48 protein-coding genes, 1 tRNA gene and 2 pseudogenes are annotated in these 57,138 nt (G+C 63.4%); 19 read left to right on the top strand and 32 right to left on the bottom strand.

The features are described 5' to 3' along the window. Positions 1-191: 191 nt before the first annotated feature. Both AC04SI_RS27295 and leuD read right to left on the bottom strand, forming a co-directional pair. Positions 192-1,127 carry an Ivy family c-type lysozyme inhibitor gene (locus AC04SI_RS27295; RefSeq protein WP_404283423.1) on the bottom strand — a complete coding sequence of 312 codons (936 nt, stop codon included), beginning with the start codon at positions 1,125-1,127 and terminating at the stop codon, positions 192-194. A 62-nt stretch (positions 1,128-1,189) separates the two neighbouring features. Next, the gene (leuD, locus tag AC04SI_RS27290; RefSeq protein ID WP_404283425.1) at positions 1,190-1,795 is read right to left on the bottom strand and encodes a 3-isopropylmalate dehydratase small subunit; all 606 of its coding nucleotides are present in this window, start codon (positions 1,793-1,795) and stop codon (positions 1,190-1,192) included. A gap of 164 nt (positions 1,796-1,959) precedes the next feature. On the opposite strand from leuD, the gene AC04SI_RS27285 reads away from it, so the two are divergent. Further along, complete coding sequence (locus tag AC04SI_RS27285; RefSeq protein WP_404283427.1) at positions 1,960-2,385, top strand: GNAT family N-acetyltransferase; 426 nt, start codon at positions 1,960-1,962, stop codon at positions 2,383-2,385. A 284-nt stretch (positions 2,386-2,669) separates the two neighbouring features. Here the strand turns inward: AC04SI_RS27285 and AC04SI_RS27280 are convergent, their stop codons facing one another. The 4 genes and pseudogenes from AC04SI_RS27280 to AC04SI_RS27265 form a co-directional block, all read right to left on the bottom strand. Further along, on the bottom strand, positions 2,670-3,836 hold the full coding sequence (locus AC04SI_RS27280; protein WP_404283428.1) for an NAD(P)/FAD-dependent oxidoreductase: 1,167 nt from the start codon (positions 3,834-3,836) through the stop codon (positions 2,670-2,672). 29 nt (positions 3,837-3,865) lie between these two features. After that, positions 3,866-5,379, bottom strand: a pseudogene (locus AC04SI_RS27275) (sensor histidine kinase). Positions 5,380-5,438: 59 nt separating this feature from the next. After that, on the bottom strand, positions 5,439-6,131 hold the full coding sequence (locus AC04SI_RS27270) for a response regulator (protein ID WP_404283429.1): 693 nt from the start codon (positions 6,129-6,131) through the stop codon (positions 5,439-5,441). Between the two features lie 3 nt (positions 6,132-6,134). Then, positions 6,135-7,667, bottom strand: a complete 1,533-nt coding sequence (locus tag AC04SI_RS27265; protein ID WP_404283441.1) for a DUF4153 domain-containing protein — start codon at positions 7,665-7,667, stop codon at positions 6,135-6,137. A gap of 572 nt (positions 7,668-8,239) precedes the next feature. Here AC04SI_RS27265 and AC04SI_RS27260 point away from each other — a divergent pair. After that, positions 8,240-9,118, top strand: a complete 879-nt coding sequence (locus AC04SI_RS27260) for an HpcH/HpaI aldolase/citrate lyase family protein (RefSeq protein ID WP_404283430.1) — start codon at positions 8,240-8,242, stop codon at positions 9,116-9,118. A 48-nt stretch (positions 9,119-9,166) separates the two neighbouring features. Then, positions 9,167-9,373: a DUF1737 domain-containing protein gene (locus tag AC04SI_RS27255; RefSeq protein WP_006202732.1), complete on the top strand. Its 207-nt coding sequence runs from the start codon at positions 9,167-9,169 to the stop codon at positions 9,371-9,373. A 100-nt stretch (positions 9,374-9,473) separates the two neighbouring features. Here the strand turns inward: AC04SI_RS27255 and AC04SI_RS27250 are convergent, their stop codons facing one another. From AC04SI_RS27250 to AC04SI_RS27235, 4 genes are all read right to left on the bottom strand, one after another. Further along, on the bottom strand, positions 9,474-12,827 hold the full coding sequence (locus AC04SI_RS27250; RefSeq protein WP_404283432.1) for an error-prone DNA polymerase: 3,354 nt from the start codon (positions 12,825-12,827) through the stop codon (positions 9,474-9,476). Next, positions 12,824-14,293 (bottom strand): DUF6504 family protein, encoded by a 1,470-nt coding sequence (locus tag AC04SI_RS27245; RefSeq protein WP_404283442.1) that lies wholly within the window; start codon positions 14,291-14,293, stop codon positions 12,824-12,826. Before AC04SI_RS27245 ends, AC04SI_RS27250 begins: the two co-directional genes overlap by 4 nt. Then, a complete protein-coding gene (locus AC04SI_RS27240) occupies positions 14,235-15,269 on the bottom strand; it encodes an ImuA family protein (protein ID WP_404283434.1) in 1,035 nt (344 codons plus the stop codon). The genes AC04SI_RS27245 and AC04SI_RS27240 overlap by 59 nt, the downstream gene beginning before the upstream one ends. A 109-nt stretch (positions 15,270-15,378) precedes the next feature. Next, the gene (locus AC04SI_RS27235; RefSeq protein ID WP_404283818.1) at positions 15,379-16,011 is read right to left on the bottom strand and encodes a LysE family translocator; all 633 of its coding nucleotides are present in this window, start codon (positions 16,009-16,011) and stop codon (positions 15,379-15,381) included. Between the two features lie 134 nt (positions 16,012-16,145). On the opposite strand from AC04SI_RS27235, the gene AC04SI_RS27230 reads away from it, so the two are divergent. Further along, entirely contained in the window at positions 16,146-16,568 is a 423-nt protein-coding gene (locus AC04SI_RS27230) for a metallopeptidase family protein (protein ID WP_404283819.1), read from the top strand. 46 nt (positions 16,569-16,614) lie between these two features. On the opposite strand, the gene AC04SI_RS27225 is transcribed toward AC04SI_RS27230, so the two are convergent. The 4 genes from AC04SI_RS27225 to AC04SI_RS27210 form a co-directional block, all read right to left on the bottom strand. Next, positions 16,615-16,857, bottom strand: a complete 243-nt coding sequence (locus AC04SI_RS27225; RefSeq protein ID WP_404283821.1) for a Trm112 family protein — start codon at positions 16,855-16,857, stop codon at positions 16,615-16,617. 173 nt (positions 16,858-17,030) lie between these two features. Next, positions 17,031-17,702, bottom strand: coding sequence for an LON peptidase substrate-binding domain-containing protein (locus AC04SI_RS27220; RefSeq protein WP_404283823.1), 672 nt, complete (start codon positions 17,700-17,702; stop codon positions 17,031-17,033). 181 nt (positions 17,703-17,883) lie between these two features. Further along, on the bottom strand, positions 17,884-18,876 hold the full coding sequence (gene trxA, locus AC04SI_RS27215) for a thioredoxin (RefSeq protein WP_404283824.1): 993 nt from the start codon (positions 18,874-18,876) through the stop codon (positions 17,884-17,886). An 85-nt stretch (positions 18,877-18,961) separates the two neighbouring features. Then, the gene (locus tag AC04SI_RS27210) at positions 18,962-19,459 is read right to left on the bottom strand and encodes a prolyl-tRNA synthetase associated domain-containing protein (RefSeq protein ID WP_404283825.1); all 498 of its coding nucleotides are present in this window, start codon (positions 19,457-19,459) and stop codon (positions 18,962-18,964) included. A gap of 213 nt (positions 19,460-19,672) precedes the next feature. Here AC04SI_RS27210 and AC04SI_RS27205 point away from each other — a divergent pair. The 4 genes from AC04SI_RS27205 to AC04SI_RS27190 all read left to right on the top strand — a co-directional run bounded on the left by AC04SI_RS27205 (position 19,673) and on the right by AC04SI_RS27190 (position 21,704). Next, positions 19,673-19,747, top strand: a tRNA-Gly gene (locus AC04SI_RS27205). A 337-nt stretch (positions 19,748-20,084) separates the two neighbouring features. Further along, positions 20,085-20,366: a helix-turn-helix transcriptional regulator gene (locus AC04SI_RS27200; RefSeq protein WP_488475240.1), complete on the top strand. Its 282-nt coding sequence runs from the start codon at positions 20,085-20,087 to the stop codon at positions 20,364-20,366. 31 nt (positions 20,367-20,397) lie between these two features. Further along, on the top strand, positions 20,398-20,586 hold the full coding sequence (locus tag AC04SI_RS27195) for a hypothetical protein (RefSeq protein WP_488475239.1): 189 nt from the start codon (positions 20,398-20,400) through the stop codon (positions 20,584-20,586). Positions 20,587-20,648: 62 nt separating this feature from the next. Then, positions 20,649-21,704 carry a hypothetical protein gene (locus AC04SI_RS27190; protein WP_488475238.1) on the top strand — a complete coding sequence of 352 codons (1,056 nt, stop codon included), beginning with the start codon at positions 20,649-20,651 and terminating at the stop codon, positions 21,702-21,704. Positions 21,705-22,490: 786 nt separating this feature from the next. Here the strand turns inward: AC04SI_RS27190 and AC04SI_RS27185 are convergent. Then, complete coding sequence (locus AC04SI_RS27185; RefSeq protein ID WP_404283850.1) at positions 22,491-23,591, bottom strand: alcohol dehydrogenase family protein; 1,101 nt, start codon at positions 23,589-23,591, stop codon at positions 22,491-22,493. Between the two features lie 43 nt (positions 23,592-23,634). Further along, positions 23,635-25,485, bottom strand: a complete 1,851-nt coding sequence (locus AC04SI_RS27180) for a tetratricopeptide repeat protein (protein ID WP_488475237.1) — start codon at positions 25,483-25,485, stop codon at positions 23,635-23,637. Positions 25,486-26,610: 1,125 nt separating this feature from the next. Between AC04SI_RS27180 and AC04SI_RS27175 the strand changes: the two genes are divergently transcribed. The 3 genes from AC04SI_RS27175 to AC04SI_RS27165 all read left to right on the top strand — a co-directional run bounded on the left by AC04SI_RS27175 (position 26,611) and on the right by AC04SI_RS27165 (position 28,588). Continuing rightward, complete coding sequence (locus AC04SI_RS27175) at positions 26,611-26,865, top strand: DUF982 domain-containing protein (protein ID WP_404276048.1); 255 nt, start codon at positions 26,611-26,613, stop codon at positions 26,863-26,865. A 1,230-nt stretch (positions 26,866-28,095) separates the two neighbouring features. Beyond that, a complete protein-coding gene (locus tag AC04SI_RS27170) occupies positions 28,096-28,320 on the top strand; it encodes a hypothetical protein (RefSeq protein ID WP_404283854.1) in 225 nt (74 codons plus the stop codon). Positions 28,321-28,378: 58 nt separating this feature from the next. Next, positions 28,379-28,588, top strand: a complete 210-nt coding sequence (locus AC04SI_RS27165; RefSeq protein ID WP_404283856.1) for a hypothetical protein — start codon at positions 28,379-28,381, stop codon at positions 28,586-28,588. Between the two features lie 89 nt (positions 28,589-28,677). Here the strand turns inward: AC04SI_RS27165 and AC04SI_RS27160 are convergent, their stop codons facing one another. Together AC04SI_RS27160 and AC04SI_RS27155 are read right to left on the bottom strand one after the other, a co-directional pair. Then, on the bottom strand, positions 28,678-29,550 hold the full coding sequence (locus AC04SI_RS27160) for a phytanoyl-CoA dioxygenase family protein (RefSeq protein WP_404283858.1): 873 nt from the start codon (positions 29,548-29,550) through the stop codon (positions 28,678-28,680). A gap of 43 nt (positions 29,551-29,593) precedes the next feature. Next, positions 29,594-30,478: a helix-turn-helix domain-containing protein gene (locus tag AC04SI_RS27155; protein WP_404283859.1), complete on the bottom strand. Its 885-nt coding sequence runs from the start codon at positions 30,476-30,478 to the stop codon at positions 29,594-29,596. Between the two features lie 106 nt (positions 30,479-30,584). Here AC04SI_RS27155 and AC04SI_RS27150 point away from each other — a divergent pair, with 106 nt between their 5' ends. The 5 genes from AC04SI_RS27150 (at position 30,585) to AC04SI_RS27130 (ending at position 37,025) form a co-directional block, all read left to right on the top strand. Beyond that, positions 30,585-31,853: an ABC transporter substrate-binding protein gene (locus tag AC04SI_RS27150; protein ID WP_404283861.1), complete on the top strand. Its 1,269-nt coding sequence runs from the start codon at positions 30,585-30,587 to the stop codon at positions 31,851-31,853. 288 nt (positions 31,854-32,141) lie between these two features. Continuing rightward, positions 32,142-33,002: a carbohydrate ABC transporter permease gene (locus AC04SI_RS27145; protein ID WP_120016771.1), complete on the top strand. Its 861-nt coding sequence runs from the start codon at positions 32,142-32,144 to the stop codon at positions 33,000-33,002. Continuing rightward, on the top strand, positions 32,999-33,835 hold the full coding sequence (locus AC04SI_RS27140) for a carbohydrate ABC transporter permease (RefSeq protein ID WP_404283865.1): 837 nt from the start codon (positions 32,999-33,001) through the stop codon (positions 33,833-33,835). Before AC04SI_RS27145 ends, AC04SI_RS27140 begins: the two co-directional genes overlap by 4 nt. A gap of 11 nt (positions 33,836-33,846) precedes the next feature. After that, the gene (locus tag AC04SI_RS27135; protein ID WP_404283867.1) at positions 33,847-34,932 is read left to right on the top strand and encodes an ABC transporter ATP-binding protein; all 1,086 of its coding nucleotides are present in this window, start codon (positions 33,847-33,849) and stop codon (positions 34,930-34,932) included. Between the two features lie 59 nt (positions 34,933-34,991). Next, entirely contained in the window at positions 34,992-37,025 is a 2,034-nt protein-coding gene (locus AC04SI_RS27130) for an aldo/keto reductase (protein ID WP_488475236.1), read from the top strand. A 234-nt stretch (positions 37,026-37,259) separates the two neighbouring features. On the opposite strand, the gene AC04SI_RS27125 is transcribed toward AC04SI_RS27130, so the two are convergent. Further along, on the bottom strand, positions 37,260-37,688 hold the full coding sequence (locus AC04SI_RS27125) for an Lrp/AsnC family transcriptional regulator (protein WP_404283871.1): 429 nt from the start codon (positions 37,686-37,688) through the stop codon (positions 37,260-37,262). A 125-nt stretch (positions 37,689-37,813) separates the two neighbouring features. On the opposite strand from AC04SI_RS27125, the gene AC04SI_RS27120 reads away from it, so the two are divergent. Further along, positions 37,814-38,917: a saccharopine dehydrogenase family protein gene (locus tag AC04SI_RS27120; RefSeq protein WP_404283872.1), complete on the top strand. Its 1,104-nt coding sequence runs from the start codon at positions 37,814-37,816 to the stop codon at positions 38,915-38,917. 126 nt (positions 38,918-39,043) lie between these two features. Here AC04SI_RS27120 and AC04SI_RS27115 read toward each other — a convergent pair whose 3' ends face one another. From AC04SI_RS27115 to AC04SI_RS27095, 5 genes are all read right to left on the bottom strand, one after another. Then, on the bottom strand, positions 39,044-39,910 hold the full coding sequence (locus tag AC04SI_RS27115) for a glycosyltransferase (RefSeq protein ID WP_404283892.1): 867 nt from the start codon (positions 39,908-39,910) through the stop codon (positions 39,044-39,046). Positions 39,911-39,973: 63 nt separating this feature from the next. Then, entirely contained in the window at positions 39,974-41,371 is a 1,398-nt protein-coding gene (gene lpdA, locus AC04SI_RS27110) for a dihydrolipoyl dehydrogenase (protein WP_404283874.1), read from the bottom strand. 235 nt (positions 41,372-41,606) lie between these two features. Further along, entirely contained in the window at positions 41,607-42,929 is a 1,323-nt protein-coding gene (locus AC04SI_RS27105) for a dihydrolipoamide acetyltransferase family protein (RefSeq protein ID WP_404283875.1), read from the bottom strand. 1 nt (position 42,930) lies between these two features. Then, a complete protein-coding gene (locus AC04SI_RS27100) occupies positions 42,931-43,944 on the bottom strand; it encodes an alpha-ketoacid dehydrogenase subunit beta (RefSeq protein ID WP_006205302.1) in 1,014 nt (337 codons plus the stop codon). Between the two features lie 2 nt (positions 43,945-43,946). Then, the gene (locus AC04SI_RS27095; protein WP_488475235.1) at positions 43,947-45,179 is read right to left on the bottom strand and encodes a thiamine pyrophosphate-dependent enzyme; all 1,233 of its coding nucleotides are present in this window, start codon (positions 45,177-45,179) and stop codon (positions 43,947-43,949) included. Between the two features lie 456 nt (positions 45,180-45,635). On the opposite strand from AC04SI_RS27095, the gene holA reads away from it, so the two are divergent. After that, positions 45,636-46,679, top strand: coding sequence for a DNA polymerase III subunit delta (gene holA, locus AC04SI_RS27090; protein WP_404283879.1), 1,044 nt, complete (start codon positions 45,636-45,638; stop codon positions 46,677-46,679). 44 nt (positions 46,680-46,723) lie between these two features. Here holA and AC04SI_RS27085 read toward each other — a convergent pair whose 3' ends face one another. From AC04SI_RS27085 to mnmE, 7 genes are all read right to left on the bottom strand, one after another. Continuing rightward, positions 46,724-47,512 (bottom strand): DUF2182 domain-containing protein, encoded by a 789-nt coding sequence (locus AC04SI_RS27085; RefSeq protein ID WP_404283881.1) that lies wholly within the window; start codon positions 47,510-47,512, stop codon positions 46,724-46,726. A 33-nt stretch (positions 47,513-47,545) separates the two neighbouring features. Then, the gene (locus AC04SI_RS27080) at positions 47,546-48,172 is read right to left on the bottom strand and encodes a DUF1326 domain-containing protein (protein WP_404283883.1); all 627 of its coding nucleotides are present in this window, start codon (positions 48,170-48,172) and stop codon (positions 47,546-47,548) included. 419 nt (positions 48,173-48,591) lie between these two features. Continuing rightward, positions 48,592-49,479 (bottom strand): ParB/RepB/Spo0J family partition protein, encoded by an 888-nt coding sequence (locus AC04SI_RS27075; RefSeq protein WP_404283885.1) that lies wholly within the window; start codon positions 49,477-49,479, stop codon positions 48,592-48,594. Between the two features lie 51 nt (positions 49,480-49,530). Beyond that, entirely contained in the window at positions 49,531-50,328 is a 798-nt protein-coding gene (locus AC04SI_RS27070) for a ParA family protein (RefSeq protein WP_404283887.1), read from the bottom strand. A gap of 4 nt (positions 50,329-50,332) precedes the next feature. Next, on the bottom strand, positions 50,333-50,986 hold the full coding sequence (gene rsmG / locus AC04SI_RS27065; protein ID WP_404283888.1) for a 16S rRNA (guanine(527)-N(7))-methyltransferase RsmG: 654 nt from the start codon (positions 50,984-50,986) through the stop codon (positions 50,333-50,335). Further along, positions 50,983-52,857: a tRNA uridine-5-carboxymethylaminomethyl(34) synthesis enzyme MnmG gene (gene mnmG / locus AC04SI_RS27060; protein WP_488475234.1), complete on the bottom strand. Its 1,875-nt coding sequence runs from the start codon at positions 52,855-52,857 to the stop codon at positions 50,983-50,985. The genes rsmG and mnmG overlap by 4 nt, the downstream gene beginning before the upstream one ends. A gap of 613 nt (positions 52,858-53,470) precedes the next feature. Continuing rightward, positions 53,471-54,796, bottom strand: a complete 1,326-nt coding sequence (gene mnmE, locus AC04SI_RS27055) for a tRNA uridine-5-carboxymethylaminomethyl(34) synthesis GTPase MnmE (protein WP_404285031.1) — start codon at positions 54,794-54,796, stop codon at positions 53,471-53,473. A gap of 70 nt (positions 54,797-54,866) precedes the next feature. On the opposite strand from mnmE, the gene AC04SI_RS27050 reads away from it, so the two are divergent. After that, the gene (locus tag AC04SI_RS27050; protein WP_404285032.1) at positions 54,867-56,885 is read left to right on the top strand and encodes a thioredoxin domain-containing protein; all 2,019 of its coding nucleotides are present in this window, start codon (positions 54,867-54,869) and stop codon (positions 56,883-56,885) included. A 121-nt stretch (positions 56,886-57,006) separates the two neighbouring features. Here AC04SI_RS27050 and AC04SI_RS27045 read toward each other — a convergent pair. Next, positions 57,007-57,138: pseudogene (locus AC04SI_RS27045) on the bottom strand (IS110 family transposase); the annotation flags it as partial.

Raw genomic sequence — 57,138 nt, 5'->3', positions numbered from 1 at the left:
AGCCCCGTGCAACTGTTCAGGTTGATGGTTCATTGGTGGGAAGGGGCCGAGCCATGCCGCGGCCTGTCCCAACAGGGACGACCAGGATCCTCTCGGCCTCCTTCCCACCTCAAACATAGCACTGAACGAACACACAGGATCCTCGGGTCAAGCCCGAGGATGACGAAAGGTATGCTCGCCGCACGAAGCGCCTAATTCCCCGACCCCAGCGCCTTGTCCAGCGCTTCCTTCACATCGGCCGGCCACGTCGTCACCGCCGGCCAGGCGTCCGGCTCGGGCTTGTCGCCGCGGCGGGCGAAATAGAGTGTGTGCTTGGCCGGGTCGACCGCCATGAACCCGTCATTGCCGCCGCAATCATGCGGCACGCAGCCGCTGGCGTAGAAGGCGCCGGACGCCGTCTTTTCAGTGCCGCCGCCGACCAAAAGGCTGGTCGCCATGTCGGGCATGTCCTTGCCGAGCAGCGTCTCGGCCGCCTTGTAGACGGCCTCATTGTGGAAGGCGTCGATGATGTTCTGGTATTTGGCCGGATCGACATCTTTCCAGTCGGTGCCGGGTTCCGGCATATAGCTCAGATTGCCCGAGGTGGTCAGCCCGTCCGTGGGCGACCATTGCAGCGCAGGCTTCGATTCGCCGGGCAGGAGATAGGGCACGAAATAGATGGCGTTGTCCGACACGGCGGCCGGCGGCGCGCCGCATTCGGCCTGTTCGACCGTGGTGGTCTGGACTGTGCCGCCTTCCGGCTTCCACACGATCACCTTGGCCGGGCCGCACTGGTTACCGCCGTCGCCGACATCGACCAGCACCACGTTGATGCCGCCGACCTTGACGACCTTGTCGAAGAACACATCGTAATTGCTGGCCAGCTGCTTGCCGTCATAGGCCAGCACCTTTTCGCCGTCCTGCTCCGGCTGGGTGATGGTCAGCTGCCCGCCCTCGAACGGGAACGGCCCCTGGCTGTCATCGTCGGTTAGGGCCGCATTGGCGGTGCTCGAGGCGCCCTGGTCGGCGGCCCCGCCGGACGGATCGTCAGCCGGCACGAGCACCATGTCGGTCTGTGCATGCGCGCCAGCCACCGGCATCAGCGTCCACGCCAGCGCCCAGGCGCCGGCAAGAAGCGAACGTGTCATGACTGTCCCTCCGCCACGAACCCGGCTTGTGGCGGCCGGGCTATGCGCTCAGATCCGGCCGTTCAGGCCCAGGGGCGCTGCTCGGCGTTCTTCTTTTCGAACGAGTCGATGGCGCCGGCCTTCTCCATGGTCAGGCCGATGTCGTCGAGCCCGTTGAGCAGGCAGTGGCGCTTGAAGTCGTCGAGGTCGAAGGTGACCACGCCGCCATCCGGGCCGCGGATCTCCTTGGCCTCGAGGTCGACCGACAGCGTCGCATTGGAGCCGCGCGAGGCGTCGTCCATCAGCTTCTCCAAATCTTCCGGGCTGACGGTGATCGGCAAAATGCCGTTCTTGAAGCAGTTGTTGTAGAAAATGTCGGCGAACGAGGTCGAGATGACGCAGCGGATGCCGAAATCGAGCAGCGCCCACGGCGCGTGCTCGCGGCTCGATCCGCAGCCGAAATTGTCGCCGGCGACCAGGATCTGCGCCTTGCGATAGGCCGGCTTGTTGAGCACGAAGTCCGGGTTTTCCGAGCCGTCGTCCTTGTAGCGCATCTCGGCGAACAGGCCGCTGCCGAGCCCGGTGCGCTTAATCGTCTTGAGATAATCCTTGGGGATGATCATGTCGGTGTCGACATTGACGATCGGCATCGGAGCGGCAACGCCGGTGAGCTTGGTGAATTTTTCCATGGGTCTGCCCGTCTTCTTTTCGTTGCGGGGGATTTGCTGGCGCCCGGTTTACACAAAGCCGCGGGCAAATAAAAGGCAGCTGTTTGCGCCCGCTCTTGGCCGTCGATCACAAGATCGGCACGCAAGGCTTCAAAACCGGCCGCCCGTGGTGCACCTTTGGCGGCATGAAAACAGCTTCAAAGGTCCTCTACGTCAGCGAGCCGACGCTCGACATTGCCGAGTTCCGCCGTGTGCTGGTCGAATCCGGCCTCGGCGAAACGCGCCCCGTCGATGACGAAGCCCGGTTGAAGAAAATGCTTTCGAGCGCAAACCTAGTGCTGACGGCGCGTCTCGATGTCGAGGGCAAGCCGTTGCTTGGCGTTGCCCGCGCCATGACAGACTTTGCCTGGGTCTGCTACATTTCCGAACTCGCCGTCTCCCAATCGGCGCAGGGGTTGGGCATCGGCAAGGGCCTTATGGACGAGGCGCGCCGGCAGCTCGGACCATCCGTCGCCATCAGCCTGATCTCGATGCCCGACGCCGTCGGCTTCTATGAGCGCATTGGCATGAAGCGCATGGCCGACGCCTTCTGGTTCGGCCGCAAGGGCTGACGCTTTCAGCGGACGCAATCGCCCCTCCTGCGGCACGCGGCTCACCATCTGCCATGGCGGCTTCGTCCGGGCGGCGGCTTAGAGCAGCGTCTTCCCTTCTCCCCTTGTGGGGTCCGAAGGACGGGGTGAGACCCGTGGCTCGCCCAAGGGCGGTGGCCTCGCGAAGCGAGGTCGGATGAGGGGTGCTCCAGCTTGGCAATGACGGCGATCCGTCCAACGTTCCTCAACCGTCTCGGCGCTGCGCGCCGATCCACCTTCTCCCACAAGGGGAGAAGGAAGAAGCCTCAAATCACATTCAATTCCCGAAACGCCCGCCCCTCCGCCACCCTTCCATAGCCAAACGCCAAGCAATCCACCGTCCTGTACCGGCCATGCACGATCAGCTCGGCCAGTGCCTTGCCGACAGCCGGCGCCTGCTGCAGGCCGTGGCCCGAAAATCCGTTGGCGAAGAGAAAATTGCCGACTTCCGGATGCGGGCCGATCACCGCGTTCTGGTCGAGCGTGTTGTAATCGTAGTGCCCGGCCCAGGCGCGCGTTGGCTTGATTGCCTCGAAGGCCGGGATACGCGTCGCCAGCACCGGCCAGATCACCTCTTCGAACAAGGGCCAGTTGACCTCGAAATCCTTGGGATCAGGAGCATCATCGCCTTCCTCCGGCTCGGCGCCGCCGGTGAGATAGACCGAGCCTTCGGGTCGCACATAGATGCCGCTCGGGTCGACCAGCAGCGGCATGTCGGCATATTTCTCGCGCGCCTCGAACACGAACACATTGCGCTTGCGTGGCTCGACCGGCAGCACCAGCCCGGCAAAAGCAGCGACCTTGCCGGCATTCGGACCGGCGGCGTTGACGACGATGCCGGCGTCCAGCGTCTCGCCATTGTCGAGGCTGACGCCCGTCACGCGGTTGCCCTGCCGCGCGATGCCGGTGACATTGGCGGTGATGAAATCGATCTTCTTGTCGCGCAGTGCCTTGCGGAACAGCATCAGCAATGCATGCGCGTCGAACCAGCCCTCGCCGGTGCGGCCATAGGCGCCGGCGGTGATGCCTTCGGCCGACAGCCAGGGGAAGCGGCGCGTAAGCTGGTCTGCATCCTCGAGCAGGATGTCGGCGCCCTCGGCGATCTGAGCATCATAGTTTGCTTTGAGGGTCGGCAGGCCGTTTTCGCCGGCCAGAATGAGATAGCCACCCTCGCGGAAACCGATGTCGGCATCAGTGCCGAAAGTCTCCTTCAGCCGCCGGAATAGTTTCAGCGTGAATTGCGACAGGCGGATGTTTTCCGGGATGGAAAATTGCTGGCGGATCGAGGCCATGGACAGCGTCGTCGCCGCATGGGCGAATTGCGGGTCGCGCTCGACCAGCGCGATCGAGCCGGAAAACCCTTCCTCGCGCAGATAGTAGGCAACCGAGGAACCGACGATGGCTCCGCCGATGATGACGATGTCGTAGCGCACTTTTTTCTCCGATCCGCCGCCCGCAACCTTCACGCAACCGGCAAAATGATCTCGAAGCGCGTGCCGCGCCCGGAGTCAACCAGCCGGATCGTGCCATCATGCGCTTTCAGGAGGGCCAGCACGATGCCAAGCCCCATGCCGGTGCCGCCAGACTCGCGGCGCGTGGTGAAGAACGGCTCGAAGATTTTGGTCCGGTTGCTCGGCGAAATGCCGGCGCCGTCATCGCTGACACGGATCGTCGCCTTGCCGTCCGTGCTGGTCGCCGAGAGCGAAACCGCCGTGGCGCCGTGCCGCGCCGAATTGTCGATGAGATTGGCAAGCACGATGGCCGCGTTTTCGCCGGAGATGCTGAGGCCGATGTCGCCGCCCGCTTCGACGCGAACCACCAGCCTGTTTTCGGCCGGCAGCAGCGCAAGGGCTGCACCAATCGAGGTGGTATCGCCGCTGGGTGCAAGGTTTTCGGCGCGCGCCAGGTCGAGCAGGCGGCGCACCAGCAGATTGAGCCGCCCGGCATCGGTGACGATGTTGTTGGAAAACCGCCGCCGCTCGGCCTCGTCCATCGCCGAACCGGAATCGCGCAAAAGCTCCGCTGCGCCCTGGATCGCCGTCAGCGGCGATTTCAGCTCATGCGAGACATGGGTGGCAAAGGTCTGGATGCTGTCGGAGCGCGCCTGCAGCTTCTCGGCCATGTCTAGGAAGGCCGTGGAAAGCGCGGCCATTTCGCGCGTACCGTGGTGGTCGAGCGGCCGCATCGCGGTGCGGTCGCCGGCGGCAATGCGCTTTGTCCGCTCGATCAGCCCGTAGATCGGCCGGCTGACGGTGCGCAGGAAGACCAGCCCGATCAGCAGCGTGCCGCCGAGAATGGCGATGGCCGCCAACGTCACCTTGCCGCGCTCGCCATAGAGATGCTTGACGTGTTCGGCGTTCGCGACAGATAGACCACGCCCGCGACCTTGCCGTCGACGGCGACCGGCATGGCGACGAAGACGCGCACCTTGGTGCCGCGGCTGACCGAATAGAGCGGTGGCGCCGGCTCCTCGGGGATCCGCAGCCTGAGCGCGCTGGCGTAGCGGCCGGCGAGCGCCTCACGCACCTCCCCGACCCCGCCAAGCGACAGCCCGACCTCTTCGCGCCCGGCAATGACCACACCCCCGGGGTCGAGCAGCCGGAAGCCGGCCAGCGTCGTTTTCTGCGTTTGCGTAAGGATGCCTGACAGGCGCGCGCCGATTGCCGCGAAGGCCGGATCAGCATTGGCGGCGATGGCAGCGGGCCGGGTTGGAAGAACAGTGTCCGAAGCGAGGTCGAGGGTCGGCTCAATTGGTCGGTATGATGTATCGGCTTCGTCGCTCCGGCTCTCAGCGTCGTTTCCCGACGGCGGCATCGGCACTCCGAGTTTCTCAAAAGGAATGCCGGCCTCGCGCACGTCCTGCGCATAGATGGCGGCAAGCACGGCGCCTTGCGCGATGAGCTCCGCCTCGGTCTGGCGGATCAGCTGGTTCTCATAGAGCCGGAAGAAGAACAGGCCGACCAGCGGCAGCGCCATCACCACGACCAAAATGGCAATGACGACCGTGGCTAGGCGCGGCCGCCATTTGTCGGAGGTCACGCGCCGCACCGGCCGAGCCGGAAGCCGACGCCATGCACGGTCTCGATTGCGTCGGCGCAGCCGGCCGCCGCCAGCTTGGCGCGGATGTTGCGGATATGACTGTCGACGGTGCGGCCGGCGACATGGATGTTGGCGGCATAGGCGCTGGCCATCACCGCCTCGCGGGCAAGCACATGCGAGGGCCGGGCAAGAAACCCTCTGAGGATCGCGAACTCGATACCCGTCAGCGCCAATGCCTTGCCGTCGAAGCTGGCGCTATGGCTGGCCGGCACCAGCACCAGCCTGCCATGCGAGAATTGCCGCTCGTCGCTCTCGGCCGGCGCGGAACGGGCGCGGCGCAGGATGACGTTGACCCGCGCCACCAGCTCACGCGGGCTGAACGGCTTGGTGACATAATCGTCGCCGCCCATCTCCAGCCCGAGGATGCGGTCGATCTCTTCATCCCGCGCCGACAGGAACAGCACCGGCACGTCGGAATGTTGCCTGAGCCGCCGGCAGACCTCCAGCCCGTCCATCTCCGGCATGCCGATGTCGAGCACGACGAGATCGGGTGCGCGCCGTTCGATCGCCTGCAGGGCGGCGGCGCCGTCGGATACCGAAACCGTCTTCATCCCCGCCTTTTCCAGCGCGAAGCAGATGATCTCGCGGATGTGCGGATCGTCGTCGGCGACGAGGATGTTATGCGGCATCGATCAGCGGCTCGGCACGTAGGGTTCAGAAACGGCGGGATTTGCGAGAACGCCGTTCCTGTCGAGATAGCGCAGAAGCCGCCAGTCGCGAAAGCTCCAGGCGCGCCAGTTTCTCTGTATGGTGCGATAGTGGGCCTCGGTCATCGCGTCGACGCCGTCGCGGCGGTCGGCGAGGAACACCTTCTGTTGATGGTCGAAAAAGCGATCGAGGGCCGGCAGGGCGCTGGGGCCAAGCGAGCGCACATACCAGAGATCGAGGCTGGTGCCGGGGCCGTTCATTTCGTAGGAATGGTCGACATTGTAGTTGGCAATCAGCGCGGCGAAGTTGATGTACGAGCAGGCATAAAGCGTCGCCGATAACGTCAGAAGATTGGCGGACAGCAGCCACTCGCTGGATTTTCCGAGTGCGATACGGGCGATGATCAGCGCCAGGCCCGCAGCCACCAGCCCCATCCAGACAAAGGCGGCGATGCGCAGATAGGTCAGCGCGTAGATGCCGACATAGAGGTCGAGCCGCAGGATCGAAGAAATGACCAGCACGATGTTCTGCGCCACCCAGGCATAGACCAGACCACGGATCAGCGGATCCCCGGACGTTTCGCTGCCCGGCCGCAGCGCCGCCAGCACGAAGCCCGCGGCAAGCAGCGCGGTCACGATCAAGGGATAGGCGCCGCGATGCGCATAGGCGGCGTAGGTCAGCCCGTCGGGGAGGGCGACGCCGCCCCAGAGATAGGTGGCGTCGAGCGCGGTCTGCATCGCAAACAGGATGTTGAACACGATCAGCGCGCGCAGGATCGCGGCCTTGCCGAAGACGATGTCCTCGATCGTGGTGACGGCCTTTGTCGGCGGCGTCGCAACGGGAGGCACGGTCAGCGCCAAACGCGGCAGGCGACGAAGAATGCGCGGCAGGCGGGGGCGCAGAAAGGCCCAGACACCGGCAAGCACCAGCAGCCAGAAGACCAGCCGTGCCAGCTGGATAAGATCGAGCAGCGCGAACAGGTCGATCAGCGTGAACCAGTATTCGATGACTGGGTTGGCTGCGCCGAACAGGGCCAGGAACACCGCGCCGAGCGCCAGCGGCATCACCCAGACGGCGATGGCCGCCAGCCGGATGCGGCGCCGGCCAAGTCGCCGCGCCGCCTTGCGCCAGCGGAAGAAGTCGCGAATGAGCCGGAACGGCGCGGCGAGCAGGAAGACCGAGAGCTGGCTGGCGATGCGGGCAAGGCTGGAACGCAGCCGTCCGGCAAGCGAAAGCGCGAACACCGCCAGGGCCACAAGAGCGATCGAGACGGACAAGGGGCTGACGTTCTCGACCAGCGGCAGCAGCGCGACGAGCAGGGCGGCGGGCTTGAGCCAGAGCCTGGCGTCGCTGAAGGCCGAAGGATGCACGGCCACGATCGCACCGGCGATCAGGATGGCGAACAGCAAGAAATTGATGCCTGTGGGCTGGCCGTAGAACAGGAAATCCGCCAGCGCGACCAGCAGCACGGCGATGCCGAAGCGGCTGCAGTAACTTGGAGCGAAGAATGCCGTCATGAGCGGATGGTCCTCGCTTGTGTCGCGCGGCCGGCATAGCGCGGCGGCGATCTCGGGACGAAGGGCAGCAGGCACGCCGTCGGGCGAACCTTTGGCGGATCGACGAGCCACCAGCCTTCGCTGCGCAGCCGGTAAGGCAGGGACCAACGGAGTTTTGTTCGCTCTTGCATGCCGCCTGTCTCGCAGGCCGGCAGGGAAGAGACGCGGCGGATTGGAGGAGGTTTTCCGCAATTGCGTGCAGTTTTCGTGCAGGGTCAGGCAATTGCTTCGGTTTGATGCTGCCCCTCGCTCTTCCCGGAATGTTTGCGCTGCCCCTCACCTGCCTGCCGGCATCCTCTCCCCGTATAGTGGCGGGGAGAGGGACGCTGTCATCCGCGGTTTCGCCAATCACCGGCGTCGCAGAAATCGGGCCGGCGCCTGGGCAAGCCCCCTTCTCCCCGTCTAGACGGGGAGAAGTGCCCGGCAGGGCGATGAGGGGCGGCGCCGACTTCGACGATTGGTCCCGTCTCCCAGCTCGTCAGCCATTGCCCTGAGTGCTTGCCTCAGCCTTCCGCAGACGGCATAGATCGAGGATGAATGAAACCTACCGCCCGCGCCGCTCGGTGCTTTACATCCCCGGCTCGAACGACAAGGCGCTGGCCAAGATCGCTTCGCTTGCCTGCGACGCCATCATCATCGACCTCGAAGACGCCGTGGCGCCCGCCGACAAGCTTGCGGCACGGGAAAAGCTGGCGGGCATCCTTGCCAGTCGCCCGAACCGGCGCTGCGAGATGATCGTGCGGGTCAATGCGCTGTCCAGCGAATGGGGCCTCGACGATGTGCTGGCGGCGGCGAAGGTCGAGGCCGACGGCATCCTCTTGCCCAAGGTCGTCAGGCCGCGCGACATCCTCGAGGCCGGCGACGTGCTTGACGACAATTTCGCCCCGGATACGGTCAAGATCTGGGCGATGATCGAGACGCCGAAGGCCTTGCTCAACATCGGCGCGATAGCCGAACTGGGCCGTGACCCGGCCTCGCGGCTCGCTTGTTTCGTTGCCGGAACGAATGATCTGATCAAGGAAACCGGCATCCTGGCCACGCCGGACCGGCGCTATCTCATGCCCTGGCTGATGCAGATGGTGCTGGCCGCGCGCGCCGGTGGTCTCGATATTCTCGACGGCGTCACCAATGATTTTCGCGATTTGGATGCCCTGGCGCGCGAATGCGCGGAAGCCGCCGCCATGGGGTTCGACGGCAAGTCGCTCATCCACCCGGCCCAGATCGAAGCCGCCAACCGTGCCTTTGCGCCGTCACCCGAAGCCGTGGCCGCGGCCCGCGCGGTAAAAGAGGCCTTCGCGCTTGCCGAAAATGCCGGCAAGGGGGTGATCGCGCTGAACGGCAAAATGGTCGAGCGGCTGCATCTGGCGCAGGCCGAAGAACTGCTGGCGAAGGCGGCGGCCATCGGCGCATGATGCCCGCGTAGAGCGCGGGCCATAGGTACTCACGACAGGAACTGAAACATGAAACTCTACCGCTTTCTGTCCGCTCCGGACGACAACACCTTCTGCCACAAGGTGACGGCGGCGTTGAACAAGGGCTGGCACCTGTTCGGCTCGCCGACCTATGCCTACGACAAGAAGACCAAGACCATGCGTTGCGGCCAGGCGGTGGTGAAGGACGTCGATGGCCAGGAATACGGGCCCGACACCAAGCTCAGCGACTGGTAGTCGCTGAGGCGCTCAACATTCGTCATCCTAGGGCGCAGCAGTCGCGAAGCGACGTCGCGGAGGCCCAGGATGACGACGGGATAAGGCGCGCCGCCACGCTCTACTGAAAATTCCGCCCCTTGGGCATGACGCTTTCCGCCTTGCCCGACAAGGTTGCGATGTCCTGTCCGGCCGGCATGTTGCGCGTAGCGGGCGGGCTGGAGCGATCCGGATGCACCGGTCTCGCCGGGTCACTCTTCGGATCGGAGCCTGGTTGGCCAGCAGCCTCCTCCAGCAACGCCGACAGCCAGGGCGTCAGATCCTCGACCTTCTCCGCGACGATATGGATGACACCTGATTCCGACTGCAGCTTGCCGGTGACGCGGATGAAGCGTGCGCCCATGACGATGGGCCGGAAGCGGGTGAAGGTCCTTTCCCAGAAGATGATGTTGGCGACCGAATGCTCGTCCTCCAGCGTCAGGAAAATGGCGTTGCCCTTGCCGGGGCGCTGACGCACCAGGACGAGGCCGGCGACGGACACCCGCCTGCCATCCCGGACGGACGGGAGGCGCGCATTCGGCGTGACGCCGGCGCGGTCCAGCCGCTGGCGCAGGAAGGCCACCGGATGCGCCTTAAGCGACAGGCCGAGCGAGCGGTAATCATGGATGACATGCTCGCCGAGCGGCATTGTCGGCAGCCTCGTCTCGGGCTCGAGGTCGCGCAGGCGGATATCCTTCTGGTCGAACAGCGGCAGTTTTTCGGCCGCACTCTTGCCGTCGAGCGCCCGCACTGCCCACAGTGCCGCGCGGCGGTCGAGGCCGATCGAGCGGAAAGCGTCGGCCTGTGCCAGTTTCTCGATCTCGTCGACATCGAGGCCGGAGCGCAGCCAGACATCCCTGACGGTTTCGTAGCCGGAGCCGCGCCGGTCGACGAACTGCTTCATGCGATCCTCCGACAGGCCCTTGATCTGGCGGAAGCCGAGCCGCACGGCATGGTGGGTGCGGATGACGCCGCGCATCTCGACATGGCGCGCGAGGATGCGGGCGGGATCGAAGGCCGCTTCCTCCAAGGCGCAGTCCCAGCCGGACCAGTTGATATCGACGTCGCGAACCTCGACGCCATGGTCGCTTGCGTCGCGGACGAGCTGGGCCGGCTGGTAAAAACCCATTGGCTGGGAATTCAGGATCGCGGCGCAGAACACGTCGGGATAGAAGGTCTTGAACCAGCAGGAGGCGTAGACCAGCAGCGCGAAGGATGCGGCATGGCTTTCGGGAAAGCCATATTCGCCAAAGCCCTCGATCTGCTTGAAACAGCGCTCGGCGAAATCCTTCTGGTAGCCCCTGCCGGCCATGCCGTCGATCATGCGCTGGCGATAATTACCGATCGTGCCAGTGCGCTTGAAGGTGGCCATGGCGCGGCGCAATTCGTCGGCTTCGCCCGGCCGGAAGCCGCCGGCGACGATGGCGATCTTCATCGCCTGCTCCTGGAACAGCGGCACGCCCAGCGTCTTGCCGAGGATCTTCTCCAGTTCCGGCTTCGGATACTCGGGCTTTTCCTTGCCCTGCCGGCGACGCAGATAGGGATGAACCATGTCGCCCTGGATCGGGCCGGGCCGCACGATCGCCACTTCGATGACGAGGTCATAAAAACTCTTCGGCCGAAGGCGCGGCAGCATCGACATCTGGGCGCGCGATTCGATCTGGAAGACGCCGAGCGTGTCGGCGCGGCAGATCATGTCGTAGACGTCCTTGTGCTCGGGCGGGAGAGTGGCCAGCACATAGGGTTGGCCATACCGGTCCCGCGCGTCCGGATAGTGATCAGTGAGCAGGGTGAAGGCGCGCTTCAGGCAGGTCAGCATGCCGAGCGCCAGCACGTCGACCTTGAGGATCTTCACCGCATCAAGGTCGTCCTTGTCCCATTCGACCATCTTGCGCTCCTCCATCGCCGTCTTGACGATGGGCACGATCTCATCGAGCCGGTCCCTGGTGATAACGAAGCCGCCGACATGCTGGGAGAGATGGCGGGGAAAGCCCATGATCTCGTTGGCATGCTCGATCACCTGCCTGGCCAACGGATCGCTGCGGTCGATGCCGCCGGCGCTCGCCTCCTTCTCGCCGAGCTCCGAGGTCGACCAGCCCCAGATCGAGCTGGACAGGGCACTGCGGACATCCTCGGACAGGCCCATGGCCTTGGCGACCTCGCGCAGCGCCGAGCGGCCGCGATAGCTGATGACGGCGGCGGCCAAAGCGGTGCGCTTGGCGCTGTATTTCTCGTAGATATAGGCGATGACTTCGTCACGCCTTTCATGCTCGAAATCGACGTCGATGTCGGGCGGCTCGTTTCTTTCTTCGGAGATGAAACGTTCGAACAGCGTGTCGATGCGGTCCGGCCCGACTTCGGTGATGCCGATGCAGAAGCAGACGATGGAATTGGCGGCGGAGCCGCGACCCTGGCAGAGGATATGCTGGTTGCGGGCGAATTTGACGATGTCGTGGACGGTCAAGAAGTAGCGCGCGTAATTCAGCCGCTCGATCAGGGCGAGCTCTTCCTCGATGCGCTGCGTCACGGAAGCAGGGACGCCCGCCGGGTAGCGCGTGGCGGCCCCCTCCCTGGCCAATCGTTCGAGCTCGGCCTGCGGCCCAAGACCCGATTCCGTCGGCTCGTCGGGATAGTTGTATTGGAGGTCACTCAGCGAGAAGCTCAGCTCCCCGGCAAAGCGCAGCGTTTCCGCCAGCGCCTGCGGATGCCTGCGAAAGAGCCGGGCCATCTCCAGCGGCGGCTTCAGATGGCGCTCGGCATTGGCCGTCAATTCCAGCCCGACTTCGGCGACGGGTGTATTGAGGCGGATCGCCGTCAGCACGTCCTGCAGCGAGCGGCGTTCGGCGCTATGGTAGAGAACATCGTTGGTCGCCATCAGTGGCACGCCGGTCATGTCAGCCATCGCCGCAGCCTGCTCGATGCGGAAGCGGTCATTGCCACGATAATCCGGCGCAACGGCCAACCGAAATGCCTTGCCGAACCTATCCTTGAGCCGGCTAATCAAGGCAAGGCCGTCTTCGGCACCGGCCTGCAGGTCGGGCAGGATCGCCAGCGACATGAGGTCGCCCCATTCGAGAAGATCGCTTAGGCTGAGCAGCGTCGCGCCCTTCTCGTTTTCGTCGCGCAGATTGGCCTGCGTCAGCATGCGGCACAGATGCCCCCAGCCCTTGCGGTCCTGCGGATAGGCGAGGATGTCCGGCGTGCCGTCGCCAAAGACCAGGCGACAGCCGGGATGATAGGCAAGGCCTTCGACCTTGGCCTGCTGCCAGGCACGCACGACGCCGGCTACCGTGTTGCGGTCGGCCAGCCCGATCGCGGAGAAGCCGAGGTACTTTGCCGCCACCACCAGTTCCTCCGGCTTCGAGGCGCCGCGCAGGAAGGAGAAATTCGACTGGATGCCGAACTCGGCATAGGGGATGGCGGCCAGCGCATTCATGCGAAAACCCCGTGCATGAACCAGCGCGGCGGCACCTCGGAAGCGCCGTAGAGGCCCTGGCGGTAGAGCCAGTAGCGGCGGCCGTCGCTGTCCTCGATGCGGAAATAATCGCGGGTCGGCGCCTCTTCCTCGCCGGGCTGCCGGCGCCACCATTCCGGCGCGATGCGCTCCGGCCCTTCGGCGCGCGCGACGCGATAGAGCGCGCGCCGCCAGCGAAAATTCATCGGCGGTCCCTCCGGCATTTCGGTGGCCGGCACCTCGATCGGCTCGGGCGAACGGAACAGCCGGATCGGCCGCTCCGGCGGGAAGACGGTCGCCGGCGGGGTGTTACGCTGTCTCGGCGGTGCGCGCCTTTGCGGCGCTTCCGAAAAGGGGACGGTGGTGACGGCGCGCTCCGGCAGATGGCTCTCGACGACGACCGGCCTCAGCACCGCGGCTTCGCCAAGGCGGGCGCGGATGCGGTCGGCGAACAGCGCGATGTCGGCGTCGCTATCCTGCGCCTCGCCGGCAAGGTCGGCCTGCTGCATGTCGAAGGCGGCGGCCGACAGCACCGAGAGGCGCACCAGGTCGAAGCCGTAACCGGCATCGATGTCCTGCTCCAGCGCGGCAAGCCTTTCGTGGAACAGTTTTTGGATCAGCACGGGCTCGCGCAGGGGACGCGAGGTGCCGACAGCAATGCGGCTGACGGCGCCGTCGACGCGGAACAGCAGCAGCGCCAGCATCCTGGCGCCCTCGCCACGGCGTTCGAGATCGCTCTTCAGCGCCCGCGCCAAGAGGCCCACCAGCCGTTCTATATCGGCGGTCAGCATGACGGGTTCGGAGAGGTGGCGTTCGACCGACAGCGGCGCCACCGGCAGGCGCGGCGACACCGCCTCGTCGAGGCGGCCAAGCGCCTGGTCGAGGCGCAACAGCAGCGTGGCGCCGAAGCGGCGGGCAAGCGGCGCGCGCGGGGCCGCCATCACCGCGCCCGCCGTGCGCAGGCCGACGCTTTCCAGGCTGGCGCGGATCTCGGGTTCGATGCGAAGTGCTGCCAGCGGCAGGGGTGCGAGAAGCTCTTCCTCCTCGCCGCCAGCAACGATGCGGTCGCCGCAAAAGCGCGCCGCCGCCCAGGCGGCACCGGGCGTCGCGGCCAGCCCGGCGCGGACGTCAAAACCCTGATGGAAAAAGCGCGTGAGAATCTCGTCCAGCATCGTGCGTTCGCCGCCGAACAGATGGGTGCAGCCGGTGACGTCGAGAAACAGGCCGTCGGCGCCGTCGATCGCCACCAGCGGCGTGTAGCGGTCGCACCAGTCGGCGAGGCCTTCGAGCAGGCGGCGGTCGGCCTCCGGATCGGCTTCGACGATGTCGATCGAGGGATGCATGGCGCGCGCATCGGCGATGCCCATGCCGCGCTTCAGGCGCAGCGCCTCAGCCCGCTCGTCGAGGGCTGATATGCGCTGGGCGTTGCGGTCGCGATGGCTGATCACCAGCGGCAAATGATCCGACGGCCGGGAACGCCAGGACCGCCCCAGACGCTGGCGCAGGATGCGTTCGGCGGCCAGATGCGGGAACCACAGCGACAGGATTCGTTGCCCGTTCTCTTTCCTCAAAAGCGTGTTCATCGGGGTTCCACTCCAGTGTGAATTGTCCGGGCAGAGCGGTGCGGCTCTTGCCGATGCTGACGGCGAAGGCGGGGCGGCCGATCGAGCCGGCAAGCGGACCGGCGATGGTGTCGCGGCTGGCCGAGGGTGCGGCCGACACGATGAGGCGCACGGGTGCGGCGGTGGGTTCTGCCTCGCCGGCCTGGCGCAGCAGGAAGACCGGCCGGCCGGCGTTTTGCGCCCGCGCGTGCAGACGCCTTGTCGCGGTGAGATCGAGCCGCTGCGGGCTGCCGCGGATTTCGAGGATGACGGCGGCCAGCGCCGTCATCCGGGCGGCCTCCTCGGCGATCCACAGCGCATCGACGAGTTTTGGCGCCTCGGAGAACAGAAGCTGTTCCGGTTCGATGCCGAACAGGCCATGCAGCCCCCTGGCATAGGGAAAGCCGGCCTCGCGAAAAATCTCCGATGTGCCGATCCAAAGAACCGGCAAATGCGGCTCTTGCCAGAGGATCAGGCTGGTGAGCGACAGGGCAAAGCCGGCGACAGCCCCGGCGTCGCGGGTTTCCAGCCCATGAATTTCGCTCAGTGCCGCCTTCGGCAGGCCGCCGCTGAGCGCTGTATCGAGACGCTCGACACGGGTACGCAGGAACGCATCCGGCAAAGCTGCGGCAACGCCGCGTCGGAGAATTGTGAGTGCGGGCGTGCGTTCGGGCGCGATACCGGCGCTGACATCGGTGTCAGCGCATGCGCCAGGCTGCGCGCCGGCCGGCGCCGCCAGGCGTTCGGGCAGCGTTCCCTCGATCTTTGCGATCTGGCGGCGCAGGGAAAAAACGGTCTCCCGCGCCACGGCGGTCATCGCCATGACGGTCAACTTTCAGCAGCATTGTTCCTGTTATGTTCCTATAGATTCCAGAGGGCGCTAAAAGAGTCAAGCAGAGTCATGGGGAATTTATTCCTCTGCGATTGCGCGCTTAGCGTTGGCCGCCGAAGGCCAGCCGGGCCGCAAGCCCGGCAAAGACGGTTCCCAGCAGGATCTGAGGCGCCCGCTGAAACCGCGTGCGCTTGGACAGTGCCGCACCGATCCGGCTCGCGGTCAGGATGACCAGGCCATTGACCATCAGCCCGATCAGATTGAGGACGGTCGCCAGCACCAGGATCTGCGCAGCCACCGAACCCGCCTGCGGCTGCACGAACTGCGGAAAAAGCGCCAGCACGAACAGCGCCACCTTCGGATTGAGCAAATTGGTCAGCAATCCCTGCCGGAAGATGCGGGTTTGCGAGTAGCGCGGCAGGCCGGCGACCGGTGTCAGCGCCGTGCCGTCGGCACGGAACGCTTTCCAGGCGAGATAGGCGAGGTAGGCCGCGCCGACATAACGCACGATGTCGTAAGCGATGGGAGCAGCAAGGAACAGCTGCGACAGGCCGAAGGCGGCGGCCAGCGCATGGCAGTATGTCCCGGCGGCGATGCCGATATAGGTTGCCAGGCCCGCCGCGCGCCCCTGGCTGGCGCTGCGGGATGCGATCAACAGCATGTCCGGCCCCGGCGTCGCGGTCAAAGCGAGGCAGGCAATGGCGAAAAGTCCGAGTGTGGAAAGGTCCGGCATGAGAGCTCCTGATCCATGGCCGGAACCGACCCGTACGCGATTCCCCGGCGGTAGCAAAGGATCTGAAATACGAATTGCCGCTCATTTGCCTGGACCGGCGTGAAAGCCTATATGCCGGGATCAAAGGACAAAGCATGGCCCGCATCTACAAGACCCGCACCTGGCACGACCAGCTTTCGCCGTCGATGGAGGAGATGGAGTTCCTGGCGCTGGAGGCCTACGCCCATCTGCCGGAGGAATTCCGCAAGCTGACCGGCGAGATCGTCATCCAGATCGCCGACTTCCCGACCGACGAGATCATGGACGATCTGTCGCTGGAGACGCCGTTCGACCTGCTCGGCCTGTTCGAGGGCCGCGGCATCGCCGAGCGCTGGAACCCGCAGACCGGCGAGGGCCCGAACCGCATCACGCTCTACCGCCGCGCCATCCTCGACTACTGGGCGGAAAACGAGGAGACGCTGGGCGACATCGTCACCCATGTGCTGATCCACGAGATCGGCCACCATTTCGGCCTGTCGGACGACGATATGGAGCGAATCGAAGAGGCGGCCGAATAAAGCCCCGCATCCTTGTCGACATTCGCTGGCTTCCACCCTGTGCGGCTCAGGACGGGCCGCTCAGGCGCGGCGGCGCGGGCGGCAGCACATCATCGGCGGAAATCGTCCGCGCCTCCGAGGGCAGCATGATCGGGATGCCGTCGCGAACCGGATAGGCGAGCTTTGCCACCCTGGAGATCAATTCGCCGCGCTCCGGATCCCAAGCCAGCGGCCCCTTGGTCAGCGGGCAGGCCAGCAGCTCCAGCAGCTTCGGATCGACCTTCTTTTCCTCACGCCCTTCCGCCACCATCGTGTCCCCTTCCCAGCGAGTTGCAGACCCCAGGATGTGTTGAGATTCAGGTCAGGCCGAGTCGAAAATGGTGGCTTCCGAGAACCGGAGCGGAGCGTACCTAAAGTACGTGAGCACCGGAAGCGCAGGAAGCCGCCGTTTGCAGGCCGGCATCACCTGAATATCTGCACATCCTACTGAAGACTGGAGCCAAAGTCCTCGTTCTCGCGCGCCAGCGCCATCTCGGTGATGGCGATCAGCGTTTCGGCGCGCGTCTTCAAATCCGCCGCCTCGAGCAGCGCCTGTTTTTCCGCCGGTCCGTAGGGCGCCATCATCGACAGCGCGTTGACCAGCATGGCGTTTTCGGCGCGGCTGACGCTTTCCCAGTCGGCCTCCAGATCATTGGCCTGCAGATAGGCGCGAAACGCCTTGAGCAGCGACGGCCTGTCGACCTCGCCCCCGACCTTGTCCTCGTCGAGATCAGTCAGAAAGGGGGTGATCCGGCACTGGCGAAACGGCGTCTTGGCGGCGGTTTCATGCGCAATGCGGAAGCGGCACACGCCCTGCAGCGAGATCAGGTAGCGGCCATCGCCACTCTCGGCCAGCGAGATGATGCGCCCGGCGCAGCCGACATTGCACAGCTCCGGCTCGCCGTCGTCGCGCAAGGCGCCATCGAGACTGGGCTGGATGATGCCGATCAGCCGCGATCCGGCGATCGCCTCGTCCACCATCTGCAGATAGCGCGGTTCGAAGATGTTGAGCGGCATACGGCCACCGGGCAGAAGCAGCGCACCGGCAAGCGGAAACACGGGGATCGTCGACGGCAGATCCGCGCCACGCCGGTAGTGCGCATTTCCCACCTGCACGTCAGTCCTCCCTTCGCCTCGGCAGTCCCAGAGCGGTTCACCGTTTCACGGAAACGCAGAACCGCTCTATCCACGCAATTCCGGACGGAAAACCGCTACGCACTTTTCCTGGAATTGCTCTAATCTGGCGCGCCGGCCGCCGGCCGCAAGCCCACCAGGCAAAAACAGCTGGCAAAGCGCCTCAGGAAAACAGCAGCGACGACAGTTTGCGCCGCGCCGCGAGCGTCGCCTCGTCGGTCATGCCCCAGGCTTCGAAGAATTTCAGCAGCTGCGCCTTGGCGCCGTCGTCGTTCCAGGTCCGGTCGGCCTTGATGATCGCCAAAAGATTGTCGGCCGCCTGCGTGCGCTCGCCCTTGGCGTTCTGGATCATGGCGAGGTCGAACCGTGCCTGATGATCGTCCGGATTGGCGGCCAGGCGCCGTTCGAACTCGGCCGGATTGCCGAGCGAGGCCGCCTGCGCGGCCAGCGCCATTTTGGTGCGCAGCGCGGCAAGCGCCGGCGCATCCTTCTTGGCTTCCGGCGCGCGGGCCAGCATGGCTTCCGCGCCTTCCGCATCGCCGGCCTCGAACAAAAGCTCCCCCAGCCCGGCGATCGCCTCGATCGTCTCCGGCGCCTGCTCCAGCACAGCATCATAAATATCGGCCGCGGTCTGGATGTCGCCGGCCTCGCGCGCTTCCGCAGCCGCGGCAAGCGCCTCGGCCACTTGCGGGGCGCCGCCAGCCTTGCCGCCGATCTTCTTGATGAACTCGCCGATCTGGCTCTCGGGAATGGCGCCCATGAAGCCGTCCACGGGCTGGCCGTCCTTGAAGGCGATGACTGCCGGTATCGACTGGATGCCGAGCTGGCCGGCGACCGAGGGGTGCTCGTCGATGTTCATCTTGACCAGCTTGACCGCACCGCCGGCGGCTTTGACCGCCTTTTCCAGCAGCGGCGTCAGCTGCTTGCACGGGCCGCACCAGGGCGCCCAGAAATCGACCAGAACCGGCTGCCTGCGCGATTCCTGGACGACATCTACGGCAAAGCCGGCCGTCGTCGTATCCTTGATGACGTCCGCCGGCGCCTGGCCAAGCGCGGCTTTCGCGCGCTCTGCTTCAGTGCCGCCATATTGCACGGTCGTGGCATACTGGCCGGCATTGCTGCCGAATTGGCCGCCGAACGGATTGTTGTCGCTCATGTCGTCGCCCTTCCGGTCGCGCCGCCCACCAGCGGAGGGACGCAACGTCCTTCCTAGAGATCAGTTTTCGCCATCCATGTGGCGATCATGCCGAGACTTTCAAGATAACAGCATCGTGTCCGGTTGCCTCGACGAATTTAACGAGATCGGCGGCAGCTATCGAGGTCGTCGCCTCATTGGTCATCGGATGGGCATTGATGACATCATGCCCCATCAGCTCCTGGTCGAGCACCACCTTGACCCGCCGCTCGGTGTCGTTGATCAGTCCGAAAACCGTGACCGCGCCCGGCGTGACGCCGAGAAGCTCCATCAGCATCTCAGGCTTGCCGAAGGAGACCCGGCTGGCGGCGCCGATCAGCTGGTGGATCTGCTTGAGGTCGACCACAGCCTCCTCGCCGACGCTGACCAGGAAGAAATTGTCCTTCTTGTCCTTGAGGAACAGGTTCTTGGTGTGGCCGCCGGGGATCTCGCCGCGCAGCGCCTGCGAATCGGCGACCGTATAGAGCGGCGGGTGCCGCCGCGTCGAGACAGTGATGCCGAGGTCGGCGAGAAAGGTGAAAAGCTCGGCTTCGGTCTTCGGCATAGGTCTTCTCTTCATCTCCAGCAGGGCCATGCCGTTTACGGCCAATGGTACCCTCCCGGCAAGGCCGTCCTGGAACGGACCGGCGAATCCTCGGTACCGCAAAACGGAGTCGGTCGCACTTGAGAGCTAGGCCAAAAAGCTCGTCATTTCCCTGTTGCAATCGCCGCGCTCTTCAGCCATATAGGCGCGGCTTGCGGCCCTAAAGCCGCGCGAGCGGGTGTAGCTCAGGGGTAGAGCACAACCTTGCCAAGGTTGGGGTCGAGCGTTCGAATCGCTTCACCCGCTCCAGTTTCCTTCAGGAAATCAAGCGTTTAAAGCGGCTGCCGAGAGGCGGCCGTTTTACTTTGGCGCCCGTGTCGCCACCATGTCGCCACCATGTCTGTTTTTGAACAATATTCTGTCCAGCGTCTTGCCTCCGCAAACTCGCGACACTGATTTAGGCCGAGAGCTCACGAAATGTTGCGAATTGTTACGAAAGTTCATGTTCGCACTCAAGCCATTGATTCATATCGTGAATCTTACAGCGACGAAGTTATAGGTTCTTTTAGGACTATCCTCCTATCCGCGCTGTTGCCAACAATCTGAAATCGGTACTTCTATCCCTCGGTGTCATGGAGAAACACTGATGGTGACATCGCAAACGCAACTTACCCGCCACATGCTGCGTACCGAGCACGTCGCTCGAATTACCGGGTTGTCCGCCTCGACACTCACGAAACTCCGCCTCACTGGTGGCGGACCGCACTACATCAAGCTCGGCCGCACGGTTGTGTATGACCCGGCGGACATAGAGGCCTGGCTCAGCGCCAATCGGCGTAGCTCAACTTCTGCTTCTCTGAGAGATCACAGCGGCCCGCCTCATTCTGACGCAAACAGAAAGGCCGGGCGTTCGGCAGAGCGCTCGTAGCTTCCCGCACAACAACTGTGGAGAAATCTTGTTGCCCAAGAAAAGACGTAACTTGCCGCCCTTTTTCACCGAACTTTACCTTCGCGCTTTGGAAAGAAAGAAAGATCAGAAAAAGCCGGGCAAGCCGGCCGTCCTCAACGTTGGCGAACCGTCGGCCGATAATAAAGCGCCGAAGCGAAGCCGCGTTAGACTAACTGATCACAAAGGCCGTCCATCATGAGCGGCCATTGCCGAAACGTAGACCTTCCATGGTTCGGGCAAGCGACAATCGGCTACGACCATATGCTGATTGGAACCGACACCAAATTTGACGACCTTGCGGCTGCGCTGCCCCTGCCTGAACTGAGTCCGGCATTCCACCAATTCCAGTTCTATCAGCATATGGAGAACCCTTACTACTGGTCCGAAATCAACCTAACCTGTTCCCCGGATCACGATGGTTTGTCGGTCTTGCAGCTGTACGAGTCGGCACTGGGCAGCAGATACGCCGCCAAGGAAGTCGAGGTCGCATTGGATATCGCTTGCGAGTCATTCGAACAGGTTGCCTCAACCTTGCTGCGACTGGTTGGGCTTGTATTCAAACACCACCACCGGCGACGCCACATGCGGGTGGCATATGAGAAAGATCAGGAAAGTCCGCCGCCGGGGTGCCTGCCGCTTCCGACATTCTACTTCGAAGATGGGAAATCTGGTGTTTGCCTGAAGCTCTACTCGCGGGAAGTGAAACGGCTGGGCGACCAGTATGGCGGCCATATCGCCAGGATAGAATGGACGCTCAAAGGTCAGGCCATCACCCGTCAACTTGGCATCGCCTCAAGGCGGGTGAGCGACCTTATCAAGGCCGACCTGTTGGACTTCGTTCGGCGGAACCTTGTGGTTGCGGAAACTGATCATGCGCGCTTTGGTGCACTTTTGTTACCAGGGGAGAAACTGAAACGCTTGGCGGCGCGACCGCCCGACTCTCGATACATGCCACGTGGAGTGACTGCGAAAGAGTACTGGTCGCGGCGTGCAAGCTACCTGTACCTGTCCACACGAGCGGCACGAGACGCCGACCTGCTTGGCGGCGAGGAATGGCAACAACGGTATGTCAGGAAAGCCCGGCGCAGATCAGCAAAGAATTGCAGGCAGAGGAACAGGCCCGCCTACCGAACCGGCCGAAACACGGACCCAAGCCGAAGGTCCGTTTCTCAGACTACCAGCTGGGAAAAATCATCAAGAAGCGCCGTATCGTGCTCATACTTTAATAATAGAGAGCCACGATTCACAAAAAGCCTTATCATGCCCTTGCTAATCAGACACTTAGTCAATTTAAGACCGACTACGAACACGCGATAGATGACTTTCTAAGAACGACGGCCTAGGACATGACGCTCACCACAGATCGCCATCACCCACCGACGATTTTTGGTCGTGTGGGCGTCTGGAAATTCCCTTCCAAGGAAAAGAAACATCCACTGGAAGGGATTGTACCCTTCACTTCATGGGAGATTGCCCGGTCTCACATCACGCGCCGAAGCTCGCATTGAAGCATGCTCTTTTCTTACAGGTCAGAAAGAACTGACCGGCTATGGTAGGTAGGCTTGGGGGCTCGGCTGCCCTGTGGCAGCGACAAATGCCCTGACAGGGCGTTCGCTACTCGGCTGCTGCCTTGCAGGGTCAACGGCCCCTTCAAACTGCCTGGCGGGCTTGTATGAGCGCAGCGCCCGCTCGCCTTAGAACAACTCCCGGCGTGTGCTGCGTACCCCAACGGGGGTCTAAGACCATGCAGCGCAAGAAAGCACCAATGGATAGAACCACCAATGCCATGAAGACACACTGTCCGTCATCAGCCTTCGCAGCTTCCACGCTCCGACCTCAATGCCTTGTTGCGCCAACTGAGAGACCTCCACATGCTTACCCGAATGCACGGGGGGAGCACATGGCTGCTCAGCGGGAACACGCCGGCGAACCAACTCTTGGCTAAATCTGGAAACGGCTCGGCTACCCATTTGGATTGTTCTGTTGTCGTGCCAGCGCGGCGAGTGGAATTGCTGCACCGAAAAAACGATCACGCCTGAGGGGGCTTTCACGAACACCGGCGGCAATTCAACGACGCATCACCCCGGTCGTTCGCCTCGTTGATCAAGACCTATGTGCTTGATGCCACATGGCGTCGGGCACCACGACGAGCTTTCCGACGAAAGACTTCCTCATAAAATCTTCTTGGGCACGATGTAGGTTGGACAACCGATAGGTCGCCGCGACGACAGGCCGGAGACGGCCCTGCTCGATAAAGTGAATCACGCGGTCGAACGCATGCCGCGATCCTTGGGACGACCCGTGAAGTTCGAGATGCTTGATGTAGAGGGTTCGCAGGTCGAATTGGACCACCGGCCCTCCGATCGCCCCCGCCGTGGTGTACCGGCCGTGGGGTCGAAGTGCCCTAAGAGCAAGGGTGAAGAACTCGCCGCCTACGACATCGGCAACGACGTCCACGAGTTCGCCTCCGGTCGCCGCCAAGAGTTGCTCGAAGAGGTCGCCTGATCCCCGAGTGATGACCGCCTCGGCTCCGAGCCCAAGTAAGGCTTGCTCTTTGCCGGACGAGACGGCTGCGTATGGAACGGCGCCGCGTGCACGGCAGAGTTGGACGAGGGCCGACCCTACGCCGCCTGACGCGCCGGTGACGAGTACTCGTTCTCCCGCCGAGACCCTGGCCCGGTCGAGCATATGCTCGCCAGTATGATAGGCACAGCAGAAGGTCGACAATTCGACATCAGACATTCGGGTATTGACCTGACGCGCGTTGAGCGCTGGAACTGTCATGTACTCTGCATAGCCGCCATCCCTCCCATGGCCGATATAGTCGATGTCACCGAGATAATCGGGATTGGGTCCATACATGTTGAAGTCGACGAGCACCCGCTCTCCGACACGCGAGGAAGACACGTCAGGCCCGACTGAGACAATGGTGCCTACTGTATCGCAACCCTGAATGCGGGGGAACGGCAGCGGGGGTCCGTCGCGACGCCAGGACGAGGCTGCCGTTGGGTCGGCATCGGAACCGTATGCAGCCTGCCGGACCCATATATCTGTGTTGTTAACGGCGCAGGCCGATACCCTGATCAGCACTTCATCGTCGCCTGGTCGGGGAACTGGATGATTGTCGACATAGACCAACTTGTCCATTTCCCCGTGGCCCGTAAGAATCATGGCCTTCATCACGTCGGGCGTCGCAACAGGCATCGCATCTCCTCCTGCCCTTCTAAGGGTGGCCGTGCGCCCTACGTCACTCTTGCGGCGCAGCCACCAGTATCTTTGCATGGACCGGGTGATCTCGCAGCGTAGCGAGATCGGGGTCAAGCCGGCACCAATCGGACTCGTCCGATCCGAGTGGCCGCAGGTAGTCTGAGAGAAATTGCGCAGCCTTGTCGCTTTCTCCGAGCAGAGCATAAGTGCAGGCTGCATTGAACTTCGTGTTGTGGTCGTCCGGGTCGAGTGCCAAGGCCCGCTCGATCCATTCGCGGGCCCGGTCGGAGACGCCCAGGGCTGCCAGCCCGCAGGCGCCAACCTGCAAAGGAGCGGGATTATTCTTGTCCTCATCGAGTTTGGTGCCGGCACGGTCGACGATGATGTGGGCAACTGCCTTGGCCTCAGCGGTACGGCCCAGAGCCGAGAGGGCCTTCCTGAGGAGGTTGGGTGATCGGAAGTCGTCCGGGTGGAGTGTCACTGACCGTCGGAACAACTCTTCGGCCCGCTCATAGGCCCCGCGCGCAAAGGAGAACCTGGCAACCGCCAAGCAGACCTCGTGCGAATCCGGATCGATCGCAAGGGCACGCTCAAAGGCTACAGCAGCTTCATCTGGCCGACCGGCGAAGAAGAGTGCGTAGCCCTGGGCCGTATGAGCCTCGGCCAGACTTTCGTCCAGGTGGAGTGCGTAGCCGCAGACGCCCAAGATCGTTGCGACCAGGACGTCTTCTCCATGCCAAGACCGCAGATAGACATCGCAATCAGCGATCCCAGCAAAGGCCCGCGCGAACAAGGGGTCATGCTCGACGGCCTGACTGAACAGAAACCGGGCCATGCGGAGGGATTGATGGGTTCGCATGTGTAGCGATTTCCGGCCCTGCAGGTAGAGGTCGTAGGCTACAAGGTCGGTCGTAGGTTTCTGGACGAGCGTGCCCTTCTCGTGAGGCATAAGGCGCACCTTGAGCTGTTCGACAATCTTCCGAGCAATTTCATCCTGGATCTCGAAGATATCGGTAAGGTCGCGGTCATAACGCTCTGCCCACAGGTGGCTTCCGTCGCGGCCGTCGATCAACTGGGCGGTGATCCGGACTCGCGCCCCAGCCTTCCGGACGCTGCCCTCAAGGACGGCGGCCACGTCAAAGCGGCGGCTCACCTCCTGCACATCAACCGCCTTGTTCTTGTACGTGAAGACCGAGTTGCGTGCGATAACGCGAAGGCCGGCTAGTTTGGAGAGATCAGTGATGATGTCCTCGGTGATGCCATCGGAGAAGTATTCCTGTTCCGGGTCGCCGCTCATGTTGTCGAAGGGAAGGACCGCGATCGAAGACTGCTTGTTCCCTGTCGTCGATGTCTCGGATGCGGCCCGAATGGCCAAAGGGGTTTCGACGACGTGGAAAACACGTACGGGACGCTCAATGTTCTTAAGGGTCATGTCTCCCGCGTCCTCAAAGGTCGCATCGGTGCGGTTCCCAACGTGGTCCCGCACCGTGCCCGAGATGGCGATGCCACCTGGCCTTGCGACGCCTTCAATCCGAGTGGCTACGTTTACACCGTCTCCGAAAATGTCGCCGTCCTCGACGAGGATGTCTCCGAGGTTGATGCCAATACGGAAATCGAGACGATGGTCAGCCGCCGCGCCGACATTGCGCAGCCGCATGCCGCTCTGAATCTCCCTGGCGCAGGTCAGCGCGTTCACTATACTCGGAAACTCGACTAGTATGCCGTCGCCAGTTAGCTTGAATATTCGGCCCAGATGCCGAGCGACGCTCTCTTCGATGAGTTCGGTCCTGTGCGCTTTCAATGCGGAAAGTGTCCCGATCTCGTCATTGCCAACGAGGCGGCTGTAGCCGACAACATCCGCGGCCAAGATAGCACTGAGACGGCGTTCCATGATCGTCCCGAATAAGGTTCAGGCGATGGTAGCACATTTTGCGCCCTTGGGCGCTCCTGGCGAGTACACGATGTCTCTCGGGAGTTCGGTCTGACGATGGCACGTCATTGCACGCTGTTGCCAACCGCACCTACCGCAACGGCGCCCTTGCCCTCACTCGTCAACAGTACGATTCGCGCCCGCCAAACCACCTTCTGCGGCGTATTGCGACCACGAACCCAACCCTCAAGTCTTGCCCGGTCAGCGGCCGAGAGCCCTCGCTTGAAGCGTGTGGGAGACACGTCAAGATGCGCGCATCGTTCTTGCATTGTTGGCCTATCGCCCACACTAGCGCTTGAGGGTTCTCTGTGATCGCGACGACCAGTTGCACTGGAGCGTGGCCTATGGAACGTCCCTTCCAAGGAAACGAAACATCCACTGAAAGAGATTGTACCCTTTGTCGTGGGGATTGGCCGATCTCCCACCACGCGCCTGAGCCCACTTTAGAGCATGCTCTTTTCGTCGCGACTTCTGCGCTGCGGAGAGGAACGATACTGCACTGGTGGGCTTGGCGGGCTGTTGGCCTTGTCTTGGGCCGACAAATGAAATTCCGAGTGAAATCAGCTCTGACGGAGGCGACTCGCGCGGTGTGGTAGAGTCCATTTTGGGGCCGCCAAGGCTCATCTCGAAGTCATTTTCGAAGCTTCATCGAAACGGATCCTATCGGGCGTGATTGTGGCGACGACTAAGAAAATGGACAGCCCGCCGCCACCATCGGACGCGATCTGCTTAGCACAGGTGAAGGACGCGCGGACGGGATTTGGAAGGACAATCTTCTCGCACTGAATGAGTGCGGCTGAGACGGCGACACCCTCGTTACTATCGGGGCCTGCGCGGATTGTCGCGGGCCCCATTAGCGGGATTGATCCTCCGCGATTCGCATGAACTCGTGAAGATCCGCGCCAATAGCGCGACTAATCCAAATGAACTCGGCCACATCGAGTCGGCGCTCCACCCAATTCAAACTTCGAGACGAACGTCGGGCGACGACCGAGGCGCTCAGTGACGGACCTGCCGACGAGCAGCCTACAGCCTGCGCCCATCTCCACTCTACCCAATACTCACGACTTCCATTAGCATTCCCTAATGTCCGCTCTCTCGTTCAGCCCCAAGGTCCCTGTGAAGACCAATGCCGGTCACCGACTTCTGATCAGCGACGTACAGGCTGCGTCCAAGGAACTCCTGACATGGACCGAGCGTGGCCCGCACTGGAACCGAGCAGCACGCGTTTGCACCGCCGCCCTGACTGGCAATGCGACTCCGCAGGAGGCCAGGAGGTGCTTCAGGATTGCCGCCATAGAGAATGGTCGCCTCCTTCCCCGCATTGAAGAAGAAAACTGAATACCTATGCCGCCTCTGCCACCTTCGTCGGTCGCCGTTTTTTCCTGGCACTATGGTTGATTACGATGTTGGCCGTGCGGACGAACGACAAGACGGGCCCAACGGCCGCCGGCTGGCATATCCATAGGCCCTTCGCGCATCTTTGCTAATTTGCCAAAATGGCCATGGTCCGAGGCGATAAATCGGATGAACCCCGAGTCAAATCCGGTTGAGACAGAACGCTTGCGTCTGGCGCGGTAAACCCGTCAACGGCCGCAGGCATCTGCGCGGCGAGGAAGGCTTGCGACACGCCTCGCCGCAGGATTTCCGGGAGGTATCGGTGGCACAGGCCACTGGGCCATTTGGTCACGTCCTCACGATCCTCAGCCTCGAAGAACCCCATGGATCAGGACCAAATAGACGACCGGGGCAACGAGCAACCAGCAGATGGCCATTCCGATAACCACGGCAATGCCCAAGCGCTCCGCTCGCCTGGAGATGTCAGCGAAATCAGCCTCACTTGGGATGAGATCAAGGATGGAGCACTCACTGGCGCCAGGGGTATGATTGTCGTTTGCAGGTTGGCATGCGGCATCAACGTTTTGATTGCGCGACGAGATATGGTTCACACTTCGGCCTCGTTAAATCGGTGCCCGCCGCCGGGGGACAACAGCGGGCACCGCGGTTAACCGCCGATGAAGGGACTTCATACTCGGCAGTCCATTCCAATGTCTTGGCGAGGCATCGGTTTCCACCCTCAGGCCTTTGCCGCTGAAGCTGAGACTTCAGTCGGACCCTCATAGGACCGTAGCCCACAGGCGGAACGAATGGCCTTCAGGCGCCGTTTGCATCCGGTCTCAGGAACCTTTCATGCGCGAGCCGCTTTGTGTGCATGTCCAAAGCCGTCGAACCCCCCTTATTGCCAAAGGGTAGCCCAGATCGGGAGGCCAACTGCGAAGTCGCCATGGAAGCGGCATTCGCAGCGCTGGTGACTGCCTCAGAAGCGCAAGGCTGGACGCCGCGCGAGACGGCTGCATCCTTGCTGAAAATCGCTACGGAGCATGCCCGGCAGTTCAGGCTTGCGCCGGCTGAACCGCCAAGGTGGCAAACGCGAAGAGGTATATTGATCGCGTGTGCCGCGCTCGTGTTTTTGCTGTGTGCCGCCACCGTTTGGTGGATGCTTAGGTGAAATCGGAACAAATGGGATCGACGCCGGTTAACAATCGAAGGGACTGCGACGAGTGCGGGAAAATGGTTGATCTCTTGAACTTGGAATTGGCTAAGGCGAGACAGCGCGTGAAACGAGCCGAGAACTCTCTGAAGCGCGCGAATGAGTTGCTGGACGAGGATTGCGGCGTCGGAATCAACATCGCGTTGTGCAGCCGGATAAGGTCCGAGCAAAGGCGTGTGGTCGAGGCGAGGGAACGCCTGACGAAGATCGATCCCGTCAGCATTGACAGCGTCCGCGCGGGTTGAACCATCCGGTCGCCCAGGGGGCGACTGGCCCCAACCGGCCTGGCTGCCTCGACGCCCGGTGAAACTCTCCGTCTTTGTCGGCATGTTCGTCGACGACGGCAGTCTGGCGCGGCTGGCGCTGGTCCTGATTGCCGCGATCACCGCGGCGGTAAAGCTGCTGGCCTTGCCGCCGCTCGTCGGCGTCCTGGTGCTGGTCGGCTGCCTGGCCATCCTGCTGCACAGCGTTCGCCGCGCCGCGGAGCACAAGCCAATGATCACTGATCAATAGAGGGTGAAAAACACCGGCAGCATGGCGCATCTGTCACGCTCGAGGATCGCCATCCCGGTCGACGGTCGCTTTCCCCGAGCGCCGATCACTCAAAGCATGTCGTCGAGGCTCCAGTGATTGTTCCAGCGGGCATCGATCTCGTCGTCGACATTCTGGTAGCGGATATCGGTCGAAAGGCGGATGCGCCTGTCGGCGCTTCGATTGGTCGTCGAAGCGTGGATCATGAACGGTGAGTGCAGAACCACGTCGCCGGCCTCGTAGTCGGCGACCAGCCATCGCGTGTCGAAGCGCTCGGCCATGTCGGGAAGATCCTTGGACACCCAGCCGCCCTCGGTCATGTTGCGATTGAAGGCGCTGATCCGCTCCTGCGGCGCCAGAGCGGCATTGTCCTTTTCGAAGCGGGCCTCCATCGCCGTCCCGATCGCATGGGAGCCTTCCAGATAGGCAAGGCCGCCCATCTCGACCGGCGTATCGCCGATCGGTATCCAGGCGGTCACCACGCGGCTCGTGCCGCCGCGCAGATAGACCAGATCGTAGTGCGCCGGGGTTGCGGCCGGCGTTCCGGGCTGCGTGAACCGCATGAGCTTGCGCTTGTGCAGATAGGACAGACCGCCGAGGAATTGGTCCATGAAGCCGGAAAGGCGCGGCTGGGCGCAAAAACCTTCATAGGTGGCCGAGCGCACCAGTGACATCAGCCGACGGTCGGCGAGGCCCTTGTCGAGCATGCCGTCGGCCGCGTTGCCCAAGGCAGGTTCCGAGCCGGGCTCGATCAGCCCGGCATCGCCGAGGTGGGAAAAAACCCAGCCGCGAAAATCGATGACATCGGCCCGGTTGAGAAAACCCTTCAGCCAGACATAGCCGTTTGCCTCGTAGAGTGCGCGGATTGCCGCGACGCCGACACAAGGATCGGTCGGCACGAGATGGCCGAGTCGATCGGGCGCGCTTCGACAGCGTCTTGCCATTGGCGACGAGATTGGCCGGCGCGACGGCTCGAGATCCGAACATCTAGAGGACGGAATAGCCGGCGCTCGCACGCTCGCGCCTAAAATCCGATGGCGACATGCCGGCCAGCTTGCGGAACGACTTGTTGAAGGCGCTCAGCGAACCGAAGCCCGAGTCCATGGCAACGCGCAGCACATTGGCGTCTTCATGCATCAGCAGCGCCTGGGCGTAGCTCAGCCGCAGCAGGTTGACATATTCGTTGAGCGTCATGCCGGTCGACTTCTTGAAGATGCTCATGGCGTATTTCGGATGGATGTCCGCCGCCCCGGCGATGTTCACGCAGTCGATCTCGTAGAGGAAGTTTTCGGCGATGAAGTCGCACATGCGCCCGACATTGCGCGAGGATTGCTGGTCGAAGGGGCTGCCGGCGGCCTGCCCGGCTGGGTGTTCGGGCACCAGCCGGTAGGGCTCGAACCGCATCCGCTCCAGCCTGAGCAGCAGCTCGTTCACCGCGTGCTCGGCCTTTGCCGGATCGCCCGAGCGGACATAGCGGTTCCAGCGCTCGAAATTGTCGTCGTCCGACCGGTCGGTCGCATCGCTCACCAAGGTAGCACCCGTCATCAGCCGGTGCCGGACATCGGTCGGCAGATGCAGCCGGAAGAAATGCACCAGCGGCAGATGCGCGCCGGCATAGATGGCATCGTCGCTAAGATCGTCCATCTGGTGCGGCAGGCCGCCCCAGAACAGGCACATCTCGCCGGCCGACAGCGAAATCTCATGGTCGTTCATGCGGTAGTGCACGCTGCCGCGGACGATGAAATTCACCTCGACCTGGGCATGCCAATGCGGTTTGAGCATCACCAGGGGTTCTGTGTGGAACATCTGCAGCAGCAGCGGCAGGCCCTCCACGCTGCTGGCGCCAGGCTGATAAAATGGCCTTTCCGGCATCTTACTTTCCGCCAATTTCTTATTCCCTTTGTCGGGGACAAGCCTTCCGCGCTGCCTAATGTAGCCACGCTCACCAAAAGAGAGCAAATGAAATGGGAGGATTTCAATGCGCACCATACTGACCTGCGCCGCGCTCGCGCTTGCCCTGGGCTCCGGCCCGGCCATGGCGCAATCGGGCGAAATCACGATCTGGAGCTGGAACATCGCGGCTTCGTCGCTGAAAGCCACCGTCGCTGGCTTCAACAAGCAATTCCCCGATATCAAGGTGACCGTCGAGGACCTCGGCAACCAGCCGACCTATGACAAGTCGATCGCCGGCTGCGCCGCCGGCGGCGTCGGCCTGCCGGATATCGTCTCGGTCGAGAATGGCGAGGCCGAGAACTACTGGAGCCAGTTCCCCGACTGCTTCGTCGACCTGCATACGCTCGGCTACACCGCCGAGGACCAGAAGAAATTCCCCGATTTCAAGCGCACCGAGCTCGAAGTGGGCGACAAGGCCTATGCGATGCCGTGGGATTCCGGCCCGGTCGCCGCCTTCTACCGCCGCGACTTCTATGAGAAGGCCGGCGTCGACCCCGCCTCGATCAAGACCTGGGACGATTTCATCTCCGCCGGCAAGAAGATCCAGGCCGCCAATCCGGGCGTGACCATGACCAACGCCGATTTCAACGGCGACACCGAATTCTTCCGCATGATCGCCAACGAACAGGGCTGCGCCTATTTCGCCGCCGACGGGCAGTCGATCACGGTCAACCAGCCCAAATGCGTCGATACCCTGACCAAGATCAAGGAAATGAAGGACGCCGGCATCATGGCGTCGGCCGACTGGGGCACCAAGATCACCAACAACACCGCCGGCACCGTCGCCACCCAGGTCTATGGCGGCTGGTATGAAGGCACCATCCGTACCGAATCGGCCGGTGAAAACGGCAAATGGGGCGTCTATCTTATGCCGAGCCTGACCGCCGACGGCCCGCGCGCCGCCAATCTCGGCGGCTCCTCGCTGGCCATCACGTCAGCCAGCAAGAACAAGGAAGCCGCCTACGCCTACCTGAAATACACGCTGGCGACCAATGAGGGCCAGATCACCATGCTCAGGGATTTCGGCCTGGTGCCGTCGCTGATCTCGGCGCTCGACGACCCCTACGTCTCGCAAGGCCTGCCTTACTGGGGCGGCCAGGCCGTGTGGAAGGACATCCTCGCCACTCTGCCCAAGGTCGTGCCGAGCCGCGGCACGCCGTTCCAGAGCGACGCCGAGATCATCATGCGCGCCGTGCAGACCAAATATCTGGCCGGCGGCTATCCCGACGCCAAGGCGGCGCTCGACGATGCCGCAAGCCAGATCGCCTCGGCGACCGGCCTGCCGATCAAGTGACGAGACGGCGAGCTGAGTGATGCGTCCTGAAGGAATGTCGGCGCTGCCCCTCATCCCCTGCCGGGACCTTCTCCCCGTATAGTGACGGGGAGAAGGGAGATGGCCGCAACGACGCCGCCTTCCTGCGACGGCGGTGATTGGCGAAACCACCGATGACAGCGCCCCTCTCCCCGTCACTATACGGGGAGAGGATGCCGGCAGGCAGGTGAGGGGCCGCGCAAACATCGACGATTGAATACCAGTAACGCCACCTATCGGGCGTGACACAGAAGCAAAAAGGAGGAAACGATGCGCTATCAGAACGCCACGGCCTATCGTTTCCTGGCGCCCTATCTGCTGATCTTCTCGGTCTTCTGGGTCTGGCCGATCATCAGCTCGTTCCTGATCTCCTTCCAGGCGACCCGCACCGTGCCTTGGCGCTGGGCGCCGACCTTCAACTGGGGCCGGCTCATCGGCGACCCGGCCTTCTTCAATGCGCTGAAGAACACGCTGCTCATCCTCGTCATCCAGGTGCCGGTGATGATCTCGCTGGCGATCGTGATGGCGGTGCTCCTGAATTCGCCATTGCTCAAGGCGCGCGGCCTCTACCGCTTTGCCTTCTTCGCCCCGGTCGTGGTCGGCGAGGTCGCGTATTCGGCGGTGTTCCGGCTGATGTTCAACCTCAATTTCGGCATCATCAACAAGCTGCTGAACAGCGTCGGCCTGCCCAGCATCGACTGGTTCTCCAACGTCACGCCGGCGATGGCGCTGATCATGATCGCGGTGACCTGGCGCTGGGCCGGCTACAACGCCATCATCCTGCTCGCCGGCCTGCAATCGATCCCGGATGACGTCTATGAGGCGGCGACGCTGGATCGCGTCAGCAAGGTCAAGCAGTTCTTCTACATCACCCTGCCGCTCTTGAAGCCGATCATCGTCTTTTGCGCCGTGCTGTCGATCATCGGCACGATGCAGCTGTTCACCGAGCCCTTCCTGATCACCGAGCGCGGCGGCCCGGGCGGCGGCACCGAGACGCTCGGCCTGTTGCTCTACCGCCAGGGTTTTCGTTCGCTCAATTTCGGCTATGCCTCGGCCGTCGCCTACACCATGGCGGGGTTGGCGATCGCCATCACGCTGGTGCAGCTCTGGCTGACGAAGGAGCCGAAATGAGCTCGCGTTCGCAGGCAAGGCTCGGCCGCAGCATCGCGCTGCATCTCTTCCTGACGCCGCTGGCGCTGATCTGGCTGTTTCCGCTGTGGATGATGGTGGTGTTTTCGACCATGCCCGACAACGGCATCTTCAGCCCCGGCATCGAGCTTCTGCCGCACGACAATTTCATCGACAATTTCAACAATCTGCAGCGCGACACCAACTTCGTCGGCGCCATCGGCATCTCGGTTTCGGTGGCGGTGACCTACACCTTCCTGTCGGTGCTGCTTACCTCGATGGCCGGCTGGGCACTCGCCCGCTACAATTTCGTCGGCAAGGGCGTGGTCGTCGCCATCATCCTCGGCACCATCACGCTGCCTTATGCGGTGGTGCTGATCCCGCAATTCATCATGGTGGCGCGCGACTTCCAGCTCGCCAACACCTGGGTGGCGCTGATCGTGCCGCCGCTGTTCAATTCGCTCGGCGTGCTGTTCATGCGCCAGAGTTTTTCGATGATGCCGGGCGACCTGTTCGACGCCGCAAGAGTCGAGGGCGTCAAGGAATGGCGCATCTTCCTGTTCGTCGCGCTGCCTTTGGCGCGGCCGATGCTGGCGGCGCTTGCCATCATCCTCTTCCTTGCCTCCTGGAATAATTACCTCTGGCCGCTTTTGATCAACAGCCAGCCCGGCGCGATGACGGCGCCGGTGGCGCTTGGCACGCTGATCGGCCTGACCAAAGTGTCATGGGGCGGCATCATGGCCGGCGCCGTGATGCTGACCGTGCCGATGCTCGTCGTCTTCGTGCTGCTGCAGCGTCATTTCATCGCCGGCATCGCCGCCGGCGCCATCAAATAGGATAGGACGAGATGGCCGCCGTCACGCTTAGCAATGTCGTCAAGCGCTTCGGCGTCTATGAGATCATTCATGGCGCCAACATCGACATCGCCGATGGCGAGTTCGTCGTCTTCGTCGGCCCTTCCGGCTGCGGCAAGTCCACGCTGCTTCGGATGGTCGCCGGGCTGGAGGACATCAGCGGCGGCGAGATCGCCATCGGCGGCAAGGTGATGAACGACGTCGAGGCGGCCGAGCGCGGTATCGCCATGGTGTTCCAGTCCTACGCGCTCTATCCGCACATGACAGTCGAGCAGAATCTGAGCTTCGGCCTCAGGATGAACGGCAACCCGAAGGCCGACACCGAGCGGCGGGTGAAACGGGCCGCCGAGATCCTCTGCATCGACGAACTGATGCAGCGGCGACCGAAGCAATTGTCGGGCGGCCAGCGCCAGCGCGTCGCCATCGGCCGCGCCATCGTGCGCGAGCCGCAGGTGTTCCTGTTCGACGAACCGCTGAGCAATCTCGACGCCGAACTCAGGGTGCAGATGCGGGTCGAGATCTCCAGGCTGCACAAGGAGCTCGGCGTCACCATGATCTATGTGACGCACGACCAGACCGAAGCGATGACGCTGGCCGACCGGATCGTCGTGCTCAAGGCCGGCAATGTCGAGCAGATCGGCGCGCCGCTCGACCTCTATGACGACCCGGCCAACCGCTTCGTCGCCGGCTTCATCGGCTCGCCGAAGATGAATTTCCTGGCCGCGAAGGTGGTCGAGACCGGCGATGGCGCGGCAACGATCGAACTCGTCAACCATGCCGGCGCGCGGCTCAAAAAATCGCTCCAGACCACACCGCCCGCCGTCGGCGCCGATGTCGTGCTTGGCGTCCGACCGGAGCATTTCTTCGATGCCGGGCAAGGCGATTGCGACATCGCCGTCAAGGCCGATGTCGCCGAGCACCTGGGATCGGTGAGCTACGTCTACGCCGATGCCGGGGACACGGAACTGATCATCGAGCGGGAGGCATCGCGGCATCGGGCGAGCGGCGACCATCTGGTGGTGTCGATCAGGGCCGGCAAGGCGCTGCTCTTCGACACCAAGGGCGCACGCATTCGCTAGGCGCCAGGACCTTTCTTTGCCTGACCCGACGCGTCGAGGCGACCCCAAGGAGATTTGAAATGAGTTCCGAAGCCAGAAAAATTCGTTGGGGCATTCTTGGGCCCGGCAGCATCGCAAAATCCTTTGCCGGCGGCGTGGCGCAATCGCGCACCGGTACGGTTGTTGCGCTCGGCGCCCGCAACCCCGGCAAAGCGGGCCTTGCCGAGACCTTCCCCGGTGCCCGCATCCTCGACGGCTATGATGCGCTGCTCAATGACGCGGAGGTCGACGCCGTCTACATTTCGATACCGCACCCCGGTCATGCCGAATGGGCGATCAAGGCCGCCGAAGCCGGCAAACATGTGCTGTGCGAAAAGCCGCTGGCGCTGACCGCCTTCGAGGCCGACGCGATGATCCATGCGGCGCGAAAGGCCGGCACGTTCCTCGGCGAAGCCTTCATGTACCGGCTGCATCCGCAGACGCTGCAGCTGGTGGAATTGATCAAGTCGGGTGCGATCGGCGACGTCCGCATGATCAAGTCCAGCTTCGGCTTCGCCATGCCCGGCTTCATGCCGGAGCACCGGCTCTACGCCAACGACCTCGCCGGCGGCGGCATACTGGATGTCGGCGGCTATCCCGCCTCCATGGCAAGGCTGATTGCCGGCGCGGCATCCGGAAAACCCTTTGCCGAACCCGACAAGGTGACGGGCGCCGCGCATCTCGGCCAGTCCGGTGTCGACGAATGGGCCTCGGCGCTGCTGCATTTCCCCGGCGGCATCGTCGCCGAGATCTCCTGCAGCATCTCGCTGGCGCAGGACAATGTGCTGCGTATCTTCGGCACCAAAGGCCATATCGAGGTGCCGGATTTCTGGTTCGCCGGTGGCAACCGCGACGTCGGGCCGGGCAGGATCGACCTGATCCGGCCCGACGGGACCCGCGAAACCATCAGCGTCAACGAAACCCGCCATGTCTACTCCTTCGAGGTCGACGGTGCCGGCGACGCGATCCTTGCCGGCAACCAGGAATTCGCCTGGCCGGGCATGGGCTGGTCCGACAGCCTCGGCACGCTGCGCGTGCTCGACAGATGGCGGGCGGCTGTGGGCATCGAATACGAGATCGAAAAGCCGGCAAAACGCATCAACACGATTTCGGGCCGGCCGCTACGCACCGATGGCACCAGCATCCCGAAGCGCCAGATCCCCGGTCTGCCGCGACCGGCCTCGTGCCTGGCGCTCGGCTTCGAGGATTTCCGTACGTTTTCCTCGGGCTCGATCCTGCTCGATGCCTTCTTCGAGGCCGGCGGCAATCTGTTCGACACCGGCTATGTCTATGGCGGCGGCTACACCGAGGCGCTGCTCGGTCAATGGCTGAGGAGCCGCGGCGTACGCGAGCAGTCGGTCGTCATCGGCAAGGGCGCGCATTCGCCGCTCTGCTATCCCGATGTCATCGGCAAGCAGCTTGCCCAGACGCTCGACCGGCTGCAGACCGATCATGTCGACATCTATTTCATGCACCGCGACAATCCGGACGTGCCGGTCGGCGAGTTCGTCGACGCCATGGACGCGGAGGTCAAGGCCGGCCGCATCCGCGGTCCGTTCGGCGGTTCGAACTGGACGATGGCGCGCATGAACGAGGCGATTGCCTATGCCGAGCGGACCGGCAAGCAGAAGCCCGGCGCGCTCTCCAACAATTTCTCGCTGGCCGAGATGCTGGAGCCGATCTGGGCCGGCTGCGTCACCTCCTCGACAGACCAGTGGAAGGCCTGGCTGACCGCCCGCCAGATGCCGAACTTCGCCTGGTCGAGCCAGGGCCGCGGCTTCTTCACCGACCGTGCCGGGCGCGACAAGCGCGACAATGAGGAACTGGTGCGGGTCTGGTATTCGGACCGGAATTTCGGCCGCCGCGACCGCGCCATCGAACTGGCGAACAGATTGGGCAAGAGCCCGATCCATGTCGCGCTCGCCTATGTGCTGGCGCAGCCCTTTCCGTCCGTCCCGCTGATCGGCCCGCGCACGCTGGACGAACTGGAGGACAGTTTGCAGGCGCTGGATATCAAGCTGTCGGCGGAGGATGTGGCGTGGCTGGACAGTGGGCCGGAAAGGCGCAGGGCGTAGCAGTCAATCAGGCGAGGCAACAAACGCCTCATTCCTTCGCGCCCCCCTCTGGCCTGCCGGCCATCTCCCCCACAAGGAGGGAGATCGGATGTCACGCCGGCTTTCGCCAATCTCCAAGGTTGCAAAAGGAGAGCCGGCGCCGAAGCTGCCAATCTCCCCCCTCGTGGGGGAGATGTCCGGCAGGACAGAGAGGGGCGCTGTCCCGCCGACGTCTCAAGCCTCCGAGCGCCGCCCTCACCGATCGATCCTAGTCGACAAAATAATCGACGACGAAGTCCGCTCCACCCCGTCCATGGCGCCGATCTGGTCGAGCAGGGAATCCAGATCCCGGATCGACGGGGCGTCGACGATGACGATCATGTCGAAATTGCCGCTCACCGAATGCAGCGTCCTGACCGGCGGCAAAGCCTGCAGGCTGCGCACCACCTTGTCGGCGAGCTTGGGCGTCACGGTGAGCAGCACATGCGCCCGCACCAGGCCTTGCTCATAGTCCGGTGACAGCCTGACACCATAGCCGGCAATGATGCCGCGCTGCTCCAGCCGCTCGATTCGGCTCTGCACGGTGGTGCGCGACACACCGAGCTGGCGCGCCAGTTCGGCGGTCGATGCGCGCACGTTGGCACGCAGCAGGGAAAGCAGGGCCTGTTCGGCATCACTGATCATTTCGACGATTTCCTTCGGCATATTGTTCAAAGAGTGGTTTCGTTCCGAACAATTTCACGCTTCCTTTCGACAGGCAAGCTGCGATTCTACGGCTCGTAGTTGACATTCGGGCGAGGGAACCGGTCATGAAGAAAATTGTTGTCGTCGGCGCCGGAAAGATCGGCTCGACCATTGCCGAGATGCTCGCCGCGACCGGTGACTATCACGTCACCCTCGTCGACCGCGCGGCAGCACAGCTAACCGCGGCCGAACTGCCGGCCACGGTTGCGACGCTGGAGCTCGACATCGCCGCCCCGGGCGCCCTCGAAGCGGCCCTGGTCGGCACATTCGCGGTGCTGAGTGCTGCCCCCTTCCATCTGACCACCCGCATCGCCGAGGCGGCGGCCAGCGCCGGCGTGCACTATCTCGACCTCACCGAGGATGTCGCCAGCACCAGGCGGGTCAAGGAACTGGCTCGCTCCGGCAAGAGCGCCTTCATCCCGCAATGCGGCCTGGCGCCGGGCTTCATCTCGATCGTCGCCAACGATCTCGCCAGCCGCTTCGACACGCTGGAGAGCGTGCGCATGCGCGTCGGCGCCCTGCCGCAATATCCGTCGAATGCGCTGAACTACAATCTGACCTGGAGCACCGACGGCGTCATCAACGAGTATTGCGAGCCTTGCGAGGCGATCGTCGAAGGCGAGTTGATCGAGGTGCCACCGCTAGAAGAGCGCGAGGAATTCTCGCTCGACGGCGTCACCTATGAGGCGTTCAACACCTCGGGCGGGCTGGGCACCTTGGCCGAGACCCTGAAGGGCAAGGTGCGCACGCTGAACTATCGCACCATCCGCTATCCCGGCCACGCCGCGATCATGAAGGCGCTGCTCAACGATCTTGGCCTGCGCCACCGCCGCGACGTGTTGAAGGACATCTTTGAAAGCGCCCTGCCGGCGACGCTGCAGGACGTGGTCATCGTCTTCGTCACTGTCAGCGGGCTCAAAAACGGCCGCCTGCTGCAGGAGACCTATGCCAACAAGATCTACAGCCAACGCGTCGGCCAGACGGTGCGCAGCGCCATCCAGATCACCACGGCGTCCGGCATCTGCGCCGTGCTCGACATGCTGGCCGACGGCAGCCTGCCGGCGACAGGTTTCGTCAAGCAGGAGGACATCGCGCTCGACGTTTTCCTCGCCAACCGTTTTGGTCGCGCCTATGTACAGCACGAAATGGTTAGCCGGCTGGCGAGTTGAGTTGGCACCCTTTCCCTTCTCCCCTTGTGGGAGAAGGGGAGCCACCGCTCCAAATATGCAGCGCCTGCCCGGCGCCTTCAGCGCCGCTTCCCGGAGGTGGCCGACGCCCGCGGCACGTCCACCTCCCTATTTGCGCAGGATCATCGGCCGCCCGAGCAGAAACCGGACAAAGTTTCCCACTGTTCGCGAGGCCTTGGCTGAAGTGTGAGACAGTTGCGGCGGCCTCTCCTTTCGCACGGGCTCCCGCCTTTCGATCTCGATGCCATGTCGACCCACCGTGAAGGACGGCTCCGCGACCGGCTTGCCCCTGAGCACATTGGCGGCATTGTTGTCATGTATCACGATGCACCATTGCGCGCCCTTCGATGCCGCCACGACGGTGTTGAAGCGCGTCGCCATCTTGGCGTGATGGTCGCTATAGACACCTTTCATTTCGGCTGATCGCTTCTCGACCAGGGTGCCGAACGCCGACGTGACATATTCGTGGTGCGTATAGCGGCCGGTCGCCGTGTCGAAATTCTGGCCGTCCGGAAAGGCGATGTAGAGCGGCTGCTGGCTAACCGCGCCTTTTTCGATCTCCCGGCGCGCGTAATAGTCGATCCGCTCCATGAAGCCCGGCGCCAGCGCGTCATCGCTGTCGAGCCGCGTCAGTGACACGAACTCGGCATCCGTATCGCCTTGGACGAACGCGTTGAAGCGAAGACTGTAGGTCTCATGCGCTTCGACGCGGACCGGCCTGACGTCGATGCCGGCCACGCAATTGCAGACGGTCCTGACGTAGTTCTCGTGCGTCTCGGCATCGAAGGCGATCAGGACGGTAAAGTCCTTCAGCGACTGTGCCTCGAGAGAAGGCGCGCAATATCCGTCAAACAACGCCAACCGCTCGACCAACCAAACAGGATCGAGATTGGCGCGACCCTCTCCGTTCCACTGGCTCGGTTTGAAACCGGTGGGGGCGTTGTAGCGAATCGCAATGTATTTCTTCAGTTCCATCGCCACGGAAAGACACCAGTCTGTCCCGTTACGCAATCCGTGAGCGCGGCACGACCGCCGCAGCTAGATATGCAGAGCGTGGCCGAGCGCCTTCAGCGCCGCTTCCTGGAATCCTTCGCCCTGCGTCGGATGGGCGTGGATGGTGCCGGCGATGTCCTCCAGCCGCGCGCCCATTTCCAGCGCCAGGCCAAAGGCCGTCGACAGCTCCGACACGCCCTGCCCGACCGCCTGGATGCCGAGCACCAGATGGTTGTCCGCGCGCGCCACGACGCGGACGAATCCATCCTCGCCGTGCTTGGTCATGGCGCGGCCGTTGGCGGCGAAGGGAAACAGGCCGATCTTGATTTCACCGCCGACGGCCTTCGCCTCCTCCGGCGACAGGCCGGCTGTCAGCAGCTCCGGATCGGTGAAACAGATCGCCGGGATCGCCCGCTTGTCCCAGCTGCGCTTGTGGCCGGCGACGATCTCGGCGACCATTTCGCCCTGCGCCATCGCCCGGTGCGCCAGCATCGGCTCGCCGGTGACGTCGCCGATGGCAAAGATGCCGCGCATCGAGCTGCGGCACTGGTCGTCGATGCGGATGAATTTGCCTGACATATCGAGATCGATCTGCTCGAGGCCCCAGCCTTCGGTCACCGGCTTGCGGCCGACCGTGACCAGGATGGTGTCGGCGGCGATTTTGGCATTCTTGCCGTCTGATGTCTCGACCAGCAGCGCATCGCCCTTGGTCGACAGCCCCTTGGCCTTGGCGCCCGTCATCACCTCGATGCCGAGTTCGGCGAGCCGCTTCACCACCGGCCGGGTCAGCTCGGCATCATACTGCGCCAGCACGCGCGGCAGGGCTTCGACCACGGTCACCGCGGCACCCATCTTGGCGAAGGCGGTGCCGAGCTCCAGCCCGATATAGCCGCCGCCGACCACGGCGAGCTTCTTCGGCACCTCGCCCAGCGCCAGCGCTTCCGTGGACGAAATCACCGGCCCGCCGAACGGCAGGAACGGCAGCTCGACCGGCGCCGAGCCGGTGGCGATCACCACCGCCTCTGCCCGGATCACCTGCGTCCCCATCTCGGTCTCGACCGCGACAGTCTTGCCGTCGCGAAACGTCGCCCACCCTTGCACGGTCTTGACCTTGGCCTTCTTGAGCAGGCCGGCAACGCCACTGTTCAGCCGGCTAACGATGCCGTCCTTCCAGGCGACGGTCCTTGTCAGGTCGAGCTTCGGCGCGCCAACCGAAATGCCGAGCGGGCTTTTGCCGCCGGCCATATGCGCGACCTTCTCGAACTCTTCCGCAGCGTGGATCAGCGCCTTGGACGGGATGCAACCGACATTGAGGCAGGTGCCGCCAGGCTTGCCGGCTTCGACGATCACCGTATCGACACCGAGTTGGCCGGCGCGGATGGCGCACACATAGCCGCCGGGACCGGCGCCGATGACGAGCAGGTTGCAGGAGATTTCTTTCATCTTGGCACCTTGGTTGGTCGTCGCGATGGACAATCCGCTAAGTAGCGATCCTTCGCGCCCCCCTCTGTCCTGCCGGACATCTCCCCCTCAAGGATTAGATGTTGCCGCGCTTTCGCCAATCTCGAAGGTCGCGAGGATGGGCAAGGCGCTGACGCTGCCAATCTCCCCCCTTGAGGGGGAGATGCTTGGTAAGGCAGAGGGGGGTGCTGTCCCGCCGGCATCTCAGTAGATCCCCTCAATCCACAAAAATCAGCGCCGGCGTCTCCAGCAGCGTCTTGATGCGCTGGACGAACACGGCGGCGTCCCAGCCGTCGATGACGCGGTGGTCGAAGCTGGACGACAGGTTCATCATCTTGCGCGGCATGAACTGGGTGCCGTCCCATACCGGCCGCACCATCATCTTGTTGACGCCGATGATCGCCACTTCCGGATGGTTGATGACCGGCGTCGTCGCCACCCCGCCCATGGCGCCGAGCGAGGTGATGGTGATGGTCGAGCCGGACAGCTCGTCACGCGTCGCCGTGCCCGACTTCGCCGCCTCGGCCAGTCGGTGGACCTCGGCGCCACAGTCCCAGATGTCGCGCGCCTCGGCATGCTTGACCACCGGCACCACCAGCCCCGACGGCGTTTGCGCCGCGATGCCGATATGCACGCCGCCATGCTGGTGGATGATGCCGGCCTCGTCGTCGAACAGCGCGTTGAGATTGGGCTGGTCGGCGATCGCCTTGACCATCGCCCGCATCAGGAACGGCAGCAGTGTCAGCTTCGGCCGATCAGCACGCTTCTCCTTGTTGAGCGCGGCGCGCAAGTCCTCGAGCGCGGTGACGTCGATCTCCTCGACATAGGTGATATGCGGGATGCGCGATTTGGCGATCGTCATCTTCTCGGCGATCTTGCGCCGGAGCCCGATGACCTTGACGTCTTCGACGCTGTCGTTGCGGGCGAGACCCGATATCTTCGCGACCTGCGGTCCGCGCGCCAGGAAGGCATCGATGTCCTCATGGCTTATGCGGCCGGCCGGACCACTGCTGGCGACCTGGCGCAGATCGATGCCGGCCTCTCTTGCCCTGAGCCGTATCGCGGGCGAGGCCAGCGGCTTTTCGCCTTCAGCGCGCGGCGCGCCGGAGACCGACAACCGTCCCGTTGCTTTCGGACTGGCCGGCGATGGTGCCGGTTTCGCTTTCGCCTCGTCAGCCTTCGGTGATGCCTTCGGGCTGGGCGGCGCAGCCTCGGGCTTCGGCGTTGCGAGCTTCGCCGGAGGTTCGGCGTTGATGGTTTCTGCTGGCGGGCTGCTCTCCGGCTTCACATTGCCCTCGCCGGCCACTTTCAGCCGCACGATCGGCGAGCCGATCGCTACCGTGTCGCCGATCTCCGCGCCGAGCCACAGGATCTCGCCATCGACGGGTGAGGGAATTTCCACCGTCGCCTTGTCGGTCATGACGGCGGCGAGCACCGTGTCCTCGCGCACGAGGTCGCCGACCTTCACATGCCACTCGACCAGTTCGGCCTCGGCGACACCTTCGCCGACATCGGGCAGCTTGATGATATGTTCGCCCATCTCAAGCTCCCATGGTTTCAATCAAGGCGCGGCCGACCCGGGCAGGCCCGGGAAAATAATCCCACTCCTGCGCATGCGGATAGGGCGTGTCCCAGCCGGCGACGCGCGCCACCGGCGCTTCGAGGTGATAGAAGCAATTCTCCTGCACCAGCGCCGAGAGTTCGGCGCCAAAGCCGGAGGTCAGCGTCGCTTCGTGCACGACCACGCAGCGCCCTGTCTTCTTCACCGAGGCGACGATTGTGTCGAGATCGAGCGGCAAGAGTGTCCTCAGATCGATGATCTCCGCGTCGATGCCGGTTTCCTCGGCGGCGGCCTGCGCGACATAGACCATGGTGCCGTAAGCCAGCACGGTAACGGCAGAGCCCGGCCGACGGATGACCGCCTTGCCGAGCGGGACGGTATAGTGGCCGTCGGCGACCTCGCCGAGTTCATGCTTCGACCACGGCGTCACCGGACGGTCGTGATGACCATCGAACGGGCCGTTGTAGAGTCGCTTCGGTTCGAGGAAGATCACCGGATCGGGATCCTCGATCGCCGCGATCAAAAGCCCCTTGGCATCATGCGGGTTCGACGGCACCACCGTCTTCAGCCCGGACACATGCGTGAACAGCGCTTCCGGGCTCTGGCTGTGGGTCTGGCCGCCAAAAATGCCGCCGCCGGTCGGCATGCGCACCACGATCGGACAGGTGAAGTCGCCGTTCGAGCGGTAGCGCAGCCGCGCCGCTTCCTGCGTCAGCTGGTCGTAGGCCGGATACATGTAGTCGGCAAACTGGATCTCGACGCAGGGCTTCAAGCCGTAGGCCGCCATGCCGATGGCAGAGCCGACAATACCGGACTCGTTGATCGGCGCATCGAAGCAGCGGCTCTTGCCGTACTTGGCCTGCAGGCCTTGCGTGCAGCGGAAGACGCCGCCGAAGAAGCCGACATCCTCGCCGAACACGATGACGCGTTCGTCGCGCGCCATCGACACGTCCATGGCATCACGAATGGCCTCGATCATCGTCCGTCTTGGCATGGTCAGACCCCCGCCTGCTGGCGCTGGCGCCTGAGATGCGGCGGCATCTCGGCATAGAGGCCTTCGAACATGTCGCGCGTCGACGGCTTGCCGCCGGCATGCAGCGTGCCGTGGCTCTCGGCTTCCTTCTGCGCCGCGATCACCGTTTCGAGGATTTCGGATTCGGCCTGGGTGTGGCGCTCGTCCGACCAGACGCCCTTGTGGATCAGATGGTTCTTCAGCCGGATGACCGGGTCGCCGAGCGGCCAGGCGTCGGATTCGGCCTTCGGCCGGTAGGCCGACGGATCGTCCGAGCTCGAATGCGCGCCGGCCCGGTAGGTGACATATTCGATCAGCGTCGGCCCGAGATTGGCGCGGGCCCGCTCCGCCGCCCATTTGGCCACGGCATGCACCGCGAGATAGTCATTGCCGTCGACGCGCAGCGCCGGAATGCCGAAGCCGAGACCGCGGGCAGCAAAAGTGCCGGAGCCGCCGCGCGCAATGCCCTGAAAAGTCGAGATCGCCCACTGGTTGTTGACGACGTTGAGAATGACCGGCGCCTTGTAGGTCGAGGCGAACACCAGCGCCGAGTGAAAATCGGACTCGGCCGTCGAACCATCGCCGATCCAGGCGGCGGCGATCTTGGAGTCATTGGAGATTGCCGAGGCCATCGCCCAGCCGACGGCCTGGATGTACTGCGTCGCCAGATTGCCGGAGATCGAGAAGAAGCCGTGCTCCTTCGATGAATACATGATCGGCAGCTGGCGGCCCTTCAGCGGATCGGCCTCGTTGGAATAGATCTGGTTCATCATCGTGACCATCGGATAGCCGTCGGCGATGAGCAGGCCGGCTTGTCTGTAGGTCGGAAAGTTCATGTCGCCGGCGGCGAGCGCCTTGCGGAAGGCGCAGCTCACCGCCTCTTCGCCGAGATGCTGCATGTAGAACGAGGTCTTGCCCTGGCGCTGCGCCATCTGCATGCGCGCATCGAAGCTGCGCAATGTCATCATGTGGCGGAGGCCTTCGAGCAACTCCTCATCGGAAAGCAGGCCGGCCCACGGACCGACCGCCTCGCCATCGCGGTTCAGCACGCGGATGATCGAAAACGCCATGTCGCGGATCGTGCGCGGATCGACATCGATCTCCGGACGCGGCGCCGAACCCGCCTTGGGGATGGGCACGTTGGAGAAGTCAGGCGTCCCGCCCGGCCGCACCTCCGGTTCGGGAACATGGAAGCGCAACATTCCAGCATCGGCCATGACCTTCGTCCTCCAATGTTGCCGGCGCGATATTTGCACATCCTCGCCGCCAGACCAGTGCCAATTCGTCGGGTACGTTTTTTGATTGGCCTGCTGCCACCTGGCCTCAGCCAGGCGACGCCCCCTCGCTGCGGCGTAAAATGACGACAAGCAGCCGAAATTTCCTATCTAACTTCGGCCGCGATGCGCAATTTGGGGCAAGGTTGCGCCGGGTTTCCCGCCAGATACGATAAGTCGCGGATCGAGGAGGCCTCGCGCGGCCTCCCTTCTCCCCTTGTGGGAGAAGGTGTCGCCGAAGGCGACGGATGAGGGGTGTTCCAGGGAACGCCAGCGTCTCACTCCGCTGGAACACCCCTCATCCGTCTCGGCGCTAACGCGCCAATCCACCTTCTCCCACAAGGGGAGAAGGAAAGAGCGGGCGTTCACCCAACGCCCACACCATGCTAACCAAACCCCATGACACAGAAGAAAGCATACGAGGTCGATTCCTGGCTGGCGCGCCCCGACGCCCGTATCTCGATCGTCCTGCTCTACGGTCCCGATCGCGGTCTGGTCGCCGAGCGCGCGAAGGCCTTTGCGGTCAAGACCGGCCTGCCGCTCGACGATCCGTTCTCGGTGGTCAGGCTGGATGGCTCCGAGGTCGACCGCGACGAAGGCCGACTGCTCGACGAGGCCCGCACCGTGCCGATGTTTTCGGATCGGCGCCTGCTCTGGGTCCGCAACGCCAGTGGCCAGAAGGCGCTGGCCGATGACGTCAAGGCGCTGACATCGGAGCCCGCGCCGGATGCGATCATTCTCATCGAGGCGGGCGATCTGAAAAAAGGCGTCGGCCTGCGCGCCGTGGTCGAGGCGGCGGACAATGCCATGGCCCTGCCCTGCTACGCCGACGAGGCCAGGGACATCGATACCGTCATCGACGACGAATTGCGCAAGGCCGGCATGTCGATGACGATGGAGGCCAGACAGGCGCTGCGCCGCAATCTCGGCGGCGACCGGCTGGCCTCGCGCGGCGAGATCGAGAAACTCGTGCTCTACGCCCATGGCCAGAAGGAGATCGGCCTAGATGATGTGAGGGCGATGTCCGGCGACGTCTCCGGCGCCTCCTTCGACGACGCCGTCGATGCTCTGCTTGAGGGCAAGATCGGCGACTTCGACACCGCCTTCACCCGCCATTGCCAGTCCGGCGGCCAGCCCTTTCTGGTGCTGTCGTCGGCGATGCGGCAATTGCAGGCAATGCAATCCATGCGTGGCCAGATGGAGGCAGGCGGCCGCAACGCGGCATCGGTCGTGGCCAGCGCCCGTCCGCCGGTGTTTTTCTCGCGACGCAAGCTGGTGGAAAAGGCACTGGAGCGCTGGAGCGTCGATGCGCTGGGCCGGGCACTGAACCGCCTGCAGGCTGCCGTGCTGCAGACGCGCAGGAGGCCGGACCTGTCCGTTGCGCTGGCGCGGCAGGCGCTCCTTGGTATCGCGGTCGAGAGCGCGAGGCTGGCGCAGCGGTAGGAGAGCGATCCTCCCTTTTCGGCGCCGAGCGCTGCCTCCATTGGTTAATTCATTATCATGGCGCCCACCGGCTGGAAGGTTGGCAGCGCCTGTGGAAAGACCAGCACCGCCGCGCCATAAAGGAGCAGAGCGACACCCGACACCTTTGCGATCCCATCTCCTGACGGGAGGGTCTTTTCCGCAAAGATTAGCAAGGTGACCACGGCCATTGCGGCGACGTTCATGATCCCGAGAGGAAAGAGGGCGAGAAACAAAAGCCAGCAGCAGCCCAGGCAAAAAAGTCCATGCTCCAGGCCCATGCGAACCGCGCCCCAGTAACCATCGCGCCATGAGGTCAGAATGAAGCCAATCGGCGTGCGGCATTTGGCCAGACACAGATCTTTCAGTGGGGAGAGTTGATAGGCGCCGCCAATCATCAGCAGCGCGCCGCCGATACGCGCGGCCGTCGCCGTGGACAATCCCACATGCCGGGCAAGCATCTCCGCACCCGCCGCACCGGCAAAGGCCACAACGCCCATCACGCTCCAAACGAGCATGTACCCGGCCACGAACACCCAGCTCGAGACAAAGGTCTCGCCCCGGCCCTGTTTGCCGGCCTGGACCTGGTGAAACGTCAGGATCATGGGTGCGGCCGTCGGAAACATCATGGCAATCATCATGATCATCCAGACGGCAAGAAACAGCGGCGCCTGCATGCCCATGGTGAGTGAGTACATTTCCATGCGCATGTCCGCGTCCATGCCCATCTGCTGCCAGATGAGCAGGGTCCACGCCGCCGCAGCGATAGCGATCAGCAGTGCGAGAATGATGTTTCGCTGCAACGTCGACGCCATGGACGAGTACGCTCCGTACTGTGCGGCCAACGGCTACTGCTGGCCGGACCAATTGATCGGGGCGTAATGTCCGTTTCGGCGGGAATTGTCCCAGCTCATGCCATGGTCGCTGAATGTACTGCCTTCCGCCCCCATTGCCAGGGCGAGCCAGTCGGGATTGATAGGATGGCCGGTGGCCGCCCACATCTGCCCGTCCTCGCGCATTGTCGGCAGCGGCTCGACCGCCATCTGCATGACGCCCGCAATCTCCGCCGACCGCTTCTTGCCGTCTATCCGATAGCTTATCGGCACCTTCTTGGCGCCGAGATTCGTGCCAATCATGGGTGCCAACACCGCCATAGGGCCACCCGCGGTGCCAGCGAAGATGGCACCTAGCGCCTCTGTTTGCCTGTCATCGGCCCGTTCGTCGATATAGGCGGCGGCCGTCCAATTGCCGTTCGCCATCGGACCCGGCGTGTGAGCAACCATCGCGACACTGAGCCCATCCAATCGAACGTCGCCGTAATTGCCCGTATCGATATGAAAGACCAAGCCGACGTCGCAAACGCCTCTCGTCGGCTTCGATGTCAGCTGCGCGTTGGTGGACAGCAGGCAAGGACATACGACATCGCAGCTACAATTTTCGAAGTAGCTTCCGGACAATTGCCAACGGACTGCCATTTGCACCTCCCACTTGCGTCAGGCGCGTCGGCATATCGCTTTGGCGAGGCAATGCCATTTCACGACTATTGTAGGAATGGCAAATAGCCCTCGCCGCGGCTGGCCGGCACGCTAGGGCAGATAATTTAAGCCATATCTAATTCAGGCTACGCCGTTGCACGGCACTGTCAAGCCGCGAGCGCCAGGGCTGGCGACAGGCGAAAGCGATGGTGCCGGGCATTCTCGCCCTTTGGGTGCTTTTGGGGAGATTGGCAGCTCGACCGTTTTCGCCTGCCGCCAGCGCGGCAAAAGCAGAAGGGCCGGCAGCAAGCCAGCCCTCTATCGTGCTCTCATGCGAATGCCGAACAGCTTCATTGGGTCCGATTTAATCTTAAGCCAAAAGATAATTTGCCGGCTAAATACATTGCTGCCTCAGGCGCCTATCGCTCCTGCTTCAGCCGCCGGCAGAGCTCATCAAGCTGGTCCAGCGTCCGATAATTCACCCGCAGCACGCCGCCGCGTTCCTTGTGCTCGATGGAAACGATCATGCCGATGGTGTCGGTCATCAGCTTTTCCAGCGCCAGCGTGTCGGGATCCTTTTCCGGCGCGCTCGGTGCCGGCTTGGCCTTGGGCGGCGTAGGCCCGGCCGGCATCTGCGCCAGCGCCTCGGCCTGGCGCACCGACAGCCCTCCGTCAACGATGCGCTTGGCGAGTCCGGCCGGATCCTCGGCCGTCACCAGCGTGCGGGCATGCCCCGCCGACAGTTCGCCATCGACCAGCATGTCGCGGATCACGTCGGGCAGCTTCAAGAGCCGCAGCGTGTTGGCGACATGGCTGCGGCTCTTGCCGATCACCTGGCCAAGATCGGCCTGGGTATAGCCATGCTCGTCGATCAATTGCTGATAGCCCTGCGCCTCCTCGACCGGGTTGAGGTCGGTGCGCTGGACGTTTTCAATGATCGCCAGTTCGAGCGCTGTGCGGTCGTTGACGTCGCGTACGATGATCGGGATCTCGGTCAGGCCGGCGCGTTGCGCCGCGCGCCAGCGCCGCTCACCGGCGATGATCTCATAGCGGCCGGCTTGAGTCGGCGACGGTCGCGTCACCACCGGCTGCACCACGCCATGTTCGCGAATCGACTGGGCAAGGTCGGTAAGTTCGGCCTCACCGAAATGGCGGCGCGGATTCTTCGGGTTGGGGCTGACGAATTCGATCGGCACCTTGCCGTCGGCCGCCGGGCTCTGCTTTTCCGGGATCGCCGGACGATCGATTTCGCCGATCAGCGCCGCCAGGCCACGGCCCAGTCTTTTTCTCGAAAGGTCTTCAGTCATAATCTGTCCAGATCGTTACGGTATCGAATCGGCGTCAAAATGGGATCGGTGTCAGGCGGCGCGCAATTTGCGCTCGCGGCGGATCACTTCGGAAGCAAGCTGCAGATAGGCCTGGCTGCCCGAGCATTTGAGGTCGTAGAGGATCGCCGGCTTGCCGTAGGACGGCGCCTCGGAAACGCGGACATTGCGCGGAATGATGGTCTCGTAGACCTTGTCGCCCATATGCTGCCGCACATCCTGCACCACCTGGTTGGCGAGGTTGTTGCGGCCGTCATACATGGTCAGCACGATGCCCTGGATGGTGAGATCCGGATTGATCGAGCGGCGCACCTGCTCGACCGTCTCGAGCAGCTGGCTCAATCCTTCGAGCGCGAAGAACTCGCATTGCAGCGGCACCAGCACCGAATCGGCCGCAGCCATCGAGTTCAGCGTCAAAAGGTTGAGCGACGGCGGGCAATCGATCAGCACATAGCCGAAAGGCGCCGCGCGCTCGGCAGCGGCGCGCAGCGCGTTGCGCAGCCTGAGCACCCGGTCCGGCGCCGAGGCGATCTCCATCTCGATGCCGAGCAGGTCGAGCGTCGACGGCACGATCGACAGGCCTGGCACCGCCGTCGGTATCGCCGCCGCCTCCAGATCGAGCTCGCCGGTCAGCACGTCGTAGGACGAGACGGTGCGATCCTTGCGGTCGATGCCGAGGCCGGTGCTGGCATTGCCTTGCGGGTCGAGGTCGACGATCAGCACCTGTTCGCCGATAGCCGCCAGCGCCGTGGCCAGATTGATGGCGGTGGTGGTCTTGCCGACACCGCCCTTCTGGTTGGCGACGGTGATGATACGCGGTCCAGTTTTCATGGGTCTATGCCAGTAATTCATTGCGGATCGCCGGGCGCAGATTTGACAGTTCGAGGACGACCCCGTGCGGGTCGGTCATGCTCGGATGTTCTACCAGATCGAATGCCCATCGGTGAGTGCTTTCTTCCACCTCGGCTCGGTAATCCCGGCCTTTGTGGAACAGCGCGCAAGCCCCCTTGGTCAGCCAGGGTGCCGAGAGATCAAGCAGGTCCGGCAATGAGGCCAGCGCTCGCGCCGTAACGATTTCCGGTGCGGAAACAAGCGGATAGCTGTCATCGATGCGCCGCGCGATGACCCGCGCCGGCAAACCGAACTGGCCGATGACCGCCTGCAGGAACGACGCTTTCTTGCGATTGCTTTCAACCAGGTCGATCGAAGCCCCTTCGCGTTCGACAAGCAGAAACGCCAGCACCAGGCCAGGAAAACCGCCGCCCGAACCGAGGTCGACCCAACGCTTCGCCTGGGGTGCGATTCGGCCTAGTTGCGCGCTGTCGAGGATGTGGCGGCCCCAGACATCGTCCAGCGTCGATGGCGCCGCAAGGTTGATGCTTCGGTTCCATTTCAGGAAGAGCTGTTCGAACGCGACCAGGCGATCGAATGTTTCACGTGAAACCGGACCCGCGGCCTCTTGCAGGCTTGTCCATGAGGCAGCGCTCACGCGACATCTCTCTGCGCGGCGGCCTCGGCATTGCGGACATGGGCAACGATGATCGCCAGCGCCGCCGGCGTCATGCCCTCCATCCGCTGGGCATCCGCAATCGAGCGCGGCTGACGCACCAGCATCTTCTGCTTCAACTCATTGGAGAGACCGGGCACATTGGCGAAATCGATCGAGGCCGGGATCAGCCGGCTCTCCTCGTGTCGTATCTGGGCGACATCCGCTCGCTGGCGGTCGAGATAGACAGAATATTTCGCTTCCGTTTCGAGACGCTCGGCGGTCTTGACGTCGATTGCGGCGAAGCTGGGTTCGATCCGAGCCAGCCAGGCGATGTCGACGCCGGGATAGGCCAGCAATTCATAGGCGGTGCGGCGGACGCCGTCCCTGTTAATCTCAAGTCCGTGTCGAGCCGCTTCGGTGGGCGTGAAGCTAACGCCTAGCACCAGCTCGCGGGCCTTCTTAAGGTCCAGCATGATGTCGTTAAAGCGATGCATCCGCTCTGGCGACGCGATCCCCAGCCTCTCAGCGAGCGGCGTCAGCCGCTCATCGGCATTGTCTGCCCTGAGCGACAGCCGGAACTCGGCCCGCGAAGTGAACATGCGATAGGGCTCGGCGATGCCGCGGCTGGTCAGATCGTCGACCATCACGCCGATATAGGCTTCGGTGCGGCTGAGCACGACCGGAGCGCCGGCGGACGCCTTGCGCGCCGCGTTGAGGCCGGCGAGCAGCCCCTGAGCGCCGGCTTCTTCATAGCCGGTGGTGCCATTAATCTGCCCGGCAAGGAACAGGCCGCCGATGCGCTTGGTTTCCAACGTCGGCTGCAATTCGCGCGGATCGACATGGTCGTATTCAATCGCATAGCCGGGCTGCAGCATTGTCGCCCGCTCCAGCCCAGGAATGGTCTTCAGAATATCGAGCTGCACGTCTTCCGGCAGCGAGGTCGAGATGCCATTCGGATAGACGGTGTCGTCGTCGAGGCCCTCGGGCTCGAGGAAGATCTGGTGTCCTTCGCGATCGCCGAACTTGACGATCTTGTCCTCGATCGAGGGACAATAGCGCGGCCCCACGCCTTCGATCGAGCCTGAATACATCGCGGAACGGTGCAGGTTGAGGCGAATCAACTCATGCGTCGCAGGTGTCGTGCGCGTGATGCCGCAATGGATCGGCGGGTTCTGGATAGCCTCGGTCATCAGCGAGAACGGGACCGGGTCTTCATCCGCGGCCTGGCTTTCGAGCGACGCCCAGTCGATGGTCCGGCCATCCAGGCGCGGCGGCGTCCCGGTCTTCAGCCGCCCCAACTGGAAGCCCGCGCGGCTCATCGTCGCCGACAGGCCCATGCTGGCCTGCTCGTTCATGCGGCCGGCAACGATTTTCCTCTCGCCGATATGGATCAGCCCGCGTAGGAAGGTGCCGGTGGTCAACACCACCGCGCCGCAGCCCAGCCTGCTTCCATCGGCCAACAGGACGGCCGATACAGCTTCTTTGGCAATCTCGAAATCGAGGACCTCGCCTTCGATCACCTCGAGATTGGCCTGCTCGCGGATCGCCGCCTGCATCGCCAGCCGATAGAGCTTGCGGTCGGCCTGGGTGCGCGGGCCGCGCACGGCGGGCCCCTTGCGGCGGTTGAGCAAGCGGAACTGAATGCCGGCTGCATCAGCGATGCGGCCCATCAGCCCGTCCATGGCATCGATCTCGCGCACCAGATGCCCCTTGCCGAGGCCGCCGATGGCAGGGTTGCAGGACATGACGCCGATCGTGTCGAAACGCAGCGTCACCAGCGCCGTCCTGGCACCGGCGCGCGCAGCCGCACTGGCCGCCTCGCAACCGGCATGGCCGCCGCCCACCACAACCACATCATAGTGATCGTTCATTTTATGATTCCAGATTCTGAAGTTGCCGGAGACATGTCCCCGAGAGCCTCCGCTGTCAAGGTTGCAAGGCGACTTCGTTTCACGTGAAACAATGGAGGATAGGTTAGCTTCGTCATCCTAGGGGCGAAGCAAGGAGCGAAGCGACGCGGCGCAGACCCTAGGATCCTGTGTGTTCGTTCAGTGCTATGTTTGAGGTGGGAAGGAGGCCGAGAGGATCCTGGTCGTCCCTGTTGGGACAGGCCGCGGCATGGCTCGGCCCCTTCCCGGTGTCTCCAAGATCACCAACGCTTCAAAGCCTTCTATGCTGCACTCGCGGCTCGCTCCGGATCAAAGAAACTCGCCATCGTCGCTGTCGCCAGAAAACTTCTGATCACTCTCAACGCCATCATTCGAGACAAAACCGCATTCGCATGAACACAGTTGCCATGCCGTAACATCCGAGCGCCAAACCGGTGAAGGACACATAGCTCCCATCCCTCCGCCGCTGCATCCTTCGCCTGAAGTAACGGCCATGAATCCTCGGGTCGAGCCCGAGGATGACGAACGACAAGGGCACGCCCGTGTTTCACGTGAATCACCCGCCCGCAAACTGTGCCGCAATGTTTCACGTGAGTCATTTACCGATACAGAACTGCGAGAAGATGACATCGAGCAAATCCTCGACATCCACGGCGCCGACGATCCGGCCGAGCCGATCCGCAGCCAGGCGCAGCTCTTCCGCTCGCAACTCTTGTCCGTGCCCTGACAGGGCTGAGGTCAAGAACCCCCTTGTCTCATTTAGCAACTCCACGTGCCTCAATCGCGACGGCAGGATATCGCCGGCGTTGCCGATTTCCGCAGCCGCGCGGCGGCCGATCTCGTCCAGCAAATCCGCCAACCCGGCGCCGACCCTGGTCGAGATGGCCGCATCGTAGTCCTTCGACCGACTTGCCAGATGGTGGGCCCCGACCAAATCGGCCTTCGTTCCGATCCTTAGCATCGGCGCGTCGGATGGCACCGCCCCCGCGTCGACTGGATCGACCATATCCTCGAGCAACAGCAGCAAATCCGCGCCGCGCGCCTTTGCCCGAGCTTTTTCGATGCCGATCGCCTCCACCTTGCCGGGCGCCGCACGCAATCCCGCCGTATCCGTGATCCTGACCCGCATTCCCTTCAGGTCCAGAACCACTTCAAGCAGGTCGCGCGTCGTACCGGGTTCATCCGTCACGATCGCCGCCTCGCGCCGGGCCAGTGCGTTGAACAGGCTGGACTTGCCGGCATTCGGCGCACCGAGGATGACGACCTCGAACCCGTCGCGGATGATCTCTGCGGCGTGAAAACCGTCGATGTGATGACCGATCTCACCGACCATCGTGCGGACATCCGACCAGACCGCATCCGAAACAGAGCCGGGCACGTCGTCCTCGTCGGCAAAGTCGATCTCGGCCTCGATCATGGCGCGCGCATGGATCAGCCGCCGGCGCCAGCCTGAGTAGAGCTCGCTCTGCGCGCCCTCGGCGTTCTGCACGGCAAAGCGCCGCTGAGCTTCGGTCTCGGCATTGACGAGGTCGGCCAGCGCCTCCGTCTCGACCAGATCGAGTTTGCCGTTGAGAAAGGCGCGGCGTGTGAACTCGCCGGGCTCGGCATGCCGAACGCCGTCGAAGCCGGCGATCGTCTCCAGCATTTTCATGGCCACGGCGCGACCGCCATGAACATGGAATTCGGCGACATCTTCGCCGGTGAAGCTTCCAGGACCCGGGAAAAGTAGAACCAGGCCGTTGTCGATCACCGATCCGTCGTTCGCCCGGAATCTGCGCAGGACCGCGACGCGGTCCTTAACCTTACCGCCAGCAATCGTTTCGACCACGAATCGAGTCTGCGGACCGGAAATGCGGATCACGGCGATGCCGGCGGGCAGGCGTCCGCTGGAAAGCGCAACAATGGACTGAGCTGAAATCATTTGCCCGCTCTACTGAACCGCCCTAACTTTCGATGAACCGCCCCGGCTTCCCAGCAACCGAGCTTGCCCGTTGACCTTGCCTGCCAAAAACCTGCTGGCCGAAGAGGCCAGCCCCTATCTGCAGCAGCATAGCGGCAATCCGGTGCATTGGCGGGCCTGGTCGCCTGCGGCACTCGCCGAAGCCAAGGCCCTCGAGCGGCCGATCCTGCTGTCGATCGGCTACGCCGCCTGCCACTGGTGCCATGTCATGGCGCATGAAAGCTTCGAGAACGACACTGTGGCCGCCGTCATGAACCGGCTGTTCGTCAATATCAAGGTCGATCGCGAAGAGCGGCCCGACATCGACCAGATCTATATGGCGGCGCTGCATGCGATGGGCGAGCAGGGTGGGTGGCCGCTGACCATGTTCCTGACGCCCGACGGCAAGCCGTTCTGGGGCGGCACCTATTTTCCGCGCGATGCCCGCTATGGCCGCCCGGGCTTCATCCAGGTGATGGAGGCAGTCGACAAGGCCTGGCGGGAAAAGCGAGAGAGCCTCGCTCAAAGCGCCGACGGCCTGACCAGCCATGTCGAGGCGCGGCTGGCAGGCGCCCACGGCAAGGCCGTGCTCGACCGCGACACGCTCAGCGACCTCGCCGGCCGCATCGACGGCATGATCGACAGGGAATTGGGCGGGCTGCGCGGTGCGCCGAAATTCCCCAACGCACCGTTCATGCATACGCTCTGGCTGTCCTGGCTTCGCGACGGCACCGCGTCGCATCGTGATGCCGTGCTGCTCAGCCTCGAAAAGATGCTCGCCGGCGGCATCTACGACCATGTCGGCGGCGGCTTGAGCCGCTATTCGACCGATGCCGAGTGGCTGGTGCCGCATTTCGAAAAGATGCTCTATGACAACGCCCAGCTCATCCGCATGTGCAACTGGGCCTATGCCGCAACCGGCAATAATTTGTTCCGGCTACGAATCGAAGACACGGTCGATTGGCTGCTGCGCGAAATGCGCGTCGATGGCGGCGCCTTTGCCGCCAGCCTCGACGCCGACAGCGATGGCGAGGAGGGGCTTTTCTACACCTGGAGCAAGGACGACATCGATTCCGTGCTCGGTGACGATTCTGCTTTGTTTTTCAACCACTTCACGCTTTCCGTCCCGCATGGCTGGGAAGGCAAGCCGATCATCCACCAGACAGAGGCCCAGCAAAGCCTAAGCATCGCCGACCACGACCAGCTGGCCTCGCTCAAGCAAATATTGCTCGCCGCCAGGGAACAACGCGTCAGGCCTGGTCGCGACGGCAAGGCGCTGACCGACTGGAACGGCCTGATGATCGCGGCATTGGCCGAGGCAGGCCGCGCCCTGACCCGCAGCGACTGGATCGACGCGGCGGCGCAGGCTTTCTCCCATATAGCCGGAGCGAGCCACGAAGGCCGTTTGCCGCATTCCATGCTCGGCGGGAAAAAGCTGTTCCCGGCGTTGTCCAGCGACTATGCCGCGATGGCCAATGCGGCGATTTCGCTGTTCGAGACCACCGGCGATCCGAACTATGTCGAGCAAGCCAGGCATTTCATCGCGCAGCTCGACCATTGGCACCAGGACAGTGAAAGCACCGGCTATTACTTGACCGCTTCGGACAGCGGCGACGTGCCGATCCGCATCCGCGGCGATGTGGACGAGGCAATCCCCTCAGCCTCCAGCCAGATCATCGAAGCCCTGGTGCGGCTTTCATCGGTCACGGGCGACCTCGACCTTGGGGAAAAAGCCTGGGCAGCAGCCGAGCACACGATGGGCCGGGCGGCGCAACAGGCCTATGGCCAGGCCGGCATCGTCAACGCCTGCGCCCTGGCGCTGGAGCCGCTGAAGCTGGTCGTCATCGATCCAATAGAGAGTCCAAGCCTCGTTCCGGTTGCGAATCGAAACCCCGATCCGAGGCGGGTTGATATTGTTGTTCAGGTCGGCACGGAAGCGAATCGACCAACATTGCCGGGTGGGGTGCTCCCACCAACCGACAAGCCCGGCGCCTGGCTGTGCACCGGGCAGGTTTGTTTGCCGGTGGTTACGGATCCGGATGAACTGGAACGGTTGTTGCAGCGGCGATAGAGGGGGCGAAGCAGGAGCGAAGCGACGTCGCGGAGACCGTGGGATCTACCTTCGAGCACTGCAGCGGTGGAAGTTTGCTCCGCTGCGTCCTCCGGCTGATGTCGCGGCATGGCAACTGTGTTCATGCGAATGCGGTTTTGTCTCGAATGATGGCGTTGAGAGTGATCAGAAGTTTTCTGGCGACAGCGACGATGGCGAGTTTCTTTGATCCGGAGCGAGCCGCGAGTGCAGCATAGAAGGCTTTGAAGCGTTC

The organism is Mesorhizobium sp. CNPSo 4689, from assembly GCF_057784325.1.
Note: the sequence above shows the minus strand (reverse complement) of the source record. Positions and strands in the feature narration are given on the sequence as shown.

Excerpts from the sequence above, each read along its gene's own strand:
- AC04SI_RS27295 (WP_404283423.1), bottom strand. The coding sequence starts at position 1,127 with ATGACACGTTCGCTTCTTGCCGGCGCCTGGGCGCTGGCGTGGACGCTG.
- leuD (WP_404283425.1), bottom strand. The coding sequence starts at position 1,795 with ATGGAAAAATTCACCAAGCTCACCGGCGTTGCCGCTCCGATGCCGATC.
- AC04SI_RS27285 (WP_404283427.1), top strand. The coding sequence starts at position 1,960 with ATGAAAACAGCTTCAAAGGTCCTCTACGTCAGCGAGCCGACGCTCGAC.
- AC04SI_RS27270 (WP_404283429.1), bottom strand. The coding sequence starts at position 6,131 with ATGCCGCATAACATCCTCGTCGCCGACGACGATCCGCACATCCGCGAG.
- AC04SI_RS27265 (WP_404283441.1), bottom strand. The coding sequence starts at position 7,667 with ATGACGGCATTCTTCGCTCCAAGTTACTGCAGCCGCTTCGGCATCGCC.
- AC04SI_RS27260 (WP_404283430.1), top strand. The coding sequence starts at position 8,240 with ATGAATGAAACCTACCGCCCGCGCCGCTCGGTGCTTTACATCCCCGGC.
- AC04SI_RS27255 (WP_006202732.1), top strand. The coding sequence starts at position 9,167 with ATGAAACTCTACCGCTTTCTGTCCGCTCCGGACGACAACACCTTCTGC.
- AC04SI_RS27250 (WP_404283432.1), bottom strand. The coding sequence starts at position 12,827 with ATGAATGCGCTGGCCGCCATCCCCTATGCCGAGTTCGGCATCCAGTCG.
- AC04SI_RS27240 (WP_404283434.1), bottom strand. The coding sequence starts at position 15,269 with ATGGCGATGACCGCCGTGGCGCGGGAGACCGTTTTTTCCCTGCGCCGC.
- AC04SI_RS27235 (WP_404283818.1), bottom strand. The coding sequence starts at position 16,011 with ATGCCGGACCTTTCCACACTCGGACTTTTCGCCATTGCCTGCCTCGCT.
- AC04SI_RS27230 (WP_404283819.1), top strand. The coding sequence starts at position 16,146 with ATGGCCCGCATCTACAAGACCCGCACCTGGCACGACCAGCTTTCGCCG.
- AC04SI_RS27225 (WP_404283821.1), bottom strand. The coding sequence starts at position 16,857 with ATGGTGGCGGAAGGGCGTGAGGAAAAGAAGGTCGATCCGAAGCTGCTG.
- trxA (WP_404283824.1), bottom strand. The coding sequence starts at position 18,876 with ATGAGCGACAACAATCCGTTCGGCGGCCAATTCGGCAGCAATGCCGGC.
- AC04SI_RS27210 (WP_404283825.1), bottom strand. The coding sequence starts at position 19,459 with ATGCCGAAGACCGAAGCCGAGCTTTTCACCTTTCTCGCCGACCTCGGC.
- AC04SI_RS27200 (WP_488475240.1), top strand. The coding sequence starts at position 20,085 with ATGGTGACATCGCAAACGCAACTTACCCGCCACATGCTGCGTACCGAG.
- AC04SI_RS27190 (WP_488475238.1), top strand. The coding sequence starts at position 20,649 with ATGCTGATTGGAACCGACACCAAATTTGACGACCTTGCGGCTGCGCTG.
- AC04SI_RS27185 (WP_404283850.1), bottom strand. The coding sequence starts at position 23,591 with ATGCCTGTTGCGACGCCCGACGTGATGAAGGCCATGATTCTTACGGGC.
- AC04SI_RS27180 (WP_488475237.1), bottom strand. The coding sequence starts at position 25,485 with ATGGAACGCCGTCTCAGTGCTATCTTGGCCGCGGATGTTGTCGGCTAC.
- AC04SI_RS27175 (WP_404276048.1), top strand. The coding sequence starts at position 26,611 with ATGTCCGCTCTCTCGTTCAGCCCCAAGGTCCCTGTGAAGACCAATGCC.
- AC04SI_RS27170 (WP_404283854.1), top strand. The coding sequence starts at position 28,096 with ATGGTTGATCTCTTGAACTTGGAATTGGCTAAGGCGAGACAGCGCGTG.
- AC04SI_RS27160 (WP_404283858.1), bottom strand. The coding sequence starts at position 29,550 with ATGGCAAGACGCTGTCGAAGCGCGCCCGATCGACTCGGCCATCTCGTG.
- AC04SI_RS27155 (WP_404283859.1), bottom strand. The coding sequence starts at position 30,478 with ATGCCGGAAAGGCCATTTTATCAGCCTGGCGCCAGCAGCGTGGAGGGC.
- AC04SI_RS27150 (WP_404283861.1), top strand. The coding sequence starts at position 30,585 with ATGCGCACCATACTGACCTGCGCCGCGCTCGCGCTTGCCCTGGGCTCC.
- AC04SI_RS27145 (WP_120016771.1), top strand. The coding sequence starts at position 32,142 with ATGCGCTATCAGAACGCCACGGCCTATCGTTTCCTGGCGCCCTATCTG.
- AC04SI_RS27140 (WP_404283865.1), top strand. The coding sequence starts at position 32,999 with ATGAGCTCGCGTTCGCAGGCAAGGCTCGGCCGCAGCATCGCGCTGCAT.
- AC04SI_RS27135 (WP_404283867.1), top strand. The coding sequence starts at position 33,847 with ATGGCCGCCGTCACGCTTAGCAATGTCGTCAAGCGCTTCGGCGTCTAT.
- AC04SI_RS27130 (WP_488475236.1), top strand. The coding sequence starts at position 34,992 with ATGAGTTCCGAAGCCAGAAAAATTCGTTGGGGCATTCTTGGGCCCGGC.
- AC04SI_RS27125 (WP_404283871.1), bottom strand. The coding sequence starts at position 37,688 with ATGATCAGTGATGCCGAACAGGCCCTGCTTTCCCTGCTGCGTGCCAAC.
- AC04SI_RS27120 (WP_404283872.1), top strand. The coding sequence starts at position 37,814 with ATGAAGAAAATTGTTGTCGTCGGCGCCGGAAAGATCGGCTCGACCATT.
- AC04SI_RS27115 (WP_404283892.1), bottom strand. The coding sequence starts at position 39,910 with ATGGAACTGAAGAAATACATTGCGATTCGCTACAACGCCCCCACCGGT.
- lpdA (WP_404283874.1), bottom strand. The coding sequence starts at position 41,371 with ATGAAAGAAATCTCCTGCAACCTGCTCGTCATCGGCGCCGGTCCCGGC.
- AC04SI_RS27105 (WP_404283875.1), bottom strand. The coding sequence starts at position 42,929 with ATGGGCGAACATATCATCAAGCTGCCCGATGTCGGCGAAGGTGTCGCC.
- AC04SI_RS27100 (WP_006205302.1), bottom strand. The coding sequence starts at position 43,944 with ATGCCAAGACGGACGATGATCGAGGCCATTCGTGATGCCATGGACGTG.
- AC04SI_RS27095 (WP_488475235.1), bottom strand. The coding sequence starts at position 45,179 with ATGGCCGATGCTGGAATGTTGCGCTTCCATGTTCCCGAACCGGAGGTG.
- holA (WP_404283879.1), top strand. The coding sequence starts at position 45,636 with ATGACACAGAAGAAAGCATACGAGGTCGATTCCTGGCTGGCGCGCCCC.
- AC04SI_RS27085 (WP_404283881.1), bottom strand. The coding sequence starts at position 47,512 with ATGGCGTCGACGTTGCAGCGAAACATCATTCTCGCACTGCTGATCGCT.
- AC04SI_RS27080 (WP_404283883.1), bottom strand. The coding sequence starts at position 48,172 with ATGGCAGTCCGTTGGCAATTGTCCGGAAGCTACTTCGAAAATTGTAGC.
- AC04SI_RS27075 (WP_404283885.1), bottom strand. The coding sequence starts at position 49,479 with ATGACTGAAGACCTTTCGAGAAAAAGACTGGGCCGTGGCCTGGCGGCG.
- AC04SI_RS27070 (WP_404283887.1), bottom strand. The coding sequence starts at position 50,328 with ATGAAAACTGGACCGCGTATCATCACCGTCGCCAACCAGAAGGGCGGT.
- mnmG (WP_488475234.1), bottom strand. The coding sequence starts at position 52,857 with ATGAACGATCACTATGATGTGGTTGTGGTGGGCGGCGGCCATGCCGGT.
- mnmE (WP_404285031.1), bottom strand. The coding sequence starts at position 54,796 with ATGATTTCAGCTCAGTCCATTGTTGCGCTTTCCAGCGGACGCCTGCCC.